Origin of the sequence: Solidesulfovibrio alcoholivorans DSM 5433 (genome assembly GCF_000702665.1) — a bacterium.
GTDB classification, from domain to species: domain Bacteria; phylum Desulfobacterota; class Desulfovibrionia; order Desulfovibrionales; family Desulfovibrionaceae; genus Solidesulfovibrio; species Solidesulfovibrio alcoholivorans.
Map to the genome: position 1 here is coordinate 113,027 of NZ_JNJA01000008.1, position 55,866 is coordinate 168,892.

A 55,866-nucleotide genomic window follows, 5' to 3' on the forward strand; every position below is an offset into this window, starting at 1 on the left:
GAGGCGCGAACCTCCCGGCGTGCATGCGGGGAAAAGGGGATCGACCTAGCGGCCGCGGGCGGCGCGCTTGGAGGCCTTCAACGGGTTGATGTTGACCTTGCCGCCCTTGTCGACTTCGAGCTTGACGTGGGTGGCGAAGTTGCAGACCTTCTGCGCCCATTTGCGTTCGGGCAGGGGGTAGCTTTTGCAGTATTTGGCTCCGTCCTGCTCCATGATGCGCTCGCAGCCCACGCATTTCTCCACGATGGGATGGCATTCGACGCCATTGACGGTGATGACCTGGGACATGGGATAACCTCCGGGCCGCGCGCATGGGGCGCGGGAATGATTGCAGCGGAAAGCCAGCCTTTATTATAGAGTCGGGCGGGCTTGTCAAGAGGCGCGGCCGGTGATCCCCGCGCTGGCCTCGCGGAAGGCGGCCAGCAGGCCGGGATAGTCGAGGCCCGGGAACGCGCCGTCGCGGTAGAGCACCTTGCCCGCGACCATGGTGCAGCGGACCTCGCCGCCGCTTGCCGCGTAGACGCAGTCCGAAACGGGGTCGAGGCCCGGAGCGAGCTGCGGCCGGGTCATGTCCAGGGCGCACAAGTCCGCCGGGCCGCCCACGGCAAGGCGGCCGAGCTCCGGCCAGGAAAGGGCGTTCGCGCCGTCGCGGGTGGCTATGTCCAGGGCGGCCTGCGCCTCGAGTCGCGTCGGGTCGCCCGAGGCGACCTTTTGCAGCAACGCGGCCGTGGTCATCTCCGAAAAGACGTTGAGCGCGTTGTTGCTCGCCGCGCCGTCCGTGCCGAGCGCCACGGTGACGCCGGCGCGCGAAAGCGCGGCCACGGGCGCGATGCCGCTGCCGAGCTTCATGTTGCTCCTCGGGCAGTGGGAGACGGCGGTCCCGGTTTGCGCCAGGCGCGCGATGTCCGCCGCGTCCAGGGCCACGCCGTGGGCGAGCAGGGTTTTCGGCCCGAGCAGTCCCAGGTCGTGGAGGTAGGGGATGACGCGCGCGCCGTTGGCCTTGACGCAGTCGTCGTTTTCCTTGGCCGTCTCGCAGGCGTGGGTGGAAAGGAGCACGCCCTTGTCCCTGGCGAAGGCCGCGCAACGCGAAAGCGTTTTGGCCGAGCAGGTGTAGACGGCGTGGGGGAAGATGGCCGGGCGCAGCCGGTCGTGGCCGGCCAGCCGCGCGACCAGGGCCTCGGAAGAGGCGAACGCCGCGTCCACGGTCTTGAACCCGGCGTTTGCGATCTCGAACACCCCCTGGCACAACACCGCGCGCATGCCCGAGGCCTCGGCGGCGTCGGCCACGGCGTCCACGAACAGGTAGGCGTCCAGGAAGCAGGTCGTGCCCGAGGCGAGCATCTCGGCGCAGGCGAGCCGCGTGCCCAGGCGCACGGCCTCGGCCGAGAGCTTCGCCTCCGCCGGCCAGATGTGCTCGGACAGCCAGACCGACAGGGGCGCGTCGTCGCACAGGCCGCGAAACAGGGTCATGGCCGCATGGGTGTGGGTGTTGACGAGCCCCGGCAGCACGAGGCAGCCGGAGAGGTCCAGGGTTTCGGCCGGGGCGAAGCGCTCCCGGAGCTCCTTGGCCGGACCCAGGGCGGCGATGTGGCCGTCCGTCACGGCGATGGCGGCATCCCGCAGGATGCGCCGCGTGTCGTCCTGGGTGACGAGAACGCCGGCCGCAACCAGCGTGTCGCAGGGAAGGGGTGGCTTTTCCATGGCCCGTTACCTAACGCACCCTGCCGCTGCGGCCAAGCCCTGCATCTTCCGGCAGTCCCGGCTTGACCCAACTGGGCAAAATCCCTATCCGAGGGCGTTACCAGTCCGCACTTTGCAAGGAGACGGCCATGGATTTGCGCAAACTCATTCGCGACATCCCGGATTATCCCAAGCAGGGCATCCTTTTTTTCGACATTACGCCGCTTCTCGGCGACCCGGAAGGGTTCCGTCAGGCCGTGGACCTTCTGGCCGAGCGGTTCGCCGACGCGCAAGCGACCAAGATCGTGGCCGCAGAAGCGCGCGGCTTCATCTTCGGCGCGGCGCTGGCCTACAAGATGGGCATCGGGTTCGTGCCCGTGCGCAAGCCCGGCAAGCTGCCCTACAAGACCCGCAGCGTCTCGTACGACCTGGAATACGGTTCGGATACGCTGTGCATGCACGAAGACGCGCTGCTGAGGGGCGAGAAGGTGCTGGTCATCGACGACCTGCTCGCAACCGGCGGCACGCTCTCCGGCGTGGTCAAGCTGATCGAGGACTTCGGCGCCGAGATCGCCGGCATCGGGGTGGTCATCGAGTTGTCCTTTTTAAACGGCAGGGAGCAGTTCAAGTCCTACGGCTGCGAGAGCATCCTGCAGATCGCCTGATGCGGCTTCGGTGTTTTTGGACCGCATGTTCCCGGCGAAAGGCCGGAATAACGGGAGCGCTATGAAAATCGGCATCATCGGCGGCAGCGGCCTGGACGACCCCAACATCCTCGACGCGCCCTCCGACATCGAGATCGACACGCCCTACGGGCCGCCCAATTCGACGTTGCGGCAGGGCAGGATCGGCGGCAAGGACGTGGTCCTGCTCGCCCGCCACGGCCGGTCCCACACGGCCACGCCCACCCATGTCAACTACCGGGCCAACATCCACGCCCTGCGCAAGGTCGGCTGCGCGGCCATCCTCTCGACCACGGCCGTGGGGTCGCTGCGCCAGGAGATCGGCCGGGGCGACCTCGTCATCCTCGACCAGTTCATCGATTTCACCAAAAGGCGGCACCTGACCTTCCACGAGCGCTTCGAGCCGCACAATCCGGCGCATACGCCCATGGCCGACCCGTTCTCCGAGCCGCTGCGCCAGTTGCTCATCGACGCCTGCCGCAAGCACGGCTACCGGCACCACGATACGGGCACGGTGGTGACCATCGAAGGCCCGCGCTTTTCCACCCGGGCCGAATCCAACATGTTCCGCGCCTGGGGCGCGGACGTCATCAACATGAGCGTGGCCACGGAGTGCGCCCTGGCCGTGGAGGCCGGAGTGCCCTACGCGGCCGTGGCCATGAGCACGGACTACGACTGCTGGAAAACGGACGAACCGCCGGTCAACTGGGAGGAGATCGTCACGATCTTCAAGGAAAACGCCGAGAAGGTGACGAACGTGCTGATCGAGGTCATCAAGACGATGTAGGGCGGGCTTTGCGCTCGCTTGCCGACGAAAAAGGCGTCCCCCGGCCGGGGGACGCCTTTTTTGCGTCCGGGCTATTCGCCCGGCGTGAACATGTGCCGTTTGAGACTGGTGAAAATGGCGTCGTAGACGGCCGCGTCCGTGCTTTCGGGCAGCACGATCTGGATGGGGCAGCGCATGCTCTTGGCCGCGCCCTCGCCCGTGCCGTGGCATGCGGCCGGGGCGTCGTGGGCCTCGTCCTTTGCGGCGGCCGCGGCATCGTTGCCCGGGGGCGTTTCCTTGAGGGGCAGCGCATCGAGGTCGAAGACGAGGGAGGGCGGAATGCCCGTTCGCTCCAACTGCCGCTGGGCAGTGGCGTCGGCCAGGGCGACGTCTGGGGCGGGAGGCGGCGTCGCCGCGTCGGCCGGCTGTGGTGCGTCGGCCGGGGTGGCATCCTCCATGGCGGCCAGCGTCGTCGCCATGAGTGGGTTGTCCGTCTCCCCGCCGGGTTCGGGCGTTTCGAGGCGCAACGCCTCAGGGGCTTGAGGCTCGAAAACGGGCGTCAGGGATTGGCTCATGGGGGCAGGCCTGCCGGCGTCGGCCGGAGCGGGCGCTTCGGGCTGCACCGTCACCAGGGGAGTATCCCGTTCCAGGACCGGAAGCTCGGGTTCGGGCGCGGCCTGGGTGGCGACGGGTTCGGGCATGGCGGGAGGCGTATCGGCCGCATCGCCGTCGGCCTCCGTCTCCAGGATGAGCGGCATGGGCTCGGGAGCGGCCGCGGGGGGGGCAGCGACGCTGGCGTCCGGTTCCAATTCCAGGACGAGGGGCACCGGTGCGGCGGCATCGGAAAAAGCAGGTGCGGCGTACGTCACATCGTCGCCGCCCTGGGGCGCGGTCGCGGCGGCGGGAGCGGGCGTTGCGGTGTCGGCTTCCGATTCCAGCTTCAGGACCAGCGGTTCGGGCGTCGCCGCAGGCGGCGGGGCGGCCTGCGTGGTGGAGGGCGTTTCCCGGCCGGGAGCGGGCGCATGGGGCGGCGATGGCGGCATTGCCGCTTCCCCGACCGCTGCCGGTTCCGGGAGCAGGTCCGCGGGAACGGGCGTATCCGGGGCGGACGCTGCGGGGGGCGCAGCCGGTTTCGTGGCGACGGCGACGGGTGGCGCGGGAGCGGGTTCGGACGCGGGGGCTGCTTCCGTCGTGACCTCGAATTCCGGGCCGAGCAGAAGCGGTTCGGACTCGCTCGCCGCTGTCGCGTCCGGCTGCTGCGGCGGAGCCGTTTCTTGCGCTGCCGCAGTTTCGGACGGCGGGGGCGTTTGCGCTGGAGAGTATGTGCGCTGCTGCGCATTTTTTGTGGCGTTGCGCGTCTGTTGCACGGCTGTAGCCGTTGCATCCGTGTTGTCGGCGAAGCGGCACAGTGCAAGAAACGTGCTGGCGATGCCGCTGATCATCATGTCTGTTTTCTTGCCGTTATAAAGCTGCTTGAGCGCATCGGCCACTTGCTGCTCCGACAAGTCGGACGCATCGGGATGCAGAGCGAACAGCTTGGAGTAGGCTTCATGGATGCCGTCCAGCAGGATTTCACGCGCATCGACAAGTTTATGGAAATCCATATACCGTTTCGTCGGCATTCCGGAATCACTCAGGAAATGCAGTTCCTTCAGGATGTCTATGAAAGACCGGTCGATGGCGTAGCGGAAGCCGATGCCGGACATGAATCCGACATCGAACCTGTCCGGTATTTCTGCCTGCAATATTGCTTGAAAATAAAGTGGAATGCTTGAAATTTTTAATGAATAAGCATTCGGCAGGGACATCGTTTTATTTTCCGTAGTTGACGCCATGCGAAACGATGGGGGTGGAGATGCTTCGCGGGAAGAAAAGATGTTGAACAACAAGGAACTCATCCCTCCAGAAAACATATGGTGCGGAAAACGATTCTCTAGGCTGACAGAATAAACAGAAAAGCTCCAATTGTCACGGCCCTAAAAGAAATTTTTAATGGAACTTGCTGATTTATTTAATTTAATAGCGTTTTTTTTTAGGTTTGCGCCGCGAGGCGTTGCTTGCGCCCCGGAAAACGTGGCATGATTCCCTAATCCTGTCCTTTCCCGACCCTGCCCGTCGCCCCAAGGAGCGAGCCCATGTCCGATCATTCACCTGTGCACAATCTTCCTCTCGCGCACAAGGCCTTTCATGACCGCATCCTCGGTTTCATTCCCCGGGAGCGCGTCTTCCTCGGCCCCTTTCACGCCCTGGCCCTGGGCGACGACGCCAGCTTCTACCGCCTCGTCCCGAAAATCGTGGTCAAGGTCCGGGACGCCCGCGAGGTGGCCTGGCTCTTGCGCGCGGCCTCGGACACGAAAGTGGCCTTGACCTTTCGCACCGCCGGCACGAGCCTCTCGGGCCAGGCGCTCACCGATTCCGTGCTCGTTTACCTAGCCGGCAATTTCCGGGGCCTGCGCATCCACCCCGGGGCGGGGAGCGTCAGCATCGAACCGGGCGTCATCGGCGCGCACGCCAATGTCGCCCTGGCCCCGCACGGCCGCAAGATCGGCCCGGACCCGGCCTCCATCAGCGCCTGCATGATCGGCGGCATCGCCGCCAACAACTCCTCGGGCATGTGCTGCGGCACCGCGGAAAACAGCTACAAGACCGTGGAATCGGCAAAGCTCGTCTTCATCGACGGCGACAGCCTGGACACCGCCGACCCTGTTTCCCGGGCACGCTTCGCCGTGACCCACGCCGCGCTCCTGGCGGAACTGGCTGCCATCCGCGCGGAAATCCTGGCCGATGCGGCGCTCGCCGAACGCATCCGCCGCAAGTTCAAGATCAAAAACACCACCGGCTACAGCATCAACGCTTTTGTGGATTTCGAGGACCCCTTCGACATCCTGCTCCACCTCATCATCGGTTCCGAGGGCACCCTGGCGTTTATCGCCGAGGTCACCTACCGCACCGTGGTGGAGCATCCCTTCAAGGCTTCCTCGCTCATGATCTACCCCAGCATCGCCGACGCCTGCCGGGCGACCATGGCGCTCAAAAACGGCGGCGTGTCCGCCGTGGAGCTCATGGACAGGGCGTCGCTGCGCAGCGTCGAGGACAAGCCCGGCATGCCCGCCTATCTCAAGGAGTTGGGCGTGGAAGCCGCCGCCATCCTGGTCGAGGTGCGCGGCGCGGACAAGGCCGAGCTGCTGGCCCGCATAGAAGGGGCGCTTTCCCGCGTCGCGGGCATCGAGCCGGTCTTTCCGCTCCTTTTCATGGACAAAAAGGACGATTACGAAAAGCTCTGGAACATCCGGCGCGGGCTTTTCACCTCCGTCGGCGGCGCGCGCAAGCCCGGCAGCGCGGTCATCATCGAAGACGTGGTCTTCCCCATCGAACGCCTGGCCGAGGGCACGGTGGAGTTGCAACATCTCATGGCCCGGCACGGCTTCGCCGAGGGCATCATTTTCGGCCACGCCCTGGAAGGCAACCTGCATTTCGTCTTCTGCCCGGATTTCGCGGATGCGGAGTCCGTGGCCCACTACCGGGACCTCATCGACGAAGTGACGCAGATGGTCGTCGGGCGCTACGACGGGTCGCTCAAGGGCGAGCACGGCACGGGCCGCAACATGGCCCCCTTCGTGGAGATGGAGTGGGGCAGGACCGCCTACGCCCTGATGCGCCGCCTCAAGGCCGCCTTCGACCCGGACAACCTGCTCAATCCCGGCGTCATCCTCACCGACGATCCGCAGGTGCACATGAAAAACTTGAAGTCGCTGCCGCAGGTGAACCCGCTTATCGACCCCTGCATCGAATGCGGCTACTGCGAGTCCGTGTGCCCCTCGCGAAACGTCACCACCACGCCGCGCCAGCGCATCACCCTCCAGCGCCACATGGCCCGGGTCGCGGCCGAGGGCGACAAGGCGGAATACGACGCCTTCCACAAGGACTACGCATACTTCGGCAACCAGACATGCGCCGCAGACGGGCTGTGCGCCACGGTCTGCCCGGTCGGCGTGGACACCGGCGTTTTCACCAAGGACTACCGCCGCCGCGAATCCACGGCGCGCGGCCGTAAAATCGGCTGCCTTGTCGCGGACCACTATGGTTTGGTCACGAGTCTTGCACGGCAGGGGCTGTGGCTCTCCCACGCCGTCCACAGGCTGCTTGGGACGCGCGCCATGACCGCCATGACCCATACGCTGCGCCGGATCTCGGGCGGAGTCGTGCCCTTCTGGACGCCGTACGCCCCCAAGGCCGCGCCCCGCATCCGCCTGCGCGACACCGTCCGGGGCATGGGCCGGCAGGTGGTCTATTTTCCGAGCTGCACCACGCGTTCCATGGGCCCCGCTGCCCTGGACCCGGACCAGCGCGGCCTTTTCGAGGCCACCATGTCCGTTCTGGCCAAGGCCGGCTTCGACGTCATCTTCCCCGAAGGCATGAAGGAGCTGTGCTGCGGCCTGACGCTCGAATCCAAGGGCATGCACGACGACGCCGCGCGCAAGTCCGCCGAACTGGAAGCGGCGCTGCGCAAGGTCAGCGGCAACGGGGCCATCCCCATCCTCTGCGACGCCAGCCCCTGCCTCTATACCATGCGCTGCAAGATGGAGCCGGGGCTTACGCTCCACGAGCCCGTGGAATTCATCCACGACTATTGCCTGGAGCATCTGGATGTGACGCCCCTGGCCGAAACGGTTGCGCTGCACGTGTCGTGTTCCTCGGTCAAGATGGGGCTTTCCGCCAAGTTCGAGGTCCTGGCGCGCGCCTGCGCCCGCGAGGTGGTCGTGCCGCGCGGCATCCACTGTTGCGGCTTCGCCGGCGACCGGGGCTTTTTCTACCCGGAACTCAATGCCGCCGCCCTGGCCGACCTGCGGCCGCAGCTCCCGGCCTCGACCACCTCCGGCTACTGCAACAGCCGCACCTGCGAGATCGGCCTGTCCTACCACGCCGGCGTGCCCTACCAGTCCATCGTCTACCTGGTGGACCGCGCCAGTTGCGGCAAGGCGTAGGGAGGCAGGAGGGGCAGGAGGGGAAGAAGCCTCCGGCGGCCAGGAGGGGAGGATCCCCTCCTGGACCTCCTCGAAAGGGGGGCCGGGACAGAATTCATCAATTGTTTAGGAATGCGGGAAGGTCCGAATGGCGGGCTTTTGGGGCCTGGACTTTGCAAGGGGTACTTGACGGGGCCGTCAGGGGGGGAGAAGAATGCGCCCCGCCCGCTGACGGGCGAGGAGTGATCCCCATGCGCTTTCGCGTCTGCCTGCTGACCGTTCTCCTGCTCCTTTCCGCCTACTGCCACGCCGCCGCCGGAACGCCGCCCGCCGAGCCGATCCTGCGCATCGAAACCGGCATGCACACGGCGCTTATCAAACGCATCGCCGTGGACGGCCTGGGCCGCTACTTGGCCACGGCCTCGGACGACAAGACCTGCCGTGTCTGGGACATCCGCACCGGCGAACAGCTGCGCGTGCTGCGTCCGCCCATCGGCCACGACTACGAGGGCCGGCTCTACAGCGTGGCCATGAGCCCCGACGGCCGCTACGTCTTTTGCGCCGGCTGGACCGGCTACGGTTGGGACAAAACCCACAGCGTCTATATTTTCGAGCGCGAGTCCGGCCGTCTGGTGAGGCGCCTCACCGGCCTGCCGAGCGTGGTCAACCACCTGGCCGTGTCCCACGACGGAGACTACCTGGCCGCGGCCATGGGCGAGGAGGGCGTGCGCGTGTGGCGGCTGTCCGACCTGTCGCTCGTCGGCGGCGACAAGGACTATGCCGGCGAATCCTACGGCGCGGCCTTCGACGGCAAGGGCCATCTCGCCACCGCCTGCTACGACGGCGCGGTGCGCCTGTACCGCGTCACCGATACCGGCATTTCGCTTCTCGCCAAAACCAAGGTGCCGGGCGGCTCGCGCCCGTTTTCCCTGGCCTTTTCCCCGGACGGTACGCAGCTCGCCGTGGGATTCACCGACACGCCCGCCGTCACCGTGCTCGACGGCGAAACACTGAGTTTGCTCGGCGCGCCCAACCTCACGGGCGTGGACAACGGCAACCTCGCCTCGGTCGCCTTCGCGGCCGACGGCTCGCTGCTTGCCGCCGGTCGCTGGGTCTCGGACCGCGGCTGCCCGGTGCGCCGCTTCAAACCGTCGGATTTCGTGGAATACAAGGACTACGACACGGGCAAATCCGCCGTGGTCACGCTGTGCCCGCTGCCGGACGGCGGGCTCGCCTACGGCACGGTCGCGCCGCGCTGGGGCGTACTGCGCCCGGACGGCTCCTTCGGCATGACCCGCTCCCCGGCCATCCGCGACTACCGCACCTCGGCGAAGAACTTCCTCGTCGACCGCACCGGCGAAACCATCGCCTACGCGGCCACGCCCAAGAAGGGCTTCTACCGCTTCGCCCTGCCCGGGCGCGACCTGCGCCTGATCGACGTGCCCACGCCCGATCTGGCCGCGCCGCGCACCCAGGCCCCGGGCATCGCCGTCACGGGCTACGAAGGCAGCCGTACGCCCCTGCTCAACGGCCAGCCGCTCAAGCTCAAGGAATTCGAAACCGCCTACTCCCTGGCCATCGCGCCGGACAACCGCCGCCTCGTGCTCGGCACCTCCTGGAATGTCCGCGCCTACGGCGCGGACGGCCGGCCCCTGTGGCAGACCCCGGCCCCGGACACGGTCTGGGCCGTGAACGTCAGCGGCGACGGTCGCGCCGTCGTCGCGGCCATGGGCGACGGCTCCATCCGCTGGTACCGCATGGAGGACGGCCACGAGATCCTGTCCTATTTCCCCCACGCCGACGGCAGGCGCTGGGTGCTCTGGACCCCGGCCGGCTACTACGACGCCTCGCCGGGCGGCGAGGACATGATCGGCTGGAACGTCAACAACGGCCCGGACCATGCCGCCGATTTCTTCCCGGCCTCGCGCTTCCGCGACGTCTTCCACCGCCCGGACGTGGTGGACCTCGCGTTGCGCACCCTCGACGAGGACCGGGCCCTGGCCGCGGCCAACGCCGCCAGGGGCGGCGACGTGCGCTCGCCCTCGGTGCTGACCGCCAGGCCCCCGGTGGTCGAAATCCTCTCGCCGGCTCCCGGCGACGCCTTCACCTCGCCGGACATGACCGTCAAGTTCGCCGTGCGCAGCCCCGGCGGCGAGGACATCACCGCCGTGCGCCTGCTCGTCGACGGCGCGCGCGTGGCCGAGGACCACCCGAACCTCGCCGGGCGCGGCTTCGAGCCCAGCGTGCTGCAATCGAAAGTCACCCTGCCCCAGCGCGACGTGGTTCTTTCCGTGGCCGCCGACAACAAAAACGGCCCCTCGGCTCCGGCCACCGTGCGCCTCAAATGGGCCGGCAAGGCCGCCGCCGCTCCCCCCGCGGCCAAGCTCTACGTGCTCGCCATCGGCGTCGGCCAGTACGCCGACAAGTCCCTGTCCTTGCAATTCCCGGGCAAGGACGCCAACGACTTCGCCGAGGCCATGGCCCAGCAAAAAGGCCGCCTCTACAGCGACGTCCAGATCCGCACCCTCACCGACGGCGCGGCCACCAAGGACGCCATCCTCGACGGCCTCGACTGGATCGAGCGGGCGACCACCCAGCACGACGTGGCCATGATCTTCCTCGCCGGCCACGGCGTGAACGATAAAAACGGCGACTACTACTTCCTGCCCGCCAACACGGACCTGGAAAAACTGCGCGCCACCGGCCTGCCCTTCCTGGAAATCCAGAAAACCATCCGCAACATCGCAGGCAAGACGCTCTTCTTCGTCGACACCTGTCACAGCGGCTCCATCATGGGTGCGGGCCGGCGCGGCATGAGCGACTTGAACGGCGTCATCAACGAACTGGCCAGCGCCGGCAACGGCGCGGTGGTCTTCGCCGCCTCCACCGGCCGCCAATATTCCCTGGAAAAGCCGGAATGGCAAAACGGGGCCTTCACCAAGGCCCTGGTGGAAGGCGTCAAAGGCAAGGCCGACAACCGCCACACCGGCCGTGTCACCTTCAAGATGCTCGACCTCTACATCTCCGAACGCGTCAAGGAACTCACCCGCGGCGAGCAAACGCCCACTACCGGCGTCCCCGGCACCGTGGAAGACTTCCCCATCGCCGCCGATTAGTGGTGTGGTGTGGGGCGCTGCCCCACGCCCCGCCGGGACGCTGTCCCGGACCCTGCCGGGGCGTTGCCCCGGACCCCACCAGGGCTCTGCCCTGGACCCGCCGGGGGGAGTCACTCCCCCCGGTCCCCCCGTTCGGCGTCGTGACGCGGGAAGGGCTGCGGGCACCGGACGGGCGGAGGCAGGCGCAGCGAAGATGGGGCCGGAATTTTGCTTTGAAAGCCTTGGGAAGCAAAAGACTTTAAAGGAAGGTAGCTTCTTCAAATGCGGCGCTTCGCCGCTGGCGCCCGTTTCCGAGACCACAGACCCCGACGCACCACTCGCCGGCCACGCTTCCACCCGCTTTCCGCTCCCCGTTCGGGGGGCCGGGGGGGATGATCCCCCCCGGCCGTCGGAGACATGCCTTTGTCTTTGCCTTCCTCTCTCTCCGTCCGACCTTCCCGTTACGCCATAGCGGCGGCTTCGGCGGCTTCGTATTGGGAGATGAGTTCGCGGAAGAGTTCGGCGACGGGCATGATGCGATCGATGCGCCAGGCGTTTTTGCCGGCGAAGGCGAAGCCGTGTTTGAGGCGGCCTTTCTTGGCGTTGGCCAGGGCGAGGGTGATGCAGTAGGGGGCTTTTTGGTAGTCGCAGGAGTGGATGCAGCGGTAGGGGCAGCGTGGGGGCGTTTTTTCGCCGTGCGCGGCCTGGTCGAGGAAGGCGTTATGGATGGCGCGTCCGGGCATGCCCACGGGGCTTTTGATAATGACGACATCTTGTTGGGTGGCATCGACGTAGGCCTCTTTGAAGGCCGGGTCGGCGTCACATTCGTCGGTGGCGACGAAGCGGGTGCCCATTTGCACGCCGGCAGCGCCGAGCTTGATGAAACGGTGGATGTCTTCGCCGGTGTAGACGCCACCGGCGGCGATGATGGGGATGGGGGCACCGTTGGGGGCGGTGTAGGGTTTGACGCCGGCCACGACTTCTCCGACGAGCTTTTCCAGGAGGAAGTCGGGGTCCTCGATTTGTTCTGCTTTGAATCCCAGGTGTCCGCCGGCCATGGGGCCTTCGACCACGAAGGCGTCGGGGGTGCGGCCGAAGCGCGAGAGCCATTTTTTGCAAAGGATGACTGCGGCGCGGGCGGAGGAGACGATGGGGACGAGTTTGGTTTTGGAGCCTTCGGTCAGATAGGAGGGCAGGTCCAGGGGCAGGCCGGCGCCGGAGAAGATGGCGTCGACGTTTTCCTTGATCGCGGTTTTGACCAATTCGGCGAAGTTGGCCATGGCGACCATGATGTTGACGCCGAGCGCGCCCGAAGTCACGGCGCGGGCCTTGCGGATTTCGTCGGCCAGGGCGCGGTTGTTGGCCTCGATGTAGTTGGTGGCGAAATCCGGCTGGTACATGCCGATGCCGGCGGCGGAAATGACGCCGAGTCCCCCCGAGGCGGCTACGGCGGCGGCGAGCCCTGACAGGGAGATGCCGACGCCCATGCCGCCCTGGATGACGGCCTTTGGGATGGACAGGTCGCCTATACGTAAGGATGGAAACGACAAAGGGGGCTCCGAAGGTTGCGTGCGAGGCGGGATTGCCTGTCCCTGCCCGTGCCGGACGCTTCCGACGGGCGGGGGCGTCGCGCGGGCGGCGCATATTCAAAAAGGGACCCGCCCCAGGGGGAGGATCCCGATTCCGGTTCCGGAAGGGCTGCCTTCCCGCGCGGTTGGGCACCGGCAGGGGGAGGTCGACCCGAGGGGGCGTCGTACTCAAGTCCGGAGTAGGGTACGGTCGTTGGGCCAAGACCCGTCGGCGCATGGCTATGGCATGAATGCGCGATACAGGCAAGGGGCTGGCGGGGAGAATCCTTATTTACGGCACAGGGGTCGGCGCGCGGCGCGACGACGTGCTCCTTCTCACGAATCCGTGGCGAATCGTGGCGATTACAGCGGTTGTGCTTCGGAAAAAATTCACAATATCCTCTCTGCTGTTTTCGACTTTGTTGCATTATTTCACAAGGGCGATCCAGGGGTTGGCAGCGGCGGGGGGTGGTGCTGCGTCGCGTGTCACAAGTTGCCGGGAAGGCCTGCGCGTGCCGATTTTTTTCACGTTTTGCGCTTAAAAAAATAGTTGTTTAATTTAGGTGTGTTGCAAAAAAAATTTGCGAAATGGCAGGTTCGAGAGCCGCATTTTCCTGTCGGGATGGGTGGCGGCTGAAGGCGGGATGTGCTACGATTCGATAACTTTTTCATGCTTGACTGGCAGTCGGAAGGGGAGTTATAAGCATTCCGCCTTCGTGACACGCAATTGATATTTGATAACACGGTTCGCATGCCTGAGTGGCGCTTGTTTCGAAGTGATACAAATGAAACAATGCAATTCATGTCATATCGACTGTAAAATGTGAAAACAAGAGCAATGTTGACGCCTCCCATATCGCTTGCCAGTGTCCATGTTGGGGTGAAGGCACTGTTTCAAGAGATATCGTGTCAATGCCACTTGGTCTTGCGCTGTGTTTGAAATGATTTTTTGCTTTTAAAAAAATGTTTGCGCTCAAAAAAAACAAGTGCCGTTTAAATAATACTGAATATTGAGCGGAAAGTTCATGTAACCATGCAGCGATTGTAAAGGCGAATGATGTGTTTGATTTCGAATTTTTAAAATTTAATAAAAAATTTTCTTGCTGGAGTTCCTTTCGGCAAGACGATTCTGTTGATGGAGTGAGGGCAAAGGCGATGCATAAGTATTTTATATGGCGAGGAGAAGGGGAGTGTGGCGTCTATGAATGAAGTCTATCTTGGGCAATGCGCCTTCGCGCTCTACGTGCTCATTATCCTCGGCGGCGGCGTCCTGGCCGTCACCGCGGCCAACCTCGTCCGGGCCATGCTCGGACTGGTCGTGGCCCTGTTCGGCGTGGCCGGGCTCTACCTTCTGCTCCTGGCCGAGTTCGTCGCCCTGATGCAGATCCTCATCTATGTCGGGGCCGTCACCGTGCTCATCTTCTTCGCCATCATGCTCACCCGCGCAGCGGACGGAGCCGAGGCCGAAGGGCCGGGCGAGCGCGGCGTCATGCGGGCGATCCCCGCCTTCCTCGTGCCGGCCGGCATCCTGGTGCCCTTTCTCGCCGTCTACGGCGCGACCGGCTTTCCCACACCCAAGAACGTGAGCCCCGATCAGCTCGGCGCAGGCCTGCTCGGGCCCTACACCCTGGCCTTCGAGCTCATTTCCGTCGTGCTGCTGGCCGCCATGGCCGGCGCGGTGTTGTTGGCATTTGAAAAACGGAGGGCGGCATGAACAATCCGCTGGTGCTCTATCAGGTCGTGGCCGTGTTGCTGTTGTGCCTCGGGCTCTACGCCCTGGTCGTCCGGCGCACGCTGATCGGCATGCTCATCGGCGTGGAGCTGATGCTCAACGGCGCGGGCCTGTCCATCGTGGCCGCCGCCCAGCTCACGCCCATGGACGCCGTCCTCGGGCAGCTCGGCGCGCTGCTCGTCATGGGGCTCGCCGCCGCCGAGGCCACCCTCGTGCTGGCCATCGTCCTGGTCGTTTCCAAACGCTTCGGGGACGCCGTGATCGACGGCCCCAGCGAACTCAAGGGGTAGCCCATGGCCGTCGCTGCGCAAACGATTGAAAGTGCCCGGGTGCTCGCACCCCTTGTCATTACCTTTCTGGCGCCCTTTGCCCTGTGGCTGCTGCGCAAGAACCAGGACCTGCGCGAAGGTGTGTCCTTCGTCGCCGCGGCCATGGCCTTCGCCTCCGTGATCTCCATGGTCCCGGCCGTGCTCCACGGCTCGGTCTGGACCTACCACCTGGTCACGTTCTTCCCCGGCGTCTCCATCACCTTCGCCGTGGACGGACTCTCGCTCATCTTCGCCATCGTGGCCACGTTCCTGTGGTTTTTCGCCACGAGCTACAACATCGGCTACATGCGCTCACTCAAGGAACACGCCCAGACGCGCTACTACTTCTGCTTCGCCGTAGCCATCTTCGGCGCGGTCGGCGTGGCTTTTTCCGGCACCATCGTCACGCTCTACCTTTTTTATGAAGTCATCACCGTCTTCACGTATCCCCTGGTCGCCCACCACCAGGACGCCGAAGGCTATCACGGCGCGCGCAAGTACCTGGTCTACCTCATGGGCACCTCCAAGCTGTTTCTGCTGCCGGCCATGATCCTCACCTACGTCCAGTGCGGCACCCTGGACTTCAACCTGGCCGACATCAGCCACGGCATGTTCCCCCCGGGCGCCGACCCGACCCTGGTCCGCATCACCTACTTCCTGTTCCTGTTCGGCCTCGCCAAGGCCGCCATCATGCCGCTGCACAACTGGCTGCCCTCGGCCATGGTCGCGCCGACGCCGGTCTCGGCCCTGCTGCACGCCGTGGCCGTGGTCAAGGCGGGTGTCTTCTCCGTCTCGCGCGTCATGCTCTCCTGCTTCGGCGTGGACCTGTTGTCCAACCTGGGCCTCGGGCTCATCACCGCCTATCTCGCCGCCTTCACCATCGTCGTGGCCTCGATCATCGCGCTGACCAAGGACGACCTCAAGGCGCGGCTGGCCTATTCCACGGTCAGCCAGCTCTCCTACATCATCATCGGCGTGGCCATGCTCTCGCCCCTGGCCGTCAAGGGCGGGCTTTTGCACATCGCCCACCATGCCTTCGCCAAGATCACGCTCTTCTTCGCGGCCGGCGCGATCTACGTGGCCACGCACCTGAAAAAGATCCCGCTCATGGATGGCCTCGGCCGCAAGCTGCCGTTCACCTTCGGCGCGTTCGCAGTGGCCTCGCTGTCCATGATCGGCGTGCCCCCGGTGTGCGGCTTCGTCACCAAGTGGTACCTGGCCAACGGCGCCATCAGCATCCACCAGTACATCCTGCTCCTGGCGCTGCTCGCCTCGACGCTCCTCAACGCCGGCTACTTCGTGCCTGTCATCTACCGGGCCTTTTTCCGGCCGCCGGTTCCCGAGGTGGACCATTCCCACTTCAAGGAAGCGCCCCTGGTCATGGTGGTGCCCTTGTGCCTGACGGCGTTCATCTCCGTGGCCCTGGGCCTGTATCCGCAGATATTCGCGTCGTTCGTGGACGCGTTCGGCAGATTCTAACCGGCTCCGGGGAAATCCCGGCGCGCAAACGAACGGCTGCCGCCGCGCGCGGCGCGATGCCGGCGGGACTTTCGGCCCTGCCGGAAAGGACGAAGGAAGGACGCCATGCGGGAACCGCAAAAACTCGGCGACTGGCTGGATCGGGCCAGGGAAAACGCCAACGGCTGGAAGAAGGCCCTGTACGCCGTGCTCGGGCTCTTCGTACTGCTCAATCTCTTCATCACGCCGCACCACCCCCATTTCTCCGGCGAAGGCATCCCCGGCTTCTGGGAGATATTCGCCCTGGTCTCCACGGTGGTGATGGTCGTGGTGCTCAAGAAAATCATCTACCCCATGCTTGCCCGCCCGGAGGACGACAATGGCCGGTCTTGAACAGCTAACGGGCATCCATTTCTGGCATCCGGCCATCGGCTTCCTGGCCCTGGCCCTGGTCATGGCCTTCCTGTCCAACGAGACCTATAAAACCTGGCGCTGGCTGCTGCTCGCCCCGCCTGTCCTGGCCATCGCCTCGGTGGTGTCCCTGACGCTCGGCCCCGACGGCGCGCGCCAGCTCGCCGCCATTCCCTACCTCGGCCACACGCTGCTGCTCGGCCGGGTGGACGCCCTGGCGCTGGTCTTCGCCCACGTCTTCGCCATCCAGGCGCTGATCGGCTTCATCTACGCCCTGCACGTGCCCGACCGCGGCCAGCATATGGCCGCCTGCCTGTACGTGGCCGGCGGCTTCGGCTGCGTCTTCGCCGGGGACTACGTGACGCTCTTTATCTTCTGGGAACTCATGAGCGTCGGTTCGGTGTTCCTGGTCTGGCTGCGCGGCACGCCGCAGGCCACGGCCGCGGGCTTCCGCTACTTCCTGTTCCACATCTTCGGCGGCCTGTTCCTGCTCGGCGGCCTGCTGCTGCGCTACGCCGCCATCGGCACCTTCGACTTCACTGCCGTGGCTCCGGACGCCGCCCGCTACTTCGATTACATCATCCTGATCGGCTTCCTGGTCAACGCCGCCTTCGTGCCCCTGCACGCCTGGCTGCCCGACGCCTACCCCGAAGCCACGGTCACCGGCGCGGTCTTCATGAGCGCATTCACCACCAAGACCGCCGTCTACGTCCTGGCGCGCGGCTACGCCGGCTTCGAGATCCTCGCCGTCGGCGGCTGCGTCATGTGCCTCTACGGCGTCTTCTACGCGACCATCGAGAACAACGCCCGGCGCATCCTGTCCTACCACATCGTCTCCCAGGTCGGGTACATGGTGTGCGGCATCGGCATCGGCACGGCCATGACCCTCGACGGGGCCTGTGCCCACGCCTATGCCCACATCCTTTACAAGGGCCTGCTGTTCATGGGCACGGGCTGCCTGCTCTACGCCGTGGGCACGGCCAAGCTGACCGAACTCGGCGGACTGGCCTCGCGCCTGCCGCTGGTCATGATCGGCTACATGGTCGGCGCGGTCTCCATCTCGGGCATGCCGCTTTTCAACGGCTTCGTGACCAAGACCATGACCATCGCCGGCGCGGCCGAGGCCCACCGCACGTGGCTGGCGCTCGGCATGGAGCTCGCCGCGGTGGGCACGTTCCTCTCCGTCGGCATCAAGCTCCCGTACTTCGCCTTCTGGGCCAAGCCCAAGAGCCATGTCGCACTGAAGCCCATTCCCTGGAACATGTACCTCGGCATGGGCATCTCGTCGCTTTTGTGCCTCGGCATCGGCCTGTTCCCGCAGACGCTCTATTCGCTGCTGCCGTTCCCCACGGACTACGTTCCCTACACGCCCTGGCACGTGGTTCAGGCCTGCTGCATCCTCGGTTTCACCGGCCTCGGGTTCTACCTCATGCGCAAGATCATTCCGCCGCACCCCAGCCGCAACCTGGACTTCGACTTCCTGTACCGGCTCGTCGGCCGGGGCTTCGTGAAGCTCGTCTCCTTCCCTGCGGCGGCCATCGATAACGTCTGGACGGATGTCTACGAAAAGATCGGGCTCAAGGCCCTGATCGAGGCGGGGCTCGGCACGAGCGTCTTCGACGGCAAGGTCATCGACGGCGTGCTCGACGGATCGGCCAGGAGCGTGCGCGAGGTCGGCGGCGCCGGCGTGGCGCGCACCCAGACCGGCCGGCTCCAGGATTACCTGGCCGCCGCCGTGACCATCGGCCTGGTCATCTTCGCCATTGTCTGGTTTGTGGGCTAACCGCCAAGGGAAAGGGAGCTTTGCATGACGACGCAAAACGGATTTCCGGTGGTGACGGCCCTGATCGTCCTGCCGCTTCTTGCCGCGGTGGCCTTGCTGGTCCTGCGGCGTAACGAACGCACCATACGCCTGGTGACGCTTGGAGCGGGCATTCTCGAATGCCTGCTGGCGCTGCCGCTTCTGGCCTACCAACCAAACGGGCCGGCCTTCCAGTTCGTGGAACATGCGCCCTGGCTGCCGGCCATGGGCATGTCCTACCACATGGGCGTGGACGGTCTGAGCCTGTACATGATCCTTTTAACGGCGCTCATGCTGCCGCTTTGCGTGCTGGGATCCTGGACGTACATCAGCAAGCGGGTGACGGAATTCCACTTCTGTCTGCTGCTTATGACCTCGGCCTGCATCGGCGTGTTCGCGGCGCTCGACTTCGTGCTCTTCTACGTCTTCTGGGAAGCGATGCTCGTCCCCATGTACCTGCTGATCGCGGTCTGGGGCGGCCCGAGACGGCGCTACGCCTCCATCAAGTTCTTCCTCTACACGCTCGCCGGATCGACCCTGCTGCTCGCGGCCATCGTCGCCTTCCGGCAGGTGGGCGGCACCTTCTCCATCCCGGAGCTGATGCAGCAGCAGTACTCCTTCCGCTTCCAGATGTGGGCGTTTCTGGCCATGGCCCTGGCGTTCGCCATCAAGGTGCCCATGTTCCCGTTCCACACCTGGCTGCCGGCGGCCCACGTCGAGGCCCCGGCCGCGGGCAGCGTGCTCCTGGCCGCCATCCTGCTCAAGATGGGCACGTACGGCTTCCTGCGCTTTTGCCTGCCCTTGACCCCGGCCGCGTCGGTCACGGCCGCGCCGGTCATGATCGCGATCTCCATCGCCTCCATCCTCTATGGCGGCTGCATCGCGCTCGGGCAGACCGACATCAAGAAGCTGATCGCCTACTCGTCCGTGGGGCACATGGGCTTTGTGACGCTCGGCATCTTCCTCTTCAGCGTCAAAGGCGTTTCCGGGGCCATCCTCCAGATGCTCAACCACGGCATCACCACGGGGGGCCTGTTCATGATGATCGGCCTGCTCTACGAGCGCAGCCACAGCCGGGAGATCGCCGACAACCAGGGGCTTGGCAAATTCATGCCGGCCTACATGTTCCTCTTCGGCGTTTTCTCCTTCTCCTCCCTGGCCTTCCCCGGCACCAACAGCTTCGTGGGCGAAGTGCTGGTCCTGATCGGCGCTTTTGCCGGCAATCCCTGGGTGGGCTTCGCCGCCGTGCCCGGGGCCATGCTCGCCGCCGCCTACATGCTGCGCCTGTTGCAGCGCGTAACCTGGGGCGAGCCCACCTCCTTCAAGAAAGGCTGGTACGACCTGGGCGCGCGGGAATGGGCCACGCTTATTCCCTTGGCCCTGCTCGTTTTTTACATCGGCCTGGCCCCGTCCTTGGCCATCAAGACCATTGAGCCGTCCATCGAACGGGTGCTTGCCGCCATGCACGCCAAAAACGAGGCCATGGGCCTGACCAGTGACATGCCGCTCGCCGCGCGCATGGAGCTTGGCGCACCGCTCAAAGTGGCCGAGGCCAAAGACGCCGTCTCCAAGGAGCTCCCATGACCATCTTCATGCTGTTGCCGGAACTGTGGCTTTTTGCCCTGGTGTGCGCCCTGTTCGTGGCGAGTGTGCGGGGCGCGAAATCGGTGGCCGGCTGGCTGCCGGCGGCGGCCGCCATGGGCGTGCTCGTCGCCCTGGCCGGGGTGTCGGCCCGCGCCGAATTGCTGCACGCCACCTACAAGCTCGACGCCCTGTCCCAGTTCTTCAAGCTCGTCATCGCCCTGGGATTCGCAGTGGTCACGGGCATCGGCGCGGGCAAGAAAGACGACGCGGACATGACGCCGGACTACTACATGCTCCTGGGGCTCTCCGCCTGGGGGTTGATGCTGCTCGCCTCCTGCGTCGAGCTCGTCACGCTCTACCTGGCCCTGGAGCTCTCCTCCTACAGCCTCTATGCCCTGATTCCCCTGCGCGGCCAGGACCGGCGCGCCGCCGAGGCGGGCATCAAGTACATCCTCTTCGGCGCGGCCGTCACCGCCCTGGCGCTCTTCGGCCTCTCCTACATCATGGCCGCCAAGCACACGACCTACATCGCCGCGCTTGCCGCCTCCTCGTGGAGCTTCGCCGACGCGCCCCTGGCCGTCCTTGGCCTCACGCTCTTCCTGGCCGGCTTCTTCTACAAGCTGGCGCTTTTCCCGTTTCACTTCTGGTGCCCTGACGTCTACCAGGGTTCGAAGAACGAAACCGCGGCCTATGTGGCCACCATCCCCAAGCTCGGCGCGGTGGTGGTGCTCGTGCGCCTGGCCGCGCTTTTTGCGCCGCACATGGAAGTGACCAACATCCTGGCCGTGCTCGGGGCCGTGTCCATGACCGCCGGCAACCTCGCGGCGCTCGTGCAGCGCGACGTCAAGCGCCTGCTCGGCTACTCGTCCGTGGCCCACGCCGGCTACGTGATGCTCGGCCTCGCCGCCGGATCGGCGGCCGGGCTTTCGGCCGCGGCGTTTTACAGCCTGGCCTACATCCTCATGAACCTCGCCGCCTTCTACGTGGTCTGCACCATGTCCGTCGGCGGCGAGAATCCGAGCCTCGAAGACCTCGACGGGCTCTATAAACGCGCGCCGGCCCTGGCCATGATCCTGGCCGTGGCCGCGTTCGCCCTGGTCGGGCTGCCGCCGACCGCCGGGTTCACCGGCAAGCTGTTCCTGCTCTCGGCGGCCTGGGATCAGGGCTACCATTGGCTGGTCATCGTGGCCGTGCTCAATACGGCCATCTCCATCTACTACTACTTGAGCCTCGTGCGCCACGCCTATACCGGCGAGTCCGATGCCCCGGCCCTGGTCGTGCCGCGCGGTTCGCTGGTCTTCGGCGGCGTGCTCGCGGCGCTGGTGCTGCTGCTCGGCATCCTGCCCGCGCCGCTGTACGACTTGGCGGCCATGGCCGGAACCCAACTGCACCCCTAGCGGGGCGCGTCATCGCAAGGGAGGAGGGAAAGACATATGGTCTTTACCTGGTTACAAGCAGGAATACTGCTCTTTTTCCTGGGCGGGGTGCTCTTCGGGGCCGGGCCGCTGCTGGGTTCGCTCTTTCTCGCGCCCAAGGCGCACGGCGGCGCGATGGGCGCCACCTACGAGTGCGGCGTACCCACCCACGGCCGCACCTGGGTCAAGTTCGGCATCAACTACTACTTCTACGCCCTGATCTTCCTGGCCTTCGAGGTGGACATTCTCTACCTGTTCCCCATCGCGGCCCTTTTCGCCAAGCCGCAGGGTCTGGAAGCCGCCGTCAAACTGTTGGTTTTCATCGCGGTGCTCGGCGCCGCCATCATCTACTTCATGCGCAAGGGAGTGTTCACATGGCCCCGCAGAATCCAGGTTGCGCCCCGGCCGTAAATACGGTCGATCCGGCCCTTGTGGCCACCCCGGCCGTCCAGAAGATCATGGACGTCTGCCGGGCCATGTCCATCTGGCCCATGACCTTCGGTCTGGCCTGCTGCGCCATCGAGATGATGGCCGTGGGCATGGCGCGCTTCGACATCGCCCGCTTCGGCGCGGAAGTGTTCCGGCCCTCGCCGCGCCAATCCGATCTCATGATCGTCGCCGGCACGGTCAACAAGAAGATCGCCCCCGCCGTGGTGCGGCTCTATGAGCAGATGCCGGCCCCGCGCTACGTGATGGCGCTCGGCAACTGCGCCATCTCCGGCGGCCCCTTCAACATCGAGGGCCAGTACGGCGTCATCCAGGGCGTGGACACCCTCATCCCGGTGGACGTCTACGTGCCCGGCTGCCCGCCGCGGCCCGAGGGACTCCTCGAGGGGCTGTTCGCGCTCCAGCAGAAAATCACCGGCAAGCGCTGGTGGCAGGTGCCCAAGGGAGGCCAGAAATGATTCCCGAATGCGTGGCCAAACTCGGCGCGGCCTGCTCCGCGCCTCTCGATCACGCCGCCACGGGCTGCGTGGCGTCCGTGACCCTGACGGCCGAAACCATCCACGACGCCATCGCCGTCATGGACAAGGAAGGCTACCTCCTGGAAGACGTCATGGCCTCGGACCTGGAGGAGGGCTTCGAAGTGGCCTACCACTTGAGCCTTCTCGACGGCGCCAACCGCGTGGTCCTGCGCCTGACCGTGCCCCACGACGCGCCCCGCGTGCCGACCATAAGCGACATCTACCCCGGCGCGGACTGGCACGAGCGCGAGTGCTTCGACTTCTACGGCATCGACTTCGCCGGCCACCCGAACCTCTACAACCTGCTGTTGCCCGAGGACTTCGAGGGCCATCCGCTTATTAAGGCCGCCAAGGCGCGCAAGTCCTTAGCCGACCTCGTGCCGCTGACCTACCTCGTGGACTGCGGGCTGGCCGAGCCGGAACCCGAGCCCCAGGCCAAACCCAAGCCGGTGGCCAAGGCCGTTCCTAAAGACGCGTAGGGCCAAGGAGGAATCATGCAAGCCTTCGATCCGACGGCCCTTCGGGGCGACCTCGCTTCGGCCCGCTTCGAGCCGGGGCCAACCGACGACAAGCTGATTCTCAGCATGGGGCCCCAGCACCCGTCCACCCACGGCGTGCTGCGCATCATGCTCGAGCTCGACGGCGAATACATCCTGCGCGCCGAGCCCGTGCTCGGCTACATCCACCGCATGCACGAGTGGATGGCGGAGCAGAAGACCTACATGCAGTTCATGCCCAACATGGGCCGCGTGGACTACCTGCACGCCATGGCCTGGAACTGGGCCTACGCCGGCGCGGTGGAGCGGCTCATGGGCGTCGAGGTCCCCGAGCGGGCCGAGTACATCCGCGTGGCCGTCACCGAGCTCAACCGCATCAGCTCCCACCTGCTCTGGTGGGGGGCGTACCTGCTCGACCTCGGCGCGTTCACCCCCATCATGTACGCCTTCGACGACCGCGAGATCATCCTCGACATCCTTCAGGCCGTCAGCGGTTCGCGCCTGACCTATTCCTACTTCACCATCGGCGGCGTCTACGGCGACGTGCCCGCGGATTTCGCCTCGCGCTGCCTGGCCTTCACCCGCCATCTGCGCTCGCGCCTGCCCATGTACCGCGACCTTGTCACGGACAACGTGATCCTGCGCGGCCGCTGCGAAGACATCGGCGTGATGGACGTGGAGCTGGCGCGGCGCTACGGCGCGACCGGGCCGTGCATCCGGGGATCGGGCGCGCCCGTGGACACCCGTCGCGCCGAGCCCTACGGCGTCTACAACCGCTTCGACTTCCGCATTCCGGCTTACACCGAGGGCGACGCCATGGCCCGCTACATGGTGCGCATGGACGAGCTCGCCACGAGCTGCGACATCATCGACCAGGCCGTGCAGGGCCTTCCCGAAGGCCCCATCCAGGCCAAGGTCGGCAAGACCGTCAAGCCGCCCAAGGGCGAGGCCTGCTACGCCGTGGAAGGCGCGCGCGGCAAGATCATCATCCACGTGCGTTCCGACGGCGGCCCCAAACCCTACCGGGTCAAGCTGCGCGCCCCGGGATTCTCCAACTTGAGCGTTTTTTGCGATTTGGCGCGCGGGACCCTTCTCGCCGACGCCGTGTCCATCCTGGGCAGCCTGGACCTCGTCATCCCGGAGATCGACCGATGAACCTGGAACAGCTTTTAAGCCTGGACTATCCGCTCACGCGCCTGGTGATCGGGCTCCTGTGCATCTTCGCCTTCGTGGGCCTCAATGGCCTCGTCCTGGTCTGGGTCGAGCGCAAGGTGGCCGGCCATTGCCAGCTGCGCCCCGGGCCGCTGCACGTCGGGCCGCACGGCCTGCTCCAGCCCCTGGTGGACGCGGTCAAGCTCATCGGCAAACAGCTCGTCGCCCCGTTCGGCAGCGACAAGGCCCTGTTCTGGCTCGCGCCGCTTCTGGCCTTCGCGCCGGTGACGGTGTGCATGCTGCCGCTGCCCTGGGGACCGGACATGGCGATGATCCCCATGAACACCGGCCTGGTGCTGATCCTCGCCTTTTCCGGCCTCGGCGTGCTGTCGCTGATCCTCGCCGGCTGGGGTTCCAACAACAAATGGGGCCTTTTAGGCGCTGCCCGCTCCGTGGCCCAGTCCGTGGCCTATGAAGTGCCGCTGCTGCTGTCCGTCATGGCCGTCGCCATCACGGCCGGGTCGCTCGACCTCTTCCAGATCTCCGCGCAGCAGGGGGGCTGGCCCTGGCAGTGGTATGGCGTGAAGAACCCGCTGGCGTTTTTCATCTTCCTGGTCTGCGCCGTGGCCGAGACCAACCGCGCCCCCTTCGACCTACCCGAGGCCGAGTCGGAGCTGACCGCAGGGTTCCATACCGAGTACTCGGGCATGGGCTTTGGCCTCTTTTTCCTGGCCGAATACGCCAACATGATCATCGTCTCGGGCGTGGCCGCGGCGCTGTTCCTCGGCGGCTGGCAGGGGCCGTTCCTGCCCGGCGTCTGGTGGTTCCTGGTCAAGATCTACTGCATCCTCTTCTTCATCATCTGGCTGCGCTGGACGTATCCCCGCGTGCGCTTCGACCAGCTCCTCAACCTCAGCTGGAAGTGGCTCACCCCCCTGGCGCTCCTGGACCTTGCCCTGGCCGTGATCGTGGCCGGATTCGGAGGCTGACATGTCGGTTTCGCAACTCATCGAAGAAGCCTACACGGGGCTCAAAAGCCTCGTCATCGGCCTTGGCGTCACGGGCAAGGCGCTCATGCAGCCGGGTGTGACCGTCCTCTATCCCATGGAGGAGGTGGAGCGGGACAATCTCGTCACCTACCGTGGCCATGTGGAGCTGATCGGCAAGGAAGAGGACCCGGCCGTGCCGCGTTGTGTGGCTTGCGGCGCGTGTGTGAAAGCCTGTCCGTCCAACTGCATCACCATCCTCTGTCCCATCGCGGTCAAGGAAGGCGAGGAGGCCGGTCCGGTCAAGATGGGTCCTGCGCCGCAGAAGGGCAGTAAGACGCCGGGCGAATTTATCGTGGATTTCTCCCTTTGCAGCCTGTGCGGCCAATGCGCCAAAACCTGCCCGGTGGATTCGCTGCAATTTTCCGACAACCCCTACATGGTGAGCTTCGACCGCAAGGACTTCCGCATCGATCTGCTGGCGCGGTTGCAGCGGATGGCGCGCGACGAAGCGCACGCAGGGGAATAAGGGAAGAGAGGCCTCCGGAGGCTGGGAGGGAGCGAGAGCTTCTTCCGGGTCATTCCGGAAGGAGAAATCGAACGCCCGCGGTTTCGGCCGCGGGCGTTTCTTCTTGGGAGAAGGGTGTTAGGGGAGGACCTTGCCCGGATTCATGATCCCCTTGGGATCGAAAAGGTCCTTGAGGCCTTGCTGCAAGGTGAGCGACCGGGGCGAGAGCTCCATGCCGATGAAGGGCTGTTTGGTCAGCCCCACGCCGTGCTCACCGGACATGGTGCCGCCGAGAGTAAGCACCGTCTCGACCAGGGCGCGGATCAGTTCGTGGCCGCGCGCGCGGCTGCCGTCCTCGCCCGTGATGTTGACGTGGATGTTGCCGTCGCCGGCGTGGCCGAAGGCGTAGACCGCCATGCCAAACCGCGCGCCAAGTCCGGGCAGGGCGTCGATCAAGTCCGGGATGCGCGCGATGGGCACCACCGTGTCCTCGGACAGGTACATCGGCGCGCTTTCGTGGATGCGCGTGGAGGTCTGGCGGCGGATGTCCCACAGCGCCTCGCGCCGCGCCGCGTCGTCGGCGGGCAACACTTCGAGGGCTCCGGCGTCGCGGCAGACGTCCGCCACGCGCCGGATGTCCCGCGCCGTGGCGTCCGCGTCACCATCCACCTCAAGGAGCAAAAGCGCCGCATCCCGGCCGGGCAGGGCAAACGGCAGCAGTTCCTCCACGAGCCCAAGGCAGGCCCGGTCCATGAATTCCACCGCCGAAGGGCAGACGCCGCCGGTCATGACCGCCGATACGGCGGCCACGGCCGCGCGGGCGTCGGCGAAAAGCGCGAGCATGGTGCGCACCGTGCGCGGATGCGGAATGAGCTTGAGCGTCAGTTCGGTAATGATCCCGAGCGTGCCCTCGCTGCCGACGAAAAGCCCGGCCAGGTCGTAGCCCACCACGCCCTTGCGCGTGGCCATGCCAGCCTTGAGGAACTCCCCGTCCGGCAGCACGGCGGTCAGGCCGAGGACGTAGTCGCGCGTGACGCCGTATTTGACGCAGGCAGGACCGCCGGCGTTGGTTGCGGCGTTGCCGCCAAGCGTACAGGTGGCGTAGCTCGCGGGATCGGGCGGATAGAAAAGCCCCTTGGTCGCGGCCGTGTCACGCAGGGTCTTGGTGACGACGCCGGGCTCGACCACGGCTACGCCATTGACCGTATCGATGACGCGGATGCGGTCCATGGCCGTGGTCGCGACCGCGACGCCGCCGCGCACGGGCAGGCAGCCGCCGCAAAGCCCAGTGCCGGCCCCGCGCGGCGTGACGGGAAAGCCGTGCGTGTGGGCCAGGCGCATGAGCCGGCTGATTTCCGCGGCGCTTTTGGGGAAAAAGACGGCGTCCGGGCGGAAGAGAAGGCCCGAATCATCGGTTGCGGCTGCGTCGCGGCCGGCGGCGTCCGTGCGAAAGCCCGGCCCCAGTTCCCGGGCCAGGGCGGCAAGCAGGCTCGCGTCCATGACTCGTGTCGCCTCCTTGAATGCAGGAAAGATTGTTTCGGTGGGCAACACCGTTGAAGAACTCTTTTTGAAAAATACCGACGTGTTTTTTAAAATTCGAGGCACTAGTCCTTCTTGGTCTCGAAGCCCGGCAGCTCCAGCCGCTTCTCCACGGCGCGCAGGACGAACGTGGCCACGGTCACGAGCGCCAGGTAGTAGAGCCCGACTACGATGAAGACTTCCGTGTTGCGGAAGGTGGCCTTGGCCAGGCTCCGGCCCATGCCCGTGAGGTCGCTGACCGTGATGATGGAAGCGAGGGAGGAGTACTTGATGAGGTAGATGATCTCGTTGCCGCAGCCCGGCAGCGCGCGGCGGAAGGCTTGCGGCAGGACCACCGAGGTGATGGTGGTAAGCGGCGTCATGCCGAGCGCCTGCGCGGCGCGCAGCTGTCCCCGCTTGATGGAAAGCAGCCCCCCCCGGATGTATTCGGACTGGTAGGCGCCGCTGCACAGCGCAAAGCCGACGATGGCCGCCCACATGGGCGAAAGGACGAGCCGGAAGCCGCCGATGGCGACGTAGGGCAGGGCGAAGTACCAGAAGTAGAGCTGCACCACGAGCGGCGTGCCGCGAAAAAGCGAAACATACCAGTCGAGGACCCGGACCAGGGGGCGCGGCGCGTAGACCCGGGCCGTGCCCACGGTCACGCCGATGGCCACACCCAGAAGCGACGAGGGGATGATGAGCAGGATGCTCGTCCAGAGCCCGGCGTCAAGGGCGGGGATGATGCGCGTTGTCGCGAATTCGAGGAAGCTGTCCATGCTATGGCGCTTCTAGGAGGCGATTTCGCACGTGGCGTCGCCGGCCAGCTCGCTGAGCTTGGCGCAAAAGGACTGGGTGCGGCTGCCGGAGTTGCGGGAAAGCAGCACGGCCGGCGCGCCGCGCTCCACGATGCGCCCTTTTTCCATGAACAGGAATTCGTCGGCCAGGGACGCCGAAAAGCTGATCTGGTGCGTGGCCATGACCATGGTCATGCCCTCGTCGGCCAGGTCGCGGATGACGGTCAGTACCTCGCCGATGAGCTCCGGGTCGAGCGCCGAGGTGGGCTCGTCGAGGAGCAGCACCTTGGGGTCGAGCGCCAGGGCCCGGGCCACGGACACCCGCTGCTTCTGGCCGCCGGAAAGTTGCGCCGGGTACAGGCTCGGCTTGTCGGCAAGGCCCACGCGCGCAAGCTCCTCCATGGCCCGGTTGGTGGCGGCGCGTTTGTCCAGGCCTTTGACCTTGACAAGCGCCACGCGCACGTTCTCCATGGCGGTGAGGTGATCGAACAGGTTGAAATCCTGGAAGATCATGCCGACCTGCTGGCGCAACGCGAGCAGTTCCTTCTTGCTTTTGCCGTTGACGGCCTTGCCGTCGAGGGAAATCGTGCCGGAATCGGGCGGCGAAAGGAAATTGATGCAGGAGAGCAGGGTGGACTTGCCGGCTCCGGACGGGCCGATCAGCACCTTGAGCCCGCCTTTTTTGACGGAAAAGGAGACATCGTCGAGAATGCGTTGGCCGCCGATGGTCTTGACGATGTTGGCGACGTCCAGAATGACCGGATGGTCCATGCTACAGCGTTCCCTGGTGCGCGTATCCGGGGATGCGCACCTTGGCTTCCAGGCGTTTGAGGGTCTTGATGCCGGCCCAGGTCAGAAAGAAAAAGAGCGCGCCGGCAAGGATCGACAGCGGCAGCGGCTGGTGCGTCGTCGCCGCCACGGAGCGCGTGCGCGACATGACTTCGAGGACGCCGATGGTAAACGCCAAAGCGGAGTCCTTGAGCAGGATGGAGTATTCGTTGGACCAGGCCGGGATGGACAGGCGCAGCGCCTGGGGCAGGATGATGGCGCGGATGGCCTGGGCGTCGCTTAGGCCAAGCGCCCTGGCGGCCTTGAGCTGGCCGGCGGGCAGGCTCTGCATGGCGCCGCGGAAAATCTGCGACTGGTAGGCGGCGCTGGTGAGGCCGAGCACGACCACGGCGGAGAAAAAGCCCGAGGAGAGCGGCAAAAAGGACAGGGCCGGAATCTCGCTCAGGTACGCCATGATGCCGAAATAGAAGAGATAAAGCTGCACCAGGATGGGGATGCCGCGAAAGAGCCAGACATAGGTCGCCACGCACCGCCGGCAAAACCGGCTGCCGTAGACATGGGCCACGGCCAGGGGGATGCCGAGCAAAAGCCCCAGGGCCATGGCCCCGAGGATGAGCCCCGCCGTCCACCACAGTCCGCCCAGAATGTAGGGCAGGGCGTCCCAGGAGGCCTGAGCGGCCTTAATAAATCCTTCCATGAATCGCGTCCGGGCGGGCCTGCGCTTTCCGGGCCGCGCAAGGGCGGCCCGGAAAGCGCGGGGTCGGGGGACTACAGGCCGTACTTGGCCTTGAGTTCCTTCCAGTAGGGGTCGGCCATGAGGAGCTTTAAGCCCTTGTTGACCTTGTCCTGGAATTCCTTGTCTTCCTTGCGCATGGCGTAGCCGTACTTCTCGGGCGCGGCGTCGAAGGTGCCGGCGATCTTGAAGCCGGGGGCCTTCATGGCTTCCTTGGCGATGGTGCTGTCCATGCCGGAGCCCGCGATGCGGCCGATTTTGAGGTCTTCCATGGACAGGTCCGTGGAGTCGTAGGGCACGACCTCGAACTTGTAGCCGGGCTTGGTGACCAGCTCCTCGAGCAGCTTGGCCGTGACCGTGCCGCGCTGGACGCCGAGCTTCTTGCCGGACTTGAGCAGGTCGGGCAGGGAGGCCTTCTCCTTGTCCGGCACCACGAGCACCTGCGTGACTTCGTAGTAGGGGATGGAGAAATCGACCTTCTGGGCGCGTTCGGCCGTGGCGCTCATGCCCGAGGCGATGATGTCGATCTTCTTGGCCAACAGGGCGGGGATGATGCCATCCCAGTCCATGGGCTGGTGCTTGACCGTAAAGCCCATTTTCTTGGCGATCCAGTCCAGGGACTCGACGTCGAAGCCCGTGGGCTTGCCGTCCTTGTCCACGAAACCGAAGGGCGGAAAGCCGAAGTCGATGCCGTTGACGTAGACTTTCTCCTCGGCGGCGGCCAGGCTGCCGCAGCACAGGACAAAGACGGCCAGGGCGGCCAGAAGAAGGCCAAAACGCTTGCGCATGAGACGCTCCCGGGTTGAAGTGACGGTGCGGGGCCAGGGCCGTAAGCCGACGACGCCGGAAGCCTCCGGCGCGGGGTTCGCTGTGGCGCGGTGGAACCGTAACCGAATAGCAGAGTTGCCGCAGCCGATCAAGGCCGGCAGGCGCGGCGCGCGGGAGCGGGAGGCTCAGCAGGCCAGGGGCAGGCAGTCGGCCGCGACGCGGTCGCGGCCGGCCTGTTTGGCCTGGTAGAGCATGCGGTCGGCGCTGCGCAGGAGCGCATCGGGCGAAAGGCCGCCCACGGGAACGACGCTGGCGACGCCCAGGCTCACCGTGACGATCGGCGCGGCCCGGGAGCCGGCGTGCGCCATGTCCAGGGCGCGCACGGTCAGGCGCATGGCTTCGGCGAGGTGTTTTGCGCCGGATATGCAGGTGTCTTCAAGCACCATGGCGAACTCTTCTCCGCCGAAGCGCGCGGCCAAGTCGCCCGGCCGGCGCAGCACTCCGGCAAGGGCTCTGGCGACGTTTTTGAGGCAGACGTCGCCGGCCATGTGGCCGTAGGCGTCGTTGTAGGCCTTGAAGTCGTCGATGTCGGCCATGATGACGGAAAGCGGCGTGGCGCAACGCATGCCGTGCCGCCAGGCGCGCTCCAGGCACTCGTCGAAGCGGCGGCGGTTGGCGATGCCGGTGAGGCCGTCGCGCATGGACAGGTTTTCGAGCAGGTCGCCCCGGCGCTTGAGCTCCACGTGGGCGCGCACACGGGCCTGGACGATGGGCACGGTCACGGGCTTGGTGATGTAGTCCACCGCGCCGAGTGAAAGCCCTTGCGTCTCGTCGGCCACCTCGTTTTTGGCCGTGAGAAAGATGACCGGGATGTTCCGCGTGGCGTAATCCGTCTTGAGGCGGCGGCAGACCTCGTAGCCGTCCATGTCGGGCATGAGGATGTCGAGCAGGATCAGGTCCGGCGGCGCGGCGTCCACCAGGCGCAGGGCTTCCGCTCCGCTTGTGGCGATACGCACGTCGAATTCACCGCGAAGCGTTTCGGTCAAAATGGCCAAGTTGGAAGGCGCATCGTCGACCACCAGCACGGTCGCCGGGGTTGCGGGCATCTCCATGAATGGGCTCCAGGCGGGGAAATTGGTGTTTGTCTAGCCTCTCGGAGGGCGAAGCGCAAGAACGTTATCGGCTTTCCAAAGTCCGTCCGCGGCGGTTGGTCAGCCAAACCCCGGCCAGCACGCACAATCCGCCGCCGGCCAATGCTGCGGAAAGCGCTTCGTCCAGGAACAGCCAGCCGAGAAAAACGGCCGTGACGGGCACAAGATTGATGAACACCCCGGCCCTGGTCGGGCCGATGGCCCGCACTCCCTCGTAATACCAGGAGAACCCGAATCCCGTGGCCAGGATGCCGAAAAAGAGCAGGCAGCCCCAGGCCACGGGGCCGGCCTGCGCCGTTTCGCGGACGAGGCCCGTGGCCAGGGCCGGGGGCAGCAGCATGAGCGCGCCCAGGATGCACGACCAGGTCACCGCGCCGTACGGGGCGACGCGCTCCATGGCCTTCTTGCCGATAAGGGTATAGGCCGCCCAGGTGAGCACGCAGCCGAAGATGGAGATATCCCCCGTGGAAAACCCTTCGGCCAGCACCCGGCCCGGATTGCCGCCGCTGACGATGAGCCCCACGCCGCAAAAGGACAAGGCGAGGCCCATGGCCTTCCACGCCCCGAAACGCTCCTTGAACAGCAGGGAAGAAAAAAGGGCGACCACGGCCGGGATCGCCGCGACGATCAGCGCCGCGCGCCCGGCCGGGACCGTGCGCAACCCGGCGAAAAAAAACGCGTTGTAGGCGAAGATGCCCGTGGCGGCGAGCGCCAGCAGCCAGGGGAAATTGGCCCGCGTCAGGCGCGGCACGCCCCCTTCCAGCCGGGCCGTGAGGAAGACGAGAAAGGCCGAGGCCAGGGCGAAACGTAAAAACGCCGCCGAAAACGGCCCCATGTGTCTGGACAGGATGCGCCCGGCGACCCAGGTGCCGCCCCAGAGCACGGCCGAGCCCACCAGCTTGCAATAGACGCCCGTCATACGCGTTTTCTTGTCCATAAGGGGCACGGTGGTGGCACAAAGCCCGGGGAAAGTCATCCGGGCGTTGAGCCGGCGCGGGCTTTGGCGTAGGCTCGGACCAAACCGGAGGTCGCCATGGAGGCCATGAATTTCAATTTCCTGTGCGACGAGCCGCCCCCGCCGAGCGGCGCGTCCGTCGGCATCGTCGGCGCGGGCCCGTCCGGGCTCGCCGCGGCCGGCTACCTGTCGTGCCTGGGGCATGCCGTGGAGGTCTACGACAAGATGCCAAAACCCGGCGGGCTCATGCTTTTCGGCATCCCGGGGCACCGCATCCCGCGCGAGCGCATCGAGGCCGGCACGCTGCGCCTGGCCCGCCGCTACGGCGTGGTCTTCCACACGCATACCAAGATCTGTTGCAGCGCGCCGCTGTTCGAGGAAGAGGGCGACCATTTCTGCAACGAGGTCAAGGGACTGGGGGACATGGTCAAAAAGCACGACGCCATCATGATCGCCACGGGTTCCTGGCGCTCGCGCCGGCTGGACATCCCGGGCGAGGCGCTTGCCGGCGTCTTCTCGGGCCTGGAGTTCCTCTTCCCCATCCGCGCGGCGCACTACTGCGCCCCGGGGGTCAAGGCCCCGGACGTGGCCGGCAAGCGGATCACGGTCATCGGCGCGGGACACTCCGCCGTGGACGTGGCCCACGGTGCCGTGGCCCTTGGCGCGGCGGGCGTGGACATGCTCTACCGCCGCACCCGGACCGAAGCGCCGTGCGGCAGCCTCGAGATCGAGCGCCTGGAGGCTTCGGGCGTGCGCTGGCACGAAGGCTGCGCGCCCACGCGCATCCTCGGCGAGGCGCGGGTCGCCGGCATCGAGTTCCGCCGCCGCGACGCCTCGGGCGAGGCGCTCGAATCCCTGCCCGCGGATATCGTGGTCACGGCCATCGGCGAGGTGGCCACGCCGCCCTTCGCCAAGGAGCTCGGGCTCGAATCCGTGCGCAAGGGCGAGGTGCGCTGGCTCAACATGACGGCCATCGAAAACGTGTTCGTGGCCGGCGATGCGCTCACCGGCCCAAGCAAGATCGGCAAGGCCATCTATTCCGGCCTGCGCGCCGCGCGCTCGCTCGGCAACTGGCTGGAGCTCAAGGCCGAGAACCGCCAGACGGAATTTGCCGGCGACGAACTCATCAGCCGCGAGGCCGACCGCTTCCCCGGCGGCTCCTTCAAGGACGCGCCCCGGGTGCGCGGCCTGTAGCAGGCGTAAGGAAAAGAGGCCGCCATGGAGAACCTGGAAAAGCAAAAGACGCTTTGCATCGATTATTCCAAATGCATCGGCTGCGAGACGTGCGAGTACGTGTGCCGGTTCGTGCACGACGTGCCGCGTATCCACATGATCCGCGCCGCCTCGGGGCTCATGGCCCCGCTGTATTGCCGCCATTGCGAGCAGCCCAACTGCGCCAAGGTCTGCAAGCGCGGGGCGATCCGCCGCGACGTGGACGGGGCCATGGTGCTTTTGCCCATGCTCTGCCGCGGCTGCGAATCGCGCCAGTGCATGCTCGCCTGCCCGTATATGGCCATTTTCGAGACGGACAAAGGCGTCATGATCGTCAAGTGCGACCTGTGCGCCGCGAGAAGACAGATGGGCCAGGAGCCGGCCTGCGTGGCCATGTGCCCGTGCGGGGCCATCCATTACGTGGAACGCGAGGCCGTGCCGGCCCTGGCCGACGCCGCGTTTGCCGCTGCCGAAAAGCGCGTGCTCGACTGCCTGCGTCCGGCCAAAGGCGGCTCGGAAACCGCCGGAGGCGACACCGAAAAGCCTTGACCCCGACGCCAAAGCGCGTCACCCAGGCCGTGCGGCGCGTTTCGCCGCCAAACGGCCGGACGGCGCGGCACGCCCGACCGGCGATCCGGAGGACACGCATGCAGAACTCCCAAGACGACAATACGGCCCTTGCCCAGGCCGAAGCCCTGCATCAGGCCGCCCTGGAGGCCATGGAACGCAAGGAGCTGGACGTGGCCAGGGAGGGCTTCCTCAAGGCCCTGGAGGCCTTCACGGCCGGCGGCGACGCCGTGGGCCAGGCCATGACGCAGCACAACCTGGGGCTTGCCGCCCAGGAATCCGGCGACCTGGACGGGGCGAAGAAGTGGTTGGAGCAGTCCCTGGCCATCAGCGAAAAGGAAGGCCTCGACGGCGGCATGACCGTGACCAGCCATCAGCTCGGCGTTGTGGCGCAATTGGCAGAAGACTACGAGACGGCCAAATCCTGGTACGACAAGGCCCTCGCCCTCGAGGAAAAGCACGGCAACACCGTGGGCGAGGCCAAGACCACCCACCAGATGGGCCTGACCGCCAATTTGCAGGGCGACCTCGAGGCGGCCAAGGTCTGGTACGCCCGCGCCATCGCGCTTTTCGAGCAGCTTGGCGACGAAGGGAACGCGGCCAAGACGAAGAAACTTCTGGATTACCTGACCGATTACGAGCGCCAGGGCAGCCACGAGGGCCACGCCGGTCCCTGCGCCCACAGCAAGAACTAGTGGGGCATTGTGTGAAAACATGGTAATATTTTTACACAAAAAGTAAATATTCCAGCGTATTGTCCTCGAAATTCATTTGCACGAATTTCGAGGACGCGACAGGGGCTTCTGGCGGCGTCTGGCTGCAACCCGGCCGCGCAACGGGCTCTTTCGGGGCGGCGTCCGCTTCGGGAGCGCCCCGTGGCGCGGCCTTGCGCGCGCCGGCGACATGGCGGCGGAAACGGGCATGCTCCTTTACATCCACGTTCCTTTTTGCCGGGGCAAGTGCCGCTATTGCTCTTTCGTGTCCCGGCCCTTCGACATGGGCGAAGTCGAGGCCTACACCGCCTCGCTTTGCGCCGAGATGCGGCTTTGGGGCAAAAAGCTCGGCCGGCCGAAGCTGGAGACGATCTATTTCGGGGGCGGCACGCCGAGCCTGCTCCCTCCCTGGGCGCTCAACCGCATCATGCCCGAACTGCGCCGCCATTTCGACTGCGACGCCACGGTCGAGTGGACCTTCGAGGCCAATCCCGACTCGGCCCTGGACGGGCACTACCTCAAGTCGCTCCAGAGGTACGGCGTCAACCGCCTGAGCCTTGGCGTGCAAAGCCTCGTCGACGCCGAGCTGCGCTTTTTGGGCCGGCCCCACGACGCGGCGCAGGCCGTGGCCGCCTACACACTGGCGCGGCAGGTCGGGTTTGCCAACATCAGCCTGGATTTCATCTGGGGCCTGCCCGGGCAGCGCGAGGCCGCGTGGCTCGAGACGCTCAAGGCAGCGGTGCGCCTGCGCCCGGAGCACCTCTCCTGCTACGGCCTGACCGTGGAGGAGGGCACGCCCCTGGCCGGGGACGTGGCCGCGGGGGGTGTGGAACTGCCCGCCGAAGCCGAGCAAGGGCGCATGTACGTGCGCGGGGCCGAGTTCCTGGAAGAGATGGGCTACCTGCAATACGAGGTGTCGAACTTCGCCCGCATGGGGTTTGTCAGCCGCCACAACTCCGGCTACTGGGAGGGTAGGGACTACCTGGGCCTTGGCCCGGCCGCGGTTTCGACCCTGGCCGGGGTGCGCTTCGGCAATTCCGGCGACCTCAAGGAATGGATCGCGGGCGTGCGCGCGGGCAAGGTCGGCCAGGGCGGCGAGGTGCTAAGCGACGCCGAAAAGGCGCGCGAAATGGTGATGCTCTCCCTGCGCACGGCCAAGGGCCTGCGCCTGGCCGCCTACCGCAAGCGCACGGGCCGAGACTTCATCAAGGACAACGAGGGGCTCGTCACGGCGCTGCGCCAAAACGACCTCATCCGCATAAGCGCCGGCCATCTGCGCCTGACCAAGAACGGCTTTCTCGTCAGCAACGTGATCCTCGAGCGCCTGTCCTACTGAAGCCGGCCCGAGCTTGACGGCTCGCGGTCGGCCAGGTCCCTGATCCGCCCTCTGCCGTCCATGAGCGCGGCCAGACGGGCGGCTTCGCGCTTGAACCGGGCGAGCTGCGCTGCGGGCAACGGATCGGCGGCCATTTGCGGATTGGCCAGGGCGTTGACCGGCGTGCCGTTTTTATAGATGCGAAAATCCAGGTGCGGCCCGGTGGCGTAGCCGGTCTGGCCCACGTAGCCGATGACCTGTCCCTGGTCCACGTGCGTTCCCTTGGCCAGACTTTTGGCGAAGCGGCTCAAGTGGTTGTAGCGCGTGACCCAGGTCTTGCCGTGGCGCACGGTGACGTAGTTGCCGGCGGCGTGGTTGCGGCCGCGCTCGACCACCACCCCCGCGCCCACGCTCCAGACCGGCGTGCCGGTCGGCGCGGCGTAGTCCACGCCGTAGTGGGCCTTGCGCACCTTGAGGATGGGATGCAGGCGCGAACCGGTGAAGCGTGAGGTGATGCGCAAAAAGGACAGCGGCGCGCGCAGGAACATCTTGCGCAGCGGCCTGCCGTCGGCGTCGAAGTAGGCGGGCCTGCCCTTGGCGTCGAGCAGGGCGAAGCCTTCGTGCGTCCTGCCCTGGTTGACGAAGCGCGCGGCCAGCACCCTGCCCGTACCGATGTATTCCCCTTCCACGTAGCGCTTTTCGACAACGGCCCGGAAGCTGTCGCCCGACTGTACGTCGCTGCAGAAGTCGATGTCCGAGGCGAAGACGTCGGCCAGGGCCACCGCCGTTTCGGCGTTGCCGCCCGCGGCTTCGACGGCCTGGAACAGGCTCGAGTCGACGGTGCCGGCCATGACTTCCCGGCGCACTTCGCATTGCTTCGTCTCGACCCGGGCGGCCAGTTCGCCATCCGCGCCGTCGATGACCAGGGTCTCCGTGGGGCTGATGTCGTATTCGAAGGCCACGAATTCCCGGTCGCGCAGCGTCATGCGGTACGGCTGGCCGGACTGGATGTCCTCGAAGGCGAAATCGTCCGGCACGGGCAGGGAGGCGAGGCTTCCGGCGTCCACGTAGCCGTCGAGGATGCCGCCGAGGGTCTGGCCGGGCTTGACCGCGTCGGAGAGGACTTCCACGGACGGGTCTTCGCTTGGCGTCTCCGTCACCTGTGCAAAAAGATTGGTCCGGGGCTCGCAGAGCCCCTCGGCCCAGGGCGGGCAGGCGGCATGGGGCAGGGTGGCCCGCTGCCTGGGGGCAACGATGCCCGGCAGCAGGTACGCGGCGGCCACGCCGGCCAGGAGCAGGACGCCGGTGAGCGCGAGAGTCTTGGAGCGACGTCGGGGGCGTACGAAAATCCGGGAACTGCTTTTCCGTGCGAAAAACGGCATGGGTGTCCTCATGGGCGACGGGATGCCGGGCGGCGTGGGGAACACCCCCCGGACGTTGCGGGCGTTGCGGCGTCGGCGCAACCGACGCGGCGCGCCCCCATGACCGGAGCATGGGGGCGCGCGTCGCCGGACGGCGCGAGCGCCGTGTACGGATCATGCCCGAACGGCATGGCACGCTTTGTTAAGCGGCAGGCAAACATCTCATGAACGATTTGTCATGAACCGGGCGCGGCCAGCCAGCCTTCCACGAGCTTCGGGTGGTCGGCGATGAACTTCTTGGCGTTCGCGTAGGGCTTGCCGTTGTCCTTGTTGGCGGCCATGAGCGCCTGCAAATCGGCCATGGGCAGCTTGTAGCAGGTCAGGAAGGCGTAGACCGCGGGCTTTTCCTGCTGCAGGCCCTTTCTGGCGATGGCGTGGATGGTTTCCTCGCCGCCGAAGACGTTTTTCGGGTCTTGCAGGTACTTGAGCTGCCAGCGTCCGAACTTCCAGTGCGGCGTCCAGCCCGTGACCACGATCCATTCCTTGTGCTTGACCGCGTCGCCGAGGGCCGCGGTCATGGTGGCGTCGGAGCCTTCCACCAGCTTGTAGCCCTTGAGGTCGTATTCCTTGAGGGCCTTTTCGGTCTTGGCCATGAGCCCCGCGCCGGGGTCGATGCCGATGATGCGGCCGCCGAACTTGGCCTTGGCCCCGGCGAGGTCGGCGATGGAGTCGATGGTCACGTAGTCCGGCACCACCAACCCGATTTTCGCGCCGGAGACGATGACGCCGAGGTCGTCCACCTTGTTCTTGACCTTTTCAAGGTACGCGCCGTGGGTGACGGGCAGCCAGGCCGTGACCATGGCGTCCACGTCGCCCGAGGCCACGGCCTGCCACATGGCGGCGGCGGAAACGGGCACGATCTCCACCTTCTTGTGGAGCTTTTCCTCGAGCACGGCCTTCACGAGGTTGGTCGAGGCCGTGGCGCAGGACCATTCCACATAGGCGATTTTCACCACGTTCTTTTTCCCGGCCGCATGGGCGGGGTTGACCCAGAGCACAAAGGCCAGGGACACGGCGGTCAGGGCGATCAGGTACCAGGTGGTCTTTTTCATGGGGCCTCCTTGGTTTAGTGTGTTGCGGGGTATGCCGACTGCAAGGCATAACGACGGTTATGCTTTGTAATTATTGAGAGAAGTAGGCTTGTTGTTACCGCGCCCGCGAGGCTAGGGCGCGATTACACGTTTCGCGAGCCGAGCTTCTGCGTCACGCGGTCGAGGATGACGGCCACGATGACCACGGCGAGGCCGGCCTCGAAGCCCAGGCCCGGTTCCAGGCGTTGGATGGCCTTCCACACTTCGCCGCCGAGTCCCCGTGCGCCGATCATGGCCGCGATGACGACCATGGAAAGCGAAAGCATGATGGTCTGGTTGATGCCGGCCATGATGGTCGGCAGCGCGAGCGGCAGCTCGACCTTGCGCAGGCGCTGCATCCGGGTCGCGCCGAAGGCGTCGGCGGCTTCGGTAAGCGACTCCGGCACCTGGCGGATGCCCAGGCACGTCAGGCGGATGGCCGGGGGCATGGCGAAGATGACCGTGGAGAAGATGGCCGAAACCGGGCCCAGGCCGAAAAAGGGGATGGCCGGGATCAGGTAGACGAAGGCCGGCATGGTCTGCATGAAGTCGAGCAGCGGCATGATCACGCGCCGCCAGCCCGGGCGCATGGCGGCCAGGATGCCGAGCGGCACGCCCACGGCCGTGGCGATGGCCGTGGCGAAAAGGACCAGCACGAGCGTCGTGACCGTGGGCTCCCACAGGCCGAGGTTGGCAATAAGCGAAAGGCCGAACAGCGCGAGCAGGCCGATGCGCCGGGAGCCGAAGCGCCAGGCCGCGAGGCTGATGACGAGGATCAGCGCCCAGGGCGGTACGGCGAGCAGCCCCTCGCCCACGGCGTCGATGGCGGTCTCGAGCGTCGCCGAAATGGACTTGGTCAGCGGGGCGAGGTGGTCGGAGAGCGTGTCGAGGGTCCTCTCGATGATCGGCCCGAGGGGAATGCGCGGGATATCAATCGCCATTGTCGCCCCTCCCCTTGTCGGCCAGCGCGGCCAGGAGCGAACCCTGGACGATGATGCCGAGCAGCTTGTTGTGTTCGTCCACCACGGCCACGGGCTCGCGGTCCGCCGCAAGCAGCGGCATGACCTCCTGGACCGACGCGTCAGGGGAGACGCGCTTGTCCACGCCGCGAACGATGGCGTCGAGGCTGCGCTCGCCGCGCCGGGCGGATTCGGCGGCGTCCAGGGCCGTGACCAGGCCTTCGAGGCGCTTGTCGCGACCGATGACGAACAGGCTGGAAATGCCGGCCTCGGCCATCTTGTGCAGGGCCAAGCGCGGCCCGTCGTGGCGCGCCAGCGCCGTGACGCCCGGTTGCAGCATGACTGAGCGGGCCGAGAGCACCTTGGAAAAGTCCACGTCCTCGACGAACCGCTCCACATAGCGTGTGGCCGGATTGGTCAGGATGTCCTCGGCGGTGCCGGTCTGGACCAGGGCACCGTCTTTTAACAGCACGATGTGGTCCCCGAGCTTGACGGCCTCGTCGAGGTCGTGGGTAATGAAGAGGATGGTTTTCTTGACGGTGTCCTGGAGCGAAAGGAGTTCGTCCTGCATGTCGCGGCGAATCAGGGGATCGAGGGCGGAAAAGGCCTCGTCCATGAGCAGGATGTCCGGATCCAGGGCCAGGGCGCGGGCCAGGCCCACGCGCTGCTGCATGCCGCCGGAAAGTTCGCCCGGCCGGCGGTCTTCCCAGCCGCCGAGCCCGACCTGCGCCAGGGCGGCCATGGCCTTGTCGCGGCGTGCGGCGGGCGCGACGCCGTTGATCTCCAGGCCGAATTCCACGTTTTGCACCACGGTGCGGTGGGGGAGCAGGGCGAAATTCTGGAAGACCATGCCGAATTTGGTGCGCCGCAACTGCGTCAGTTCGGCCTGGGACATGGCGGCGACGTCCTGGCCGTCGATGCGGATCTGGCCGCTTGTGGGTTCGATGAGGCGGTTGACGCAGCGCACGAGGGTGGATTTGCCGCTGCCGGACAGGCCCATGATGACCATGATTTCGCCGGCGGCCACGGAAAAGGAGACATCGGCCACGCCCACGGCCTGGCCGGTTTCGGCCAGGATGTCCTTTTTGGAGCGTCCCTGGCGCAGCAGGCGCAACGCTTTCTCCGGCTTGTCGCCGAAAATCTTCACTAAATTTTTTATGACGATTTTATCCATGCGTATCCTTGGTTCCAGTGAGAGAAATCGAGGGAACAAAGCTGATCCTGCTGAGGCTACCATCTCAAAATCTGAAGTCAAGTCGGGGAATATTTCTTTAACGTCCACTGTACCTTTGTATATTTTTTGTGCAGTAGACTTGTAAAATATTGCCAAGTAGGAAATTAGATAAAATATATGTTGCCAATGTTGTTGTTAATTGGGAAAAAATTTTTTTTCTGCAACAGGATCGGACTGATGCTTTGGCAAAAAATGTCCGAGAATCGCGCCAGCCGCGTCCAATTCGATGTAATGGGGCTTGACAATTCTCTCGGCCAGGATAATGGCTCCGGCCCGCGCGGGATTGCCCGCGCCCCCGGCCATGCGCGCACCGCGTCGTCCCGGACGGGCCGGCTCATTGCGGCCCTCGTCCTTGCCGCGCTCACCGCCTGCTCGCGTGCGCCCGAACCGGTCGCGGGCTTCGGCGACCTTGCCTTCGGCGCGCCGCGCCCGGCGGACTGCGCCGCCCTGGCCGTGCCGCTGCCGCAGGCCCTGGCCGGTTCCCTGGTCTACTGCGCAAAGGGCGGCGGGGCCGAGTTCGCCGGCGCGGTGCTGACTGACGTGACGCTCGGGTTTTTCGAAGGCCGCTTTTTCGTCGCCGCAGCCGTCCTGGCCGACCCCGGCCAGGCGCACGCCCTGGCAAAGCGCTTGACCACGACCCATGGCCGGCCCTATTGCCGCGACAGGGGCGCCGTCTGCCTGTGGCGCATGGGCGACGCGGACGCCGTGCTGGAGACGCCGCAGGCAGGGCCGCCACGGCTGCTCGTGCGCTCCCGTTCCCTGGCGGGACGGGTCGCCGCCGCCGGCGGGGAATCCGCCGCAGCGGCCATGCCCGCCCTCGGCGACGCGCCCGGGAGCGGCGACGCCCCGCCCGCGCAGTAACCGACGGCCGTTTATGCCGGCCGTCGCCAACCACGACGAAGGCTTGCATGGATTTGCTTGGCAACGAGAAACGGCCCCTGGCCGAGCGCAGCCGTCCCACGGCGCTTGCCGAATTTGTCGGCCAGACCCACGTGATTTCCCGCCTGACGAACATCTTGGCCGGCCCGCGCCTGCCGAGCCTGCTCTTTTTCGGCCCGCCGGGCTGCGGCAAGTCCACGCTGGCGCTGATCCTGGCGCGGGCCAAGGGGCGGCCCTACGTGCGCGTGAGCGCGCCCGAGGCAGGGCTCGCGGCGCTGCGCGACCTGATCAAGGGCAAGGAAATCCTCATCCTCGACGAGCTGCACCGTTTTTCCAAGGCCCAGCAGGATTTCTTCCTGCCGCTGCTCGAAACCGGCGAGATCGTGCTTTTAGCCACCACCACGGAAAACCCGTCCTTTTCCGTGACGCGCCAGCTCCTGTCGCGGATGCACGTCTTTCGGCTGCGGCCCCTGTCCCACGCCGAGCTCCTCATCCTCGCCGAGCGCGGGGCCAGGGAGGCGGGCATGGATCTCGCCCCGGAAAGCCTGGAAGTCATGGCCATGCTTTCCTCGGGCGACGGCAGGACGCTCCTTAATCTCGTGGAATTCGCAGCCGCCCTGCCGGAGGCGATGCGCTCGCCCGAGGAACTCAAAAAGCAGCTGCCCGAGGCCCTGGCCCGGGGCGACCGCGACGGCGATTCGCACTACGAACTGGCCTCGGCCATGATCAAGTCCATCCGCGGCAGCGACCCGGACGCCGCGCTCTACTATCTGGCCTGTCTGCTGGAATCCGGCGAGGACCCGCGTTTCTGCTGCCGCCGGCTCATGATTTCGGCCTCGGAAGACGTGGGGCTGGCCGACCCCATGGCCCTGCCCCTGGCCGTCTCCGCCGCCGAGGCCGTGGAGAAGATCGGCATGCCCGAAGGGTTCATCCCCCTGGCGCAGACGGTCGTCTATCTGGCGCTGGCTCCCAAGAGCAACAGCAGCTACGCCGCCTATCTGGCCGCGAAAAAGGATATCATGCAGTCCGGGGTGAAGCCCGTACCCCTGCACCTGCGCAACCCGTCCACGCGCCTGCAGCGGGAGTGGGGCTTCGGCAAGGGCTACAAGTATCCCCACGCCTATCCCGACGCCTGGGTGGACCAGGAATACATGCCCGAGGAACTGGCCGGCCGGCAGTATTACACGGCCAAGGACCAGGGCCTGGAGCCGCGTCTGGCCGCCAGGCTGGCCCGGTTGCGCAAGGGACGGTCCTGATCGGCGGGAATTTTGACCGCTGCCGGAGTCCTGCCGGGTCAAAAAGATACGCCGGCCCGGATGGGCCGCGACGGGCCTTTATGCGTGCCGAGGCGACGGAAGGCCTTACGGGGCCGGACAAAAGTCGCCAGCGCCCGGCCTTGCCGGGGTGTTGCAAAAAAGCTACTTTTTCCGGCGCGGTCCGGCACGACGCCGGCCGCCCTGTTCGGAAAGTGTCCCGGCGCGTCGCGCCGCCCGCCTTTCCCCACACGGCCCGGTGCCGGACGCGTCACGTTTCCGGCCGTGGCCCATACCCGGACGCGTGACGCCATGAACGACTCCCGCTTCGAGGCCTTTTTCACCGGACCCGCCCGGGAATACCTGATCCGGGCCATCGACCTCGCCCTGGAGGAAGACGGGCCGGACCTCACCTCCCAGGCCGTTTTCGCCCCGGACGACCGGCTGGCCGCGCGCATCGTGGCCAAGGAGGATACCCTCGTTGCCGGACTGCCCATCCTGCCGCTGGTGCTTGATCGCATGGGCGACGCCGCGCGCTGCGAGGTCGCCTTTTTCGCCGCCGACGGCGACGCCGTGCCGGACCGCGCGGTCGTTGCCACCGTCACCGGCCCGGCCGTGACGCTGCTCAAGGCCGAACGGGTCATGCTCAATTTCCTCTGCCATCTCTCCGGCATCGCCAACCGGGTCCGCCAGGCCGTGGCCGCCCTCGGCGGCGGCAGGACCCGGCTGCTCGACACGCGCAAGACCCTGCCCGGGCTGCGCTATCCCGAGAAATATGCCGTGCTCGTCGGCGGGGGCGTCAACCACCGCAAGAACCTGGCCGAAATGCTCATGTTCAAGGACAACCACCTCGACCGGGCCGGCGGCATCCCGCAGGCCATGGCCGCCTTGCGCAGAGCCTACCAGGGAAATATGGATAAGATGCCGCCCGTGGAAATCGAATGCCGCACCCTGGAGGAGGTCGGGCAGGCCGTGGCCGAGCGGCCGGCACGGATCATGCTCGACAACATGGACATGGAGACCATGCGCAAGGCGCTTTCCATGGTGCCGCAGGGCATCGAGACGGAGGTCAGCGGCGGGGTGGACCTCGCGGCGCTGTCCGCCATCGCGACCCTGGGCGCGGATTTCGTGTCCGTGGGGCGCATCACCCATTCCGCGCCGAGCGCCGATTTCAGCATGCTGCTCAAGGAGACCACAGCCCCATGAACGACGCATCCGTCACGCAGCGCATCACGGACATCCGCCGCGCCCGCGGCGAGTCCCTGGCCATCCTCGCGCACCACTACCAGCGAGACGCCGTGGTCGCCCACGCCGACATCCTGGGCGACTCCCTGGAGCTTTCCCGCAAGGTGGCCGGGCTTTCGGCCAGGGACATCGTTTTTTGCGGCGTGTTTTTCATGGCCGAGACCGCGGCCATGCTGGCTGGTCCCGGGCAGCGGGTGCACATCCCCGCTCCGGACGCCGCCTGCGTCATGTCCGAGATGGCGCCGGCCGCCCTCGTCGGGGCGGTGCTCGATCGCCTTGCCGCGGCCGGGCGCGACGTGTTGCCGCTGACCTATGTCAACTCCTCCGCCGCGGTCAAAGCCGTGGTCGGGGCGCGGGGCGGGTCGGTGTGCACCTCGGCCAACGCCGGCAAGATGCTCGAATGGGCGCTCGACCAGGGGCGCGGCGTGCTCTTTTTACCCGACAAGATGCTCGGGCAAAACACCTGCAACGCCCTGGGCGTTCCCGTGGAAAAACGCTGCATCCTCGACGTGCGCGGCGGCGGGATGCGCCTGGACCTCGAGGCCGCGGGCAAGGCCGAAGTGCTTTTCTGGCCCGGGCAGTGCGTCATCCATGCGCGTTTCAAGGCCCGTGACATCGCGGCCGTGCGCGCCGCGCACCCGGGCGTTAAGGTGGTGGTCCACCCCGAATGCGCGCCCGAGACCGTGCAGGCCGCAGACGCCGCCGGCTCCACCTCGTTCATCATCAAGTACGTGGCCGAGGCCCCGGCCGGGGCCGAGATCGTCATCGGCACGGAAATCAATCTCGTTTCACGGCTCGCCCGGCGCTACCAGGGCGAAAAGACCATCCGTCCGCTTTGCGTGTCCGGCTGCTCAAACATGGCCAAGGGCACGGAAGAGAACCTGCTGGCCCTGCTCGAGACTCTGGACACCGCCGCGCCCGTGACCGTGCCCGAGGACGTGCGCGGACCGGCCACGGCGGCGGTGGCCAAGATGCTTGAAGTTTCGGCCTGATTTATGGCCGGAAAGGGAGAACGCGCGATGGTCTACCGCATGCACGCAAACGCCCTGGTCGTGGGCTCGGGGCTGGCCGGACTCACGGCCGCGCTGACGCTAGCCGATCAAGGCCTGGAAGTGATCCTGCTCACCTCCGGCGACGACCTCGACGACGGCAACAGCGCCCTGGCCCAGGGGGGCATCGTCTTTCGCGGCCCGGACGACTCGCCGCAACTGCTCGAACGCGACATGTTCACCTGCGGCTGGCGCTACAATTCGCCGCGCGCCGTCAAGTACCTGGCCAAACGCGGCCCGCAGGTGGTCCAGGAGATGCTCATCGACCGCCTGCAACTGCCCTTCGACCGCAAGGGCGACGGTTCCGGCTGGCACCTGGGCAAGGAGGGCGGCCACAGCGTGTCGCGCATCCTGCACATGGCCGACCGCACCGGGCGCGCCATCATGGAAGGGCTCATGGTCGCGGTCAAGGCCCATCCGAACATCAAGATCCTGGTCAAGCGCACGGCCGTGGACCTGCTCACCTCCCACCACCACGCCACCCTGCTCGAATTCAAGTACCAGTTGCTCAACCAGTGCCTGGGGGCCTACGTCTTAAACGAGGTTTCGGGGCAGGTGGAGACCATCCTGGCCGACTTCACGGTGCTGGCCACGGGCGGTTGCGGCAGGCTCTTCCTGCACACCTCCAACACCCGCTCCTCCATCGGCTCGGCCCTGGCCATGGCCTCGCGCGCCTTCGCCAAGGTCATGAACGTGGAGTACGTACAGTTCCACCCGACCACGCTTTTCCACCGCGCCGAGCGGCGGCTGCTGATTACCGAGGCCCTGCGCGGCGAAGGGGCGCGGCTGGTCAACGATCGGGGCGAGCCGTTCATGACGCGCTACGACCCCCGCGCGGACCTTGCCCCGCGCGACATCGTCACCCGGGCCATCCTGGCCGAGATGCTCAAGACCGACCACGACTGCGTCTATCTCGACGTTGCCAACTACGTGAAGAACGTGGCGGAACACTTCCCCACGGTGTGCAAGGGCTGCCTCGAGCTCGGCATCGACGTCACGAAGCAGCCCATTCCGGTGGTGCCGGCGGCGCACTATTTCTGCGGCGGCGTGCTCACGGACAATGCCGGCCGCACGACGCTGGAACGGCTCTACGCCGCGGGCGAATGCGCCTGCACCGGCATCCACGGGGCCAACCGCCTGGCGAGCACGTCGCTTCTCGAGTGCCTGCTGTGGGGCTACAGCGTGGGCCAGGACATCGGCAAGCGGGCGGGGCACAAGGTCACGCTCGGCCGCCGGCTCGTGGACAGCATTCCGGACTGGGTGAGCCCGGGCTCCAACCAGAACGAGGACCCGGCGCTCATTGCCCAGGACTGGGCCACCATCCGCAACACCATGTGGAACTACGTGGGCATCAACCGCTCGAGTTCCCGCCTCAAGCGCGCCTTCGAGGACCTGCGCGAGCTCAACAAGCATCTGCACGACTTCTACCGCGAAACGCCGCTCAGCAAGGCCATCGTGGACCTGTTCCACGGTTGCCAGGCCGCCTACACCATCACCATCGCGGCCATGCAGAACCGCCGTTCGCTCGGTTGCCACTACCGCATCGACTGACGCGCCAATAAAAAAATCCCGGCTCGCACCGGGATTTCCCACATCCTCCCCCCTTTCGGGGGGGGCCAGGAGGGGCCCTTGCCCCTCCTGGCCGCCGGAGGCATTCGTCTTATCTCTTCTCTACCCTCACCACACTTGCCGCACCTTCACGCCGCGTGAGGCCATGCGGTTTTTGCAGTCTTCGATGGAGTATTCGCCGTAGTGGACGATGGAGGCGATCAGCGCCGCCGAGGCCTTGCCCACGGTCACGGCGTCGGCCATGTGGTCGGGGTTGCCCGCGCCGCCGGAAGCGATGACCGGGATGGTCACGGCTTCGCTGATAAGACGCGTCAGCGTCAGCTCGTAGCCGGTCTTGGCCCCGTCGGCGTCGATGGAGTTGCAGCAGATCTCGCCGGCCCCCAGCGCCTCCACGGTCCTGGCCCATTCCACGGCGTCGAGGCCCATGGGCTTGCGCCCGCCGTGGATGACGATCTCGTAGCCGGAGGGAATCTTTTCGCTGACCGGCACCTGTTTGACGTCCATGCCGACCACCACGCACTGGGAGCCGAACGCGGCCGCGCCCTGGCTGATGATGTCCGGATTTTTCACGGCCGCGGAGTTGACCGAGATCTTTTCCGCGCCGGCCAGGAGCACCGCGCGCATGTCCTCCACCGTGGAAATGCCGCCGCCCACGGAGAAGGGGATGAAAATCTGGCTCGCCACCTTGTCCACCACGTCGAGCATGATGCCCCGGCCTTCGCTCGAGGCCGTGATGTCGTAGAAGACGAGTTCGTCGGCCCCGGCCTCGTAGTAGAGGCGGGCGGTTTCCACCGGGTCGCCGATGTCCACATTGCCCTTGAACTTGATGCCCTTGGTGAGCTTGCCGTCGCGCACGTCGAGGCAGGGAATGACGCGTTTGGAGAGCATGGTTACCGTGCCTCCTTGCAGTAGGCGGCGAAATTGGCCAGGAGCGATAGCCCGGGACGGCCGCTTTTTTCCGGATGGAACTGCACCGCCCAAAGCCCCTTGCGGCCGTGGATCGAGCAGAAGGGCAGCCCGTAGTCCGTGACGCCGATGACGTATTCGGCGGCGGGCACCGGGTAGTAGCTGTGCACGAAATAGAATTCCGATTTCTTGTCGATGCCGTCGAGGAGCTCGCACGGCCGCGCCAGCGTCACACGGTTCCAGCCCATGTGCGGGATGCGGATGGGTTCGCCGTCCTCGTCGGTGAGCGCCGGCGAGAACATGGCGCACTGCCCGGGAATGACGCCGAGGGCGGTGGTGTCGTTTTCCGCGCTGTATTCGAGCAGGATCTGGCAGCCCACGCAGATGCCGAGCAGCGGCTTGCCGGCGGCCACCTGCGCGGTGAGCAGGGCGTCCAGGCCCGTGGACGTCAGTTCGTGCATGGCCTGGCCGGCCGCGCCGACGCCGGGAAAGACGATGCCCGCCGCGTCGGCGAGCACGGCCGGATCGGCGGTGATGCGGCAGGGGATGCCGAGATGGTCCAGCGCCCGGCGCACGCTCGTCTGATTGCCGGCCTTGTAATCCAATATGGCAAGCATACGGTGTTACTCCTTGCACCTGCCTCCGGCGGCCGGGAGGGGCGTTGCCCCTCCCGGACCACCCCACCGGGGGGAATGATTCCCCCCGGACCCCCGCGAAGGGTGAAAATGGGAGGCCCGTGGAAATTGCTTTGGCGGCAATCTACGGAAGCGCCGCGATGAAGCAGGCACCGGTTGTGAACATTTTTGGCGTGTTTGGCAAGGCGGGCGCGTACGGCGCGAAACGCCTACTTCTTGCGTTTGAACATCTTTTCCATTTCGCGAATCGAAAAGCGCACCGTCACCGGCCGGCCGTGCGGGCAGTAGTCGCGTTCCGGGGCCCTCGCCCACTGGGCGAGAAGCGCCACGGCCTCGTCGTCGGCCAAGCGCGTTCCCGCCTTGACCGCGGTCTTGCAGCTCATGAGGATCCAGAGGTCCTGCAAGGACTTCGATTGCCCGGACAGGGCGGCGGAGAGGTATTCCCGCGCCTGGCCGAGGGTGAGCCCGGGGGGCGCGCCGGTGATGGCGACGACGCCCGGGCGGGGCGTTTCCAGAACGAAGCCGACGGCGCGCAGTTCGTTGTGCAGCTCGCGCAGCCTGGCCTGCTCGCTCGGATGCAGCGACGTCTCGACCGGAATGCCCACCGGCCGGCTGTCGCCGCGCGAGCCCGAGGCCTCCATGGCCGCGTAGATGACGCGTTCGTGGGCGGCGTGCTGGTCCACGAGCACGAGTTCGCGGCCGAGATCCACGAGCAGGTAGGTGTCGGCGAACTGGCCGAGGTAGCGCAGTCCCGGCGGCAGGACGGGTTCGATCTCCTCGGGTGCGCGGGCGCGCAGGGGCTCGGGCGCGCGGGCGAAGGCGGGTTCGGGCGCTTCCTCCGCTTCGGGCGTTTCGGCGCGCGCGTGGCGCTCCACGGCCGGGGGGGCGAAATGGCGCACCGGCGCGGGCTGGCCCTGGCGGCGGTTGTCGGCCGCGGCGCGGGCCGGCGTCGGGGCCGGCGCTTGCGGGCGCAGCGTATACGCCGGCGGGGCTTCGCGCACGGCCTCGCCCATGGGCACGGTCTGCGTCGGCGTCGGCGCGTCGACGCGCACGAGTTCGTCCAGGAAATCGCGGCGGGCGGGGAATTTCGGCGGCTCGCCGTCCGTTTTCACCCACGGTTCGGGTGCGGGCACGGTGCGCAGTACGAGCGCCTTGTCCAGGGCCTGGCCCACGGCGCGGCGCAGGTTGACGAATACGGCCTGCTCGTCGCGAAAGCGCACCTCGGTCTTGGCCGGGTGCACGTTGACGTCCACGTCCTCGGCGGGAATCTCCAGGAAGATGACGCATTGCGGGTATTCCCGCGCGAGCAGCCGGCCCTTGTAGGCCTCGCGCACGGCGGACAGCAGCACCCGGTCGAGCACGGCGCGACCGTTGACGTAGAAAAGCATGCGGTCGGCCCGCGCCTGGGCCTTGAGCGGCTTGCCGAGGACACCGTGGATGCGGATGGGGCCGAGCGCGTATTCCATCTCGAACAGGTCGTCGGTCACGGCCGGCGGCCACATGCCGCCGAGCCGCGCGGTCAGGTTCTGGCCCGCCGGGAAGCGCAGCGTCGTGCGCCCGCCCACGGACAGCTTGAGCGCCACGTCCAGGCGCGCAAGCGCCGCGCGGCAGAAAAGCTCCGTGGCCCGCTTGGTCTCCACGGCCTCGGATTTGAGGAATTTGAGCCGCGCCGGCACCGCGGCGAAAAGGTCGCGCACCTCGATGCGCGTGCCGCGCGGCATGGCCGCCGGGCCGCGCTCGGCGATGCGGCCGTTTTCCACGCGCAAGAACGCGCCCTCGTCAAAGGCCTCGTGGCGCGAGGTGATGACGCAGGTCGATACCGAGGCGATGCTCGGCAGGGCCTCGCCGCGAAAACCGAAGCTCTCGATGCCCGACAGTTCGTCCATGGAGGCGATCTTGCTCGTGGCGTGGCGCGTGACGGCCAGCGGCAGCTCCTCGGGCGTCATGCCCCAGCCGTCGTCGGCGACGGTGAGCAGCGTCCGGCCGCCGCCTTCGATGGAGACCTCGACCCGCGTGGACCCGGCGTCGAGGCTGTTTTCCACGAGTTCCTTGAGCACGCTCGCCGGCCGTTCGACCACTTCGCCGGCGGCGATCTGGTTTTGCAGTTCCGGCGGCAGGACACGGATGGTGCGATGCTTGATGGCGCGAGTCATATTCCCGAGCATACGCCAACTCCAAAACGGACGCCAGCAGGCCCAAGCGGCTGGAAAAGCGGACCCGGGAGGCGTAGGGATTCCCAGCGGCACAATCCAAGGAGGCCCGTCATGCCCATTGCCCACAACTACCTGCGCACCCGGGTGCGCCTGTCCCATATCGTCGCCAACTACGAACTGCTGCGCGGTTTCGGCGGCCACGTCCTGGCCGTGGTCAAGGCCGACGCCTACGGGCACGGCCTGGTCGAAACGGCCGCGGCCCTGGAGGCGGCCGGCTGCGACGCCTTCGCCATCGGCTCCGTGGCCGAGGGCGCGGCGCTTCGCGACGCCGGCTCGCGCGGGGCGATCGTTTCCCTGCTCGGCCCGGTCCTGCCCGAGGACGACGTCCTGGCGCTTGAAAAGGACGTGGTGCCGTTCATTCACGATTTCGACCAGCTCGACCGCCTGGCCAGGGCGGCGGCCAAGGCCGGCAGGAAGGCCAGGGTGGCGCTCAAGTTCGACACGGGCATGGCGCGGCTGGGGTTCACCGAAAAGGACGTGCCGCATCTGCTGGCGCACCTCGGCGAACGGCCCGCCATCGAACCGGTCATGGTCAGCTCGCACCTGGCCACGGCCGACGACCCCACGGCCTTCGACTACGTGAGCGCGCAAGGCGGCCGCTTCGCGCGCATCTGCCAGGCGCTGCGCCACGGCGGGCTCACCTTCGAGGCCTCGCTTTGCAACAGCGCCGGCATCCTGGCCCATGCCGGGGAGTTCGGCTTCGACGCCCGCCGTGCCGGCATCGCGCTCTACGGCGTCAACCCCTTCCAGGGCACGGACCGCGAACAGCTGGGCGTTGGCCTGCTGCCGGCGATGGAAACCACGACTCGCATCGTCTCGGTCCACGACCTGCCGCGCGGGGCCTCCATCAGCTACGGCCGGACGTTCATCGCCGAGCGCGACATGCGCGTGGCCATCGTGGCGGCGGGCTATGCCGACGCCTACAGCCGGGGGCTGTCCAACAAGGGCTTCATGTGCCTTTCGGGCCGGCGCGTGCCGATCCTCGGCCGGGTGTGCATGCAGTTGACCGCCGTGGACGTTTCGGGACTCGAACCCGCGCCCGGCGACGTGATCCACCTGCTCGGCGGCGACGGCCCCGGTGCGGTGACCGCCGCCGACCTCGCTCTGTGGTGGGAGACCATCCCCTACGAGGTGTTCTGCCTGTTCGGGCTCAATCCCCGCGAATTCTGCTGAATGTTTCGTGTCCGGCGCAGCCGCCGGACTCTTTCTTTATTTTGGACTAAAAAAGTAGGGTTTATCCCTGGTCACGGCGTTGTGGCGGCCTTATGTAACGCGCAAGGTCCGGCTCTCGCCGACCGGATGTCTCCAGGACGGCGTACCGGCGCATCTCGTATGAGACGCTTTGCCAGAGGAGAACACACCATGGAAACAGCCCGCAATGCCGATCGCGCCATTCGCGGCATGTTTTTCGACCTCATAGACGATCCCTGGAAATACGCGGACAAGGAGCGCGAGGCGGCCCGATTCCTTCCGGACGGCCTCCTTGTCGTCGCGGGCGGGAGAATCGTCGATTTCGGCCCCTATGACATCGTCGCGCCGCGCCATCCCGGCGTTCAAACCGTGCATCTCGAAAACCGGCTCATTGTGCCGGGATTTATCGACGGCCATATCCACTTCCCCCAGGTGCGCGTGCTCGGCGCGTACGGCAACCAGTTGCTGGACTGGTTGCAGAAGTGGATTTTTCCCGAGGAGCTCAAGTACAGCGACCGCGGCTACGCCCGCGAGGCGGCGGGGAAGTTCTTCGACGCCCTGCTTGCCGCCGGCACCACGACCTGCCAGGCGTTCACCACCAGCAGCCCCGTTTCCACCGAGGAGTTTTTCGAGGAGGCGACGCGGCGCAACATGCGCGTGATCTCGGGCTTAACCGGCGTGGACCGCTTCGCGCCCAAGGAATTCCTCATTTCCCCGGACGACTTCTACCGCGAGTCCAAGCGGCTCATCGAACGCTACCACCGCAAGGGCCGCAACCTCTACGCCATCACGCCACGCTTCGCCGTGGGTTGCACCGGCGAGATGATGGACCGCTGCCGCCAGCTCAAGGAGGAGCATCCCGACTGCTGGGTCAACACCCATATCTCGGAAAACCCCTCGGAAGTGCGCACGGCCAAGGAGCATTTTCCGGACTGCTCGGACTACACGCAGGTGCATGAAAGCCACGGTCTGCTCGGCCCCAAGTTCACGGCCGGGCACGGTATCTGGCTTTCCAATGACGAGATGCGGCGGTTTTCCAAGGCCGGCGCGGCCGTGGCCTTCTGTCCGCTGTCCAACCTGTTTCTCGGCAGCGGCCTGTTCCGCCTGGGTCGGGCCAAGGACCCCGAGCATCCGGTGCGTCTGACGCTCGGCAGCGACATGGGCGGCGGCAACGCCTTCTCCCTCGTGCGCGTGATGGAGGAAGCCGACAAGGTCGGCATGTGCAACAACACCATGCTCGACGGCTCCGTCGATCCGCGCGCCCAGGACCTGGCCGAGGCCGACCGCAACAAGCTCTCGCCTTACCGCGCCTACTACATGGCGACCCTCGGCGGCGCGCACGCCCTGTACCTCGACGATCTCCTCGGCAATTTCGAGCCGGGCAAGGAGGCCGATTTCGTGGCGCTGGACTGGAACGCCGGCCAGGCGGCCATGGCCTGGCATCAGTCCCTGGCCGCGGGCGAATCCGGGCCGCGCACCATCGACGAGGCGGCCCAGCTGCTTTTCGCCGTCATGGCCGTGGGCGACGACCGCAACGTGGACGAGACCTGGATCGCCGGCGAACGCGTCTACAAGAAGGCGAAGGTCTGAGGCGCGGGGCGGAGGACGCCTTGTGCGGCCACGCCGATGCCGCCGGGGCGTCCCCGCCGGCATCGGCGGGCAGTGCAAGGAGGCGGCCATGGAAGTGCGCATCGCACGGGCTTCGGCCGTGGTGTCCCAGCGGGTGCCGCCGGAGCGCGAAGAGTGGTTTCTGGCCTGGCAGCGGGGCGTCTCGGCCGCGGCCGAGACGTTTGCGGGCTTTCGCGGCACGGACGTCTTTCCGCCGGCGGCCGGGTCGGGGGAGTTGTGGATCACGGTGATCCATTTCGATACGCCGGACCAGCTCGAGGCCTGGCTCGCCTCGCCGGTGCGGGCGCAGTGGGTGGAAAAGCTGCGGGAGCGCATCGGCGATTTCGAGCTGGCGTCGTTTTCCCGGGGATTCGGGCCGTGGTTTTCCTGCCTGCGCGAGGGGACCGACCATGCCGCGCCGCCGGGCTGGAAGATGGCGCTTGTCGTACTGCTCGGGCTCTATCCCACAGTCATGTGCCTGACGCTTTTCCCGGGGCCGTTTCTTTCGCCGCTTGGCCTCGCCGTCTCGATGCTCCTTGGCAACGCCATGAGCATCGGCATCCTGCAATGGGGCGTGATGCCGCTTCTTAACGTCGGCTTCGGCCGCTGGCTCACGACCTCCGGGCCGGCCGGGCGCCGCACGACCGTTTGGGGCGTTGCGGTCATCGCCGCGCTGCTTGGCGGGCTGGTGCTCTTTTTTCGGGCGGTTGCGGGATAGGGCATCCCGCCCCGGCGGGGCTCACGCCCGCGTCGGAATGCCGTGGATGCGCAGGTAGCGGTAGAGGCTTTGCTTGCCCAGTTCCGACAGCTCGCAGGCCTTGTGGATGTCGCCGCCGGTCTGCTGCATGAGGGCCTTGAAATAGCGGAATTCGGTGTCCTTCTTGTAGGCGTCGAAGGGGGTGAGGGGCATTTCCGCGGCGGCGGTGGCCTGCTCCGCGCCCTGCGCCGGCTCGACGTCCTGGCTGTGGCCGTTTTCCTGGCGCTTGCCGCTCATGATGCGGATGCGCACTTCGGGCGGCAGGTGCTTGGGATACAGCGTCGGCTCGAACTGGGCGCGCACGATGATGTTTTCCATGAGGTTGACCAGTTCGCGCACGTTGCCCGGCCAGTCGTACTCCTGCAGGCTGTCCAGGAACTCCGGGGAGAAGCCCTTGAGCGGCACCTTGTACTTCTTGCAGTAGGCGTTCATGTAGTGGATGGCCAGCTCGCGGATGTCCTCGCCGCGTTCGCGCAGCGGCGGGATGTGGATGTGCATGGTGCGCAGGCGGAAAAGCAGGTCGTTGCGGAAATCGCCGACCGCGACCAGGGCTTCGAGGTCCTTGTTGGTGGCGGCAACGAGCCTAAAATCGCTCGTTTCTTCCTCCTTGGCCCCGACCGGGCGGAAGCGGCGTTCCTGGAGCACGCGCAGGAAGGCCTTTTGCTGGGAAAAGGGCAGCTCGCCCACTTCGTCGAGAAAGAGGGTGCCCTTATCCGCCTGCTTGATGAGCCCTTCCTGTTTCTTCTCCGCGCCCGTGAACGCCCCCTTGGCGTGGCCGAAGAGCACCGATTCGATGAGCGTTTCCGTGAGGCTCGAGCAGTCCACCACGACGAAGGGGCCTTCGGCCCGGTCGCTGTTGTCGTGGATGGCGCGGGCGAAGAGTTCCTTGCCCGTGCCGGTCTCGCCGGTGATGAGCGTGTTGGCGTCGGCGTTGGCGGCCTGCGCCACGAGGTCGAGGCAGCTGGCCACGCGCTGGCTGTTGCCGATGATGCCTTCGCGCTTTAAGGCGACCGCCGGCGGACGGTTGGCGAACTTTTCCTTGCGGTATTGCAGGGCGCGAATGAGCGGCAGGGTCATGGTCTCGGCCGTGGCCGGCTTTTCGATGTAGTCCCAGGCGCCGTTTTTGATGGCCAGTTCCGCGCCGTTAGGGTAGCTCGCTCCCGTGAAGATGATGACTTCCGGGGCCTTGTCGCGCTCGATGATCTTGGGGATGGAGAGGAGGCCGTTGCCGTCGGGCAGGTCCACGTCGAGGTAGACGACGTCGTAGACGTCGTTGTCAAGGGCCTCGAGCCCCTTGGTCAGGCTCGGGCGCGTCTCGACCTCGTGCCCCATGCCTTCGATGACCAGCCTGCACACCTCGCGGATGTGGGTGTCGTCGTCGATCACCAGAATCTTCGCCATCTCGCCTCCCTTGTGTCCCCCGACACACGGGAATGTGTAAGGGGAAGCGCCGTTTTTGTCGAGACGCGGCGGCCACGGCGTTTGACGCCCGCCGGGGGGATTCGTAAAGTCGCGCCAAGGAGGGCGGATATGCCCGAGGAAACGACCGCGCCGCGCAAGCGCCCCATCCTGGTATGGATTATCTTCCTGTTCTACCTCGTCAGCTCCGTGCAGGTGATCGTGGGCCTTTTTTTCGTCACGGCCGGCGGCGTGGAGATGGCCCCGGAGCAGCAGGCGTATCTGGCCAAGTTCACGGTCATGGACCGGGTGATCGGTTACATCAACGCGGGCCTCACGCTCGTGGGGGTGACGCTGCTTTTTTCGCTGCGCAAACAAGCGGTGAGCG

Annotated in this window: 49 protein-coding genes and 1 pseudogene (1 of these 50 running past the window's edge); 30 read left to right on the plus strand and 20 right to left on the minus strand. The window is 66.3% G+C overall.

Going from position 1 to position 55,866, the window contains the following annotated elements:
* Positions 1–45: 45 nt before the first annotated feature.
* The gene (locus tag Q368_RS0114780) at positions 46–288 is read right to left on the minus strand and encodes a PxxKW family cysteine-rich protein (RefSeq protein WP_029459828.1); all 243 of its coding nucleotides are present in this window, start codon (positions 286–288) and stop codon (positions 46–48) included.
* Between the two features lie 84 nt (positions 289–372).
* The gene (locus Q368_RS0114785) at positions 373–1,701 is read right to left on the minus strand and encodes an amidohydrolase (RefSeq protein ID WP_029459829.1); all 1,329 of its coding nucleotides are present in this window, start codon (positions 1,699–1,701) and stop codon (positions 373–375) included.
* A 128-nt stretch (positions 1,702–1,829) separates the two neighbouring features.
* Between Q368_RS0114785 and Q368_RS0114790 the strand changes: the two genes are divergently transcribed.
* On the plus strand, positions 1,830–2,345 hold the full coding sequence (locus Q368_RS0114790; RefSeq protein ID WP_029459830.1) for an adenine phosphoribosyltransferase: 516 nt from the start codon (positions 1,830–1,832) through the stop codon (positions 2,343–2,345).
* Positions 2,346–2,406: 61 nt separating this feature from the next.
* Complete coding sequence (gene mtnP, locus Q368_RS0114795; protein ID WP_029459831.1) at positions 2,407–3,150, plus strand: S-methyl-5'-thioadenosine phosphorylase; 744 nt, start codon at positions 2,407–2,409, stop codon at positions 3,148–3,150.
* Between the two features lie 71 nt (positions 3,151–3,221).
* Here the strand turns inward: mtnP and Q368_RS27045 are convergent, their stop codons facing one another.
* Together Q368_RS27045 and Q368_RS27440 are read right to left on the minus strand one after the other, a co-directional pair.
* On the minus strand, positions 3,222–4,172 hold the full coding sequence (locus tag Q368_RS27045) for a hypothetical protein (RefSeq protein WP_156955752.1): 951 nt from the start codon (positions 4,170–4,172) through the stop codon (positions 3,222–3,224).
* Between the two features lie 399 nt (positions 4,173–4,571).
* Positions 4,572–5,042: pseudogene (locus Q368_RS27440) on the minus strand (DUF5343 domain-containing protein); the annotation flags it as partial.
* 222 nt (positions 5,043–5,264) lie between these two features.
* Between Q368_RS27440 and Q368_RS0114805 the strand changes: the two are divergent.
* Both Q368_RS0114805 and Q368_RS0114810 read left to right on the plus strand, forming a co-directional pair.
* Positions 5,265–8,114 (plus strand): FAD-binding and (Fe-S)-binding domain-containing protein, encoded by a 2,850-nt coding sequence (locus tag Q368_RS0114805; protein ID WP_029459833.1) that lies wholly within the window; start codon positions 5,265–5,267, stop codon positions 8,112–8,114.
* A gap of 230 nt (positions 8,115–8,344) precedes the next feature.
* The gene (locus Q368_RS0114810) at positions 8,345–11,209 is read left to right on the plus strand and encodes a caspase family protein (RefSeq protein ID WP_029459834.1); all 2,865 of its coding nucleotides are present in this window, start codon (positions 8,345–8,347) and stop codon (positions 11,207–11,209) included.
* A 440-nt stretch (positions 11,210–11,649) separates the two neighbouring features.
* Here the strand turns inward: Q368_RS0114810 and Q368_RS0114815 are convergent, their stop codons facing one another.
* Positions 11,650–12,738: an NAD(P)H-dependent flavin oxidoreductase gene (locus Q368_RS0114815; protein WP_029459835.1), complete on the minus strand. Its 1,089-nt coding sequence runs from the start codon at positions 12,736–12,738 to the stop codon at positions 11,650–11,652.
* 1,219 nt (positions 12,739–13,957) lie between these two features.
* Between Q368_RS0114815 and Q368_RS0114820 the strand changes: the two genes are divergently transcribed.
* The 13 genes from Q368_RS0114820 to Q368_RS0114880 all read left to right on the plus strand — a co-directional run bounded on the left by Q368_RS0114820 (position 13,958) and on the right by Q368_RS0114880 (position 25,594).
* On the plus strand, positions 13,958–14,470 hold the full coding sequence (locus tag Q368_RS0114820; RefSeq protein ID WP_029459836.1) for an NADH-quinone oxidoreductase subunit J family protein: 513 nt from the start codon (positions 13,958–13,960) through the stop codon (positions 14,468–14,470).
* Positions 14,467–14,778 carry an NADH-quinone oxidoreductase subunit NuoK gene (gene nuoK / locus Q368_RS0114825; protein WP_029459837.1) on the plus strand — a complete coding sequence of 104 codons (312 nt, stop codon included), beginning with the start codon at positions 14,467–14,469 and terminating at the stop codon, positions 14,776–14,778. The genes Q368_RS0114820 and nuoK overlap by 4 nt, the downstream gene beginning before the upstream one ends.
* Positions 14,779–14,781: 3 nt before the next feature.
* Positions 14,782–16,275: a monovalent cation/H+ antiporter subunit D family protein gene (locus Q368_RS0114830; RefSeq protein ID WP_029459838.1), complete on the plus strand. Its 1,494-nt coding sequence runs from the start codon at positions 14,782–14,784 to the stop codon at positions 16,273–16,275.
* 105 nt (positions 16,276–16,380) lie between these two features.
* The gene (locus Q368_RS0114835; protein WP_029459839.1) at positions 16,381–16,647 is read left to right on the plus strand and encodes a hypothetical protein; all 267 of its coding nucleotides are present in this window, start codon (positions 16,381–16,383) and stop codon (positions 16,645–16,647) included.
* Entirely contained in the window at positions 16,634–18,448 is a 1,815-nt protein-coding gene (locus Q368_RS0114840; RefSeq protein WP_029459840.1) for a Na(+)/H(+) antiporter subunit D, read from the plus strand. The genes Q368_RS0114835 and Q368_RS0114840 overlap by 14 nt, the downstream gene beginning before the upstream one ends.
* Before the next feature lie 24 nt (positions 18,449–18,472).
* Complete coding sequence (locus tag Q368_RS0114845; RefSeq protein ID WP_029459841.1) at positions 18,473–20,050, plus strand: complex I subunit 4 family protein; 1,578 nt, start codon at positions 18,473–18,475, stop codon at positions 20,048–20,050.
* On the plus strand, positions 20,047–21,447 hold the full coding sequence (locus Q368_RS0114850) for an NADH-quinone oxidoreductase subunit N (RefSeq protein ID WP_029459842.1): 1,401 nt from the start codon (positions 20,047–20,049) through the stop codon (positions 21,445–21,447). The genes Q368_RS0114845 and Q368_RS0114850 overlap by 4 nt, the downstream gene beginning before the upstream one ends.
* A 36-nt stretch (positions 21,448–21,483) precedes the next feature.
* Complete coding sequence (locus Q368_RS0114855) at positions 21,484–21,876, plus strand: NADH-quinone oxidoreductase subunit A (RefSeq protein WP_029459843.1); 393 nt, start codon at positions 21,484–21,486, stop codon at positions 21,874–21,876.
* Positions 21,840–22,370, plus strand: coding sequence for an NADH-quinone oxidoreductase subunit B (locus tag Q368_RS0114860; protein ID WP_029459844.1), 531 nt, complete (start codon positions 21,840–21,842; stop codon positions 22,368–22,370). The genes Q368_RS0114855 and Q368_RS0114860 overlap by 37 nt, the downstream gene beginning before the upstream one ends.
* The gene (locus tag Q368_RS0114865; RefSeq protein ID WP_029459845.1) at positions 22,367–22,909 is read left to right on the plus strand and encodes an NADH-quinone oxidoreductase subunit C; all 543 of its coding nucleotides are present in this window, start codon (positions 22,367–22,369) and stop codon (positions 22,907–22,909) included. Before Q368_RS0114860 ends, Q368_RS0114865 begins: the two co-directional genes overlap by 4 nt.
* Positions 22,910–22,924: 15 nt before the next feature.
* Positions 22,925–24,082, plus strand: coding sequence for an NADH-quinone oxidoreductase subunit D (locus Q368_RS0114870; protein WP_029459846.1), 1,158 nt, complete (start codon positions 22,925–22,927; stop codon positions 24,080–24,082).
* Positions 24,079–25,068, plus strand: a complete 990-nt coding sequence (gene nuoH / locus Q368_RS0114875; protein WP_029459847.1) for an NADH-quinone oxidoreductase subunit NuoH — start codon at positions 24,079–24,081, stop codon at positions 25,066–25,068. The genes Q368_RS0114870 and nuoH overlap by 4 nt, the downstream gene beginning before the upstream one ends.
* Position 25,069: 1 nt before the next feature.
* Positions 25,070–25,594: a 4Fe-4S binding protein gene (locus Q368_RS0114880; protein WP_029459848.1), complete on the plus strand. Its 525-nt coding sequence runs from the start codon at positions 25,070–25,072 to the stop codon at positions 25,592–25,594.
* Between the two features lie 117 nt (positions 25,595–25,711).
* On the opposite strand, the gene Q368_RS0114885 is transcribed toward Q368_RS0114880, so the two are convergent.
* The 7 genes from Q368_RS0114885 to Q368_RS0114915 all read right to left on the minus strand — a co-directional run bounded on the left by Q368_RS0114885 (position 25,712) and on the right by Q368_RS0114915 (position 32,248).
* Complete coding sequence (locus Q368_RS0114885; protein WP_029459849.1) at positions 25,712–27,073, minus strand: FAD-binding oxidoreductase; 1,362 nt, start codon at positions 27,071–27,073, stop codon at positions 25,712–25,714.
* 104 nt (positions 27,074–27,177) lie between these two features.
* Positions 27,178–27,870 (minus strand): amino acid ABC transporter permease, encoded by a 693-nt coding sequence (locus tag Q368_RS0114890; RefSeq protein WP_029459850.1) that lies wholly within the window; start codon positions 27,868–27,870, stop codon positions 27,178–27,180.
* Between the two features lie 12 nt (positions 27,871–27,882).
* The gene (locus tag Q368_RS0114895) at positions 27,883–28,659 is read right to left on the minus strand and encodes an amino acid ABC transporter ATP-binding protein (protein ID WP_029459851.1); all 777 of its coding nucleotides are present in this window, start codon (positions 28,657–28,659) and stop codon (positions 27,883–27,885) included.
* 1 nt (position 28,660) lies between these two features.
* A complete protein-coding gene (locus tag Q368_RS0114900; RefSeq protein ID WP_029459852.1) occupies positions 28,661–29,374 on the minus strand; it encodes an amino acid ABC transporter permease in 714 nt (237 codons plus the stop codon).
* A gap of 71 nt (positions 29,375–29,445) precedes the next feature.
* Complete coding sequence (locus Q368_RS0114905; protein ID WP_029459853.1) at positions 29,446–30,198, minus strand: ABC transporter substrate-binding protein; 753 nt, start codon at positions 30,196–30,198, stop codon at positions 29,446–29,448.
* Positions 30,199–30,363: 165 nt separating this feature from the next.
* Positions 30,364–31,290 carry a diguanylate cyclase gene (locus Q368_RS0114910; RefSeq protein WP_043786089.1) on the minus strand — a complete coding sequence of 309 codons (927 nt, stop codon included), beginning with the start codon at positions 31,288–31,290 and terminating at the stop codon, positions 30,364–30,366.
* 64 nt (positions 31,291–31,354) lie between these two features.
* Positions 31,355–32,248 (minus strand): DMT family transporter, encoded by an 894-nt coding sequence (locus tag Q368_RS0114915; RefSeq protein ID WP_029459855.1) that lies wholly within the window; start codon positions 32,246–32,248, stop codon positions 31,355–31,357.
* Between the two features lie 114 nt (positions 32,249–32,362).
* Here Q368_RS0114915 and Q368_RS0114920 point away from each other — a divergent pair, with 114 nt between their 5' ends.
* The 4 genes from Q368_RS0114920 (at position 32,363) to hemW (ending at position 36,112) form a co-directional block, all read left to right on the plus strand.
* A complete protein-coding gene (locus tag Q368_RS0114920; protein ID WP_029459856.1) occupies positions 32,363–33,478 on the plus strand; it encodes an FAD-dependent oxidoreductase in 1,116 nt (371 codons plus the stop codon).
* A 24-nt stretch (positions 33,479–33,502) separates the two neighbouring features.
* Positions 33,503–34,045, plus strand: coding sequence for a 4Fe-4S dicluster domain-containing protein (locus tag Q368_RS0114925; protein ID WP_043786092.1), 543 nt, complete (start codon positions 33,503–33,505; stop codon positions 34,043–34,045).
* A gap of 98 nt (positions 34,046–34,143) precedes the next feature.
* Positions 34,144–34,758: a tetratricopeptide repeat protein gene (locus Q368_RS0114930; RefSeq protein ID WP_029459858.1), complete on the plus strand. Its 615-nt coding sequence runs from the start codon at positions 34,144–34,146 to the stop codon at positions 34,756–34,758.
* 226 nt (positions 34,759–34,984) lie between these two features.
* On the plus strand, positions 34,985–36,112 hold the full coding sequence (gene hemW, locus Q368_RS0114935) for a radical SAM family heme chaperone HemW (RefSeq protein ID WP_029459859.1): 1,128 nt from the start codon (positions 34,985–34,987) through the stop codon (positions 36,110–36,112).
* On the opposite strand, the gene Q368_RS0114940 is transcribed toward hemW, so the two are convergent.
* The 4 genes from Q368_RS0114940 to Q368_RS0114955 all read right to left on the minus strand — a co-directional run bounded on the left by Q368_RS0114940 (position 36,106) and on the right by Q368_RS0114955 (position 40,715).
* A complete protein-coding gene (locus Q368_RS0114940) occupies positions 36,106–37,473 on the minus strand; it encodes a M23 family metallopeptidase (protein WP_043786094.1) in 1,368 nt (455 codons plus the stop codon). The two genes, hemW and Q368_RS0114940, sit on opposite strands and share 7 nt — an antisense overlap.
* A 215-nt stretch (positions 37,474–37,688) precedes the next feature.
* Positions 37,689–38,564: a glycine betaine ABC transporter substrate-binding protein gene (locus Q368_RS0114945; protein ID WP_029459861.1), complete on the minus strand. Its 876-nt coding sequence runs from the start codon at positions 38,562–38,564 to the stop codon at positions 37,689–37,691.
* Between the two features lie 122 nt (positions 38,565–38,686).
* A complete protein-coding gene (locus Q368_RS0114950) occupies positions 38,687–39,523 on the minus strand; it encodes an ABC transporter permease (protein ID WP_029459862.1) in 837 nt (278 codons plus the stop codon).
* Positions 39,513–40,715, minus strand: coding sequence for a quaternary amine ABC transporter ATP-binding protein (locus Q368_RS0114955; RefSeq protein WP_029459863.1), 1,203 nt, complete (start codon positions 40,713–40,715; stop codon positions 39,513–39,515). The genes Q368_RS0114950 and Q368_RS0114955 overlap by 11 nt, the downstream gene beginning before the upstream one ends.
* Before the next feature lie 237 nt (positions 40,716–40,952).
* Here Q368_RS0114955 and Q368_RS0114960 point away from each other — a divergent pair, with 237 nt between their 5' ends.
* The 5 genes from Q368_RS0114960 (at position 40,953) to nadB (ending at position 46,752) form a co-directional block, all read left to right on the plus strand.
* On the plus strand, positions 40,953–41,636 hold the full coding sequence (locus Q368_RS0114960) for a hypothetical protein (protein WP_052360186.1): 684 nt from the start codon (positions 40,953–40,955) through the stop codon (positions 41,634–41,636).
* Between the two features lie 47 nt (positions 41,637–41,683).
* The gene (locus tag Q368_RS0114965; protein ID WP_029459865.1) at positions 41,684–42,910 is read left to right on the plus strand and encodes a replication-associated recombination protein A; all 1,227 of its coding nucleotides are present in this window, start codon (positions 41,684–41,686) and stop codon (positions 42,908–42,910) included.
* 309 nt (positions 42,911–43,219) lie between these two features.
* Complete coding sequence (nadC, locus tag Q368_RS0114970) at positions 43,220–44,113, plus strand: carboxylating nicotinate-nucleotide diphosphorylase (RefSeq protein ID WP_029459866.1); 894 nt, start codon at positions 43,220–43,222, stop codon at positions 44,111–44,113.
* Entirely contained in the window at positions 44,110–45,144 is a 1,035-nt protein-coding gene (gene nadA, locus Q368_RS0114975) for a quinolinate synthase (protein ID WP_029459867.1), read from the plus strand. The genes nadC and nadA overlap by 4 nt, the downstream gene beginning before the upstream one ends.
* A gap of 27 nt (positions 45,145–45,171) precedes the next feature.
* A complete protein-coding gene (gene nadB, locus Q368_RS0114980) occupies positions 45,172–46,752 on the plus strand; it encodes an L-aspartate oxidase (RefSeq protein WP_029459868.1) in 1,581 nt (526 codons plus the stop codon).
* 126 nt (positions 46,753–46,878) lie between these two features.
* Here the strand turns inward: nadB and hisF are convergent, their stop codons facing one another.
* The 3 genes from hisF to mutL all read right to left on the minus strand — a co-directional run bounded on the left by hisF (position 46,879) and on the right by mutL (position 50,464).
* On the minus strand, positions 46,879–47,658 hold the full coding sequence (hisF, locus tag Q368_RS0114985; RefSeq protein WP_029459869.1) for an imidazole glycerol phosphate synthase subunit HisF: 780 nt from the start codon (positions 47,656–47,658) through the stop codon (positions 46,879–46,881).
* Between the two features lie 2 nt (positions 47,659–47,660).
* The gene (gene hisH / locus Q368_RS0114990; RefSeq protein ID WP_029459870.1) at positions 47,661–48,293 is read right to left on the minus strand and encodes an imidazole glycerol phosphate synthase subunit HisH; all 633 of its coding nucleotides are present in this window, start codon (positions 48,291–48,293) and stop codon (positions 47,661–47,663) included.
* Positions 48,294–48,520: 227 nt separating this feature from the next.
* Complete coding sequence (mutL, locus tag Q368_RS0114995; protein WP_029459871.1) at positions 48,521–50,464, minus strand: DNA mismatch repair endonuclease MutL; 1,944 nt, start codon at positions 50,462–50,464, stop codon at positions 48,521–48,523.
* Positions 50,465–50,575: 111 nt separating this feature from the next.
* Here mutL and alr point away from each other — a divergent pair, with 111 nt between their 5' ends.
* The 3 genes from alr (at position 50,576) to Q368_RS0115010 (ending at position 54,041) form a co-directional block, all read left to right on the plus strand.
* Positions 50,576–51,697 (plus strand): alanine racemase, encoded by a 1,122-nt coding sequence (gene alr / locus Q368_RS0115000; protein ID WP_029459872.1) that lies wholly within the window; start codon positions 50,576–50,578, stop codon positions 51,695–51,697.
* A 189-nt stretch (positions 51,698–51,886) separates the two neighbouring features.
* On the plus strand, positions 51,887–53,305 hold the full coding sequence (guaD, locus tag Q368_RS0115005) for a guanine deaminase (RefSeq protein WP_029459873.1): 1,419 nt from the start codon (positions 51,887–51,889) through the stop codon (positions 53,303–53,305).
* 88 nt (positions 53,306–53,393) lie between these two features.
* The gene (locus tag Q368_RS0115010) at positions 53,394–54,041 is read left to right on the plus strand and encodes a putative antibiotic biosynthesis monooxygenase (protein WP_029459874.1); all 648 of its coding nucleotides are present in this window, start codon (positions 53,394–53,396) and stop codon (positions 54,039–54,041) included.
* A 21-nt stretch (positions 54,042–54,062) separates the two neighbouring features.
* Here Q368_RS0115010 and Q368_RS0115015 read toward each other — a convergent pair whose 3' ends face one another.
* The gene (locus tag Q368_RS0115015) at positions 54,063–55,481 is read right to left on the minus strand and encodes a sigma-54-dependent transcriptional regulator (protein ID WP_029459875.1); all 1,419 of its coding nucleotides are present in this window, start codon (positions 55,479–55,481) and stop codon (positions 54,063–54,065) included.
* 129 nt (positions 55,482–55,610) lie between these two features.
* Between Q368_RS0115015 and Q368_RS0115020 the strand changes: the two genes are divergently transcribed.
* On the plus strand, positions 55,611–55,866 hold the 5' portion of the coding sequence (locus Q368_RS0115020) for a hypothetical protein (protein WP_029459876.1). 182 nt of this gene lie beyond the right edge of the window; only the first 256 of its 438 coding nucleotides appear in the window; its start codon is at positions 55,611–55,613; its stop codon lies off the right edge, out of view.

Excerpts from the sequence above, each read along its gene's own strand:
- Q368_RS0114870 (WP_029459846.1), top strand. The coding sequence starts at position 22,925 with ATGCAAGCCTTCGATCCGACGGCCCTTCGGGGCGACCTCGCTTCGGCC.
- Q368_RS0114925 (WP_043786092.1), top strand. The coding sequence starts at position 33,503 with ATGGAGAACCTGGAAAAGCAAAAGACGCTTTGCATCGATTATTCCAAA.
- hemW (WP_029459859.1), top strand. The coding sequence starts at position 34,985 with ATGCTCCTTTACATCCACGTTCCTTTTTGCCGGGGCAAGTGCCGCTAT.
- Q368_RS0114890 (WP_029459850.1), bottom strand. The coding sequence starts at position 27,870 with ATGGACAGCTTCCTCGAATTCGCGACAACGCGCATCATCCCCGCCCTT.
- nadC (WP_029459866.1), top strand. The coding sequence starts at position 43,220 with ATGAACGACTCCCGCTTCGAGGCCTTTTTCACCGGACCCGCCCGGGAA.
- Q368_RS0114855 (WP_029459843.1), top strand. The coding sequence starts at position 21,484 with ATGGTCTTTACCTGGTTACAAGCAGGAATACTGCTCTTTTTCCTGGGC.
- Q368_RS0114880 (WP_029459848.1), top strand. The coding sequence starts at position 25,070 with ATGTCGGTTTCGCAACTCATCGAAGAAGCCTACACGGGGCTCAAAAGC.
- Q368_RS0114830 (WP_029459838.1), top strand. The coding sequence starts at position 14,782 with ATGGCCGTCGCTGCGCAAACGATTGAAAGTGCCCGGGTGCTCGCACCC.
- Q368_RS0115010 (WP_029459874.1), top strand. The coding sequence starts at position 53,394 with ATGGAAGTGCGCATCGCACGGGCTTCGGCCGTGGTGTCCCAGCGGGTG.
- Q368_RS0114780 (WP_029459828.1), bottom strand. The coding sequence starts at position 288 with ATGTCCCAGGTCATCACCGTCAATGGCGTCGAATGCCATCCCATCGTG.
- Q368_RS0114920 (WP_029459856.1), top strand. The coding sequence starts at position 32,363 with ATGGAGGCCATGAATTTCAATTTCCTGTGCGACGAGCCGCCCCCGCCG.
- Q368_RS0114885 (WP_029459849.1), bottom strand. The coding sequence starts at position 27,073 with ATGGACGCGAGCCTGCTTGCCGCCCTGGCCCGGGAACTGGGGCCGGGC.
- Q368_RS0114950 (WP_029459862.1), bottom strand. The coding sequence starts at position 39,523 with ATGGCGATTGATATCCCGCGCATTCCCCTCGGGCCGATCATCGAGAGG.
- mtnP (WP_029459831.1), top strand. The coding sequence starts at position 2,407 with ATGAAAATCGGCATCATCGGCGGCAGCGGCCTGGACGACCCCAACATC.
- Q368_RS0114895 (WP_029459851.1), bottom strand. The coding sequence starts at position 28,659 with ATGGACCATCCGGTCATTCTGGACGTCGCCAACATCGTCAAGACCATC.
- Q368_RS0114960 (WP_052360186.1), top strand. The coding sequence starts at position 40,953 with ATGCTTTGGCAAAAAATGTCCGAGAATCGCGCCAGCCGCGTCCAATTC.
- Q368_RS0114860 (WP_029459844.1), top strand. The coding sequence starts at position 21,840 with ATGGCCCCGCAGAATCCAGGTTGCGCCCCGGCCGTAAATACGGTCGAT.
- Q368_RS0114820 (WP_029459836.1), top strand. The coding sequence starts at position 13,958 with ATGAATGAAGTCTATCTTGGGCAATGCGCCTTCGCGCTCTACGTGCTC.
- nuoH (WP_029459847.1), top strand. The coding sequence starts at position 24,079 with ATGAACCTGGAACAGCTTTTAAGCCTGGACTATCCGCTCACGCGCCTG.
- Q368_RS0114945 (WP_029459861.1), bottom strand. The coding sequence starts at position 38,564 with ATGAAAAAGACCACCTGGTACCTGATCGCCCTGACCGCCGTGTCCCTG.
- Q368_RS0114915 (WP_029459855.1), bottom strand. The coding sequence starts at position 32,248 with ATGACGGGCGTCTATTGCAAGCTGGTGGGCTCGGCCGTGCTCTGGGGC.
- nuoK (WP_029459837.1), top strand. The coding sequence starts at position 14,467 with ATGAACAATCCGCTGGTGCTCTATCAGGTCGTGGCCGTGTTGCTGTTG.
- Q368_RS0114900 (WP_029459852.1), bottom strand. The coding sequence starts at position 29,374 with ATGGAAGGATTTATTAAGGCCGCTCAGGCCTCCTGGGACGCCCTGCCC.
- Q368_RS0114965 (WP_029459865.1), top strand. The coding sequence starts at position 41,684 with ATGGATTTGCTTGGCAACGAGAAACGGCCCCTGGCCGAGCGCAGCCGT.
- Q368_RS0115015 (WP_029459875.1), bottom strand. The coding sequence starts at position 55,481 with ATGGCGAAGATTCTGGTGATCGACGACGACACCCACATCCGCGAGGTG.
- hisH (WP_029459870.1), bottom strand. The coding sequence starts at position 48,293 with ATGCTTGCCATATTGGATTACAAGGCCGGCAATCAGACGAGCGTGCGC.
- Q368_RS0114805 (WP_029459833.1), top strand. The coding sequence starts at position 5,265 with ATGTCCGATCATTCACCTGTGCACAATCTTCCTCTCGCGCACAAGGCC.
- Q368_RS0114865 (WP_029459845.1), top strand. The coding sequence starts at position 22,367 with ATGATTCCCGAATGCGTGGCCAAACTCGGCGCGGCCTGCTCCGCGCCT.
- guaD (WP_029459873.1), top strand. The coding sequence starts at position 51,887 with ATGGAAACAGCCCGCAATGCCGATCGCGCCATTCGCGGCATGTTTTTC.
- Q368_RS0114835 (WP_029459839.1), top strand. The coding sequence starts at position 16,381 with ATGCGGGAACCGCAAAAACTCGGCGACTGGCTGGATCGGGCCAGGGAA.
- Q368_RS0114810 (WP_029459834.1), top strand. The coding sequence starts at position 8,345 with ATGCGCTTTCGCGTCTGCCTGCTGACCGTTCTCCTGCTCCTTTCCGCC.
- Q368_RS0114850 (WP_029459842.1), top strand. The coding sequence starts at position 20,047 with ATGACCATCTTCATGCTGTTGCCGGAACTGTGGCTTTTTGCCCTGGTG.
- Q368_RS0114940 (WP_043786094.1), bottom strand. The coding sequence starts at position 37,473 with ATGCCGTTTTTCGCACGGAAAAGCAGTTCCCGGATTTTCGTACGCCCC.
- Q368_RS0114955 (WP_029459863.1), bottom strand. The coding sequence starts at position 40,715 with ATGGATAAAATCGTCATAAAAAATTTAGTGAAGATTTTCGGCGACAAG.
- nadB (WP_029459868.1), top strand. The coding sequence starts at position 45,172 with ATGGTCTACCGCATGCACGCAAACGCCCTGGTCGTGGGCTCGGGGCTG.
- hisF (WP_029459869.1), bottom strand. The coding sequence starts at position 47,658 with ATGCTCTCCAAACGCGTCATTCCCTGCCTCGACGTGCGCGACGGCAAG.
- Q368_RS0114930 (WP_029459858.1), top strand. The coding sequence starts at position 34,144 with ATGCAGAACTCCCAAGACGACAATACGGCCCTTGCCCAGGCCGAAGCC.
- mutL (WP_029459871.1), bottom strand. The coding sequence starts at position 50,464 with ATGACTCGCGCCATCAAGCATCGCACCATCCGTGTCCTGCCGCCGGAA.
- Q368_RS0114845 (WP_029459841.1), top strand. The coding sequence starts at position 18,473 with ATGACGACGCAAAACGGATTTCCGGTGGTGACGGCCCTGATCGTCCTG.
- alr (WP_029459872.1), top strand. The coding sequence starts at position 50,576 with ATGCCCATTGCCCACAACTACCTGCGCACCCGGGTGCGCCTGTCCCAT.
- Q368_RS27045 (WP_156955752.1), bottom strand. The coding sequence starts at position 4,172 with ATGCCGCCATCGCCGCCCCATGCGCCCGCTCCCGGCCGGGAAACGCCC.
- Q368_RS0114785 (WP_029459829.1), bottom strand. The coding sequence starts at position 1,701 with ATGGAAAAGCCACCCCTTCCCTGCGACACGCTGGTTGCGGCCGGCGTT.
- Q368_RS0114840 (WP_029459840.1), top strand. The coding sequence starts at position 16,634 with ATGGCCGGTCTTGAACAGCTAACGGGCATCCATTTCTGGCATCCGGCC.
- Q368_RS0114910 (WP_043786089.1), bottom strand. The coding sequence starts at position 31,290 with ATGGAGATGCCCGCAACCCCGGCGACCGTGCTGGTGGTCGACGATGCG.
- Q368_RS0114905 (WP_029459853.1), bottom strand. The coding sequence starts at position 30,198 with ATGCGCAAGCGTTTTGGCCTTCTTCTGGCCGCCCTGGCCGTCTTTGTC.
- Q368_RS0114790 (WP_029459830.1), top strand. The coding sequence starts at position 1,830 with ATGGATTTGCGCAAACTCATTCGCGACATCCCGGATTATCCCAAGCAG.
- nadA (WP_029459867.1), top strand. The coding sequence starts at position 44,110 with ATGAACGACGCATCCGTCACGCAGCGCATCACGGACATCCGCCGCGCC.